General features: G+C 72.3%; 44 protein-coding genes (1 of these 44 cut by a window edge). 17 read left to right on the top strand and 27 right to left on the bottom strand.

Annotated elements, in window-relative coordinates:
• Positions 1-474 precede the first annotated feature (474 nt).
• From ACZ4U4_RS24580 to era, 3 genes are all read left to right on the top strand, one after another.
• Positions 475-1,152: an AAA family ATPase gene (locus ACZ4U4_RS24580; RefSeq protein WP_467878134.1), complete on the top strand. Its 678-nt coding sequence runs from the start codon at positions 475-477 to the stop codon at positions 1,150-1,152.
• Complete coding sequence (locus ACZ4U4_RS24575) at positions 1,149-1,514, top strand: cytidine deaminase (RefSeq protein ID WP_467878131.1); 366 nt, start codon at positions 1,149-1,151, stop codon at positions 1,512-1,514. The genes ACZ4U4_RS24580 and ACZ4U4_RS24575 overlap by 4 nt, the downstream gene beginning before the upstream one ends.
• 189 nt (positions 1,515-1,703) lie before the next feature.
• A complete protein-coding gene (era, locus tag ACZ4U4_RS24570) occupies positions 1,704-2,642 on the top strand; it encodes a GTPase Era (RefSeq protein ID WP_467878128.1) in 939 nt (312 codons plus the stop codon).
• Positions 2,643-2,696: 54 nt separating this feature from the next.
• Here era and ACZ4U4_RS24565 read toward each other — a convergent pair whose 3' ends face one another.
• The 3 genes from ACZ4U4_RS24565 to ACZ4U4_RS24555 all read right to left on the bottom strand — a co-directional run bounded on the left by ACZ4U4_RS24565 (position 2,697) and on the right by ACZ4U4_RS24555 (position 5,593).
• On the bottom strand, positions 2,697-4,064 hold the full coding sequence (locus ACZ4U4_RS24565) for a GH1 family beta-glucosidase (RefSeq protein WP_467878126.1): 1,368 nt from the start codon (positions 4,062-4,064) through the stop codon (positions 2,697-2,699).
• Positions 4,065-4,205: 141 nt separating this feature from the next.
• Positions 4,206-4,472 carry a protealysin inhibitor emfourin gene (locus tag ACZ4U4_RS24560; RefSeq protein ID WP_467878123.1) on the bottom strand — a complete coding sequence of 89 codons (267 nt, stop codon included), beginning with the start codon at positions 4,470-4,472 and terminating at the stop codon, positions 4,206-4,208.
• A gap of 47 nt (positions 4,473-4,519) precedes the next feature.
• Positions 4,520-5,593 (bottom strand): M4 family metallopeptidase, encoded by a 1,074-nt coding sequence (locus ACZ4U4_RS24555; RefSeq protein ID WP_467878121.1) that lies wholly within the window; start codon positions 5,591-5,593, stop codon positions 4,520-4,522.
• Positions 5,594-5,939: 346 nt separating this feature from the next.
• Between ACZ4U4_RS24555 and leuA the strand changes: the two genes are divergently transcribed.
• Both leuA and ACZ4U4_RS24545 read left to right on the top strand, forming a co-directional pair.
• Positions 5,940-7,718, top strand: coding sequence for a 2-isopropylmalate synthase (gene leuA / locus ACZ4U4_RS24550; RefSeq protein ID WP_467878118.1), 1,779 nt, complete (start codon positions 5,940-5,942; stop codon positions 7,716-7,718).
• Positions 7,719-7,978: 260 nt separating this feature from the next.
• Positions 7,979-8,686, top strand: a complete 708-nt coding sequence (locus tag ACZ4U4_RS24545) for a tellurite resistance TerB family protein (protein ID WP_467878116.1) — start codon at positions 7,979-7,981, stop codon at positions 8,684-8,686.
• 78 nt (positions 8,687-8,764) lie between these two features.
• Here the strand turns inward: ACZ4U4_RS24545 and ACZ4U4_RS24540 are convergent, their stop codons facing one another.
• Genes ACZ4U4_RS24540 through ACZ4U4_RS24515 form a run of 6 tightly spaced genes read right to left on the bottom strand, consistent with a single transcriptional unit; the run spans position 8,765 to position 14,188 of the window.
• Complete coding sequence (locus tag ACZ4U4_RS24540) at positions 8,765-9,982, bottom strand: cytochrome P450 family protein (RefSeq protein ID WP_467878113.1); 1,218 nt, start codon at positions 9,980-9,982, stop codon at positions 8,765-8,767.
• Entirely contained in the window at positions 9,907-11,325 is a 1,419-nt protein-coding gene (locus ACZ4U4_RS24535) for a cytochrome P450 (protein ID WP_467878111.1), read from the bottom strand. The genes ACZ4U4_RS24540 and ACZ4U4_RS24535 overlap by 76 nt, the downstream gene beginning before the upstream one ends.
• Complete coding sequence (locus ACZ4U4_RS24530; RefSeq protein ID WP_467878354.1) at positions 11,322-11,900, bottom strand: GTP-binding protein; 579 nt, start codon at positions 11,898-11,900, stop codon at positions 11,322-11,324. The genes ACZ4U4_RS24535 and ACZ4U4_RS24530 overlap by 4 nt, the downstream gene beginning before the upstream one ends.
• A 28-nt stretch (positions 11,901-11,928) precedes the next feature.
• The gene (locus ACZ4U4_RS24525) at positions 11,929-12,288 is read right to left on the bottom strand and encodes a DUF742 domain-containing protein (protein WP_030286933.1); all 360 of its coding nucleotides are present in this window, start codon (positions 12,286-12,288) and stop codon (positions 11,929-11,931) included.
• A complete protein-coding gene (locus ACZ4U4_RS24520) occupies positions 12,285-12,713 on the bottom strand; it encodes a roadblock/LC7 domain-containing protein (RefSeq protein ID WP_467878109.1) in 429 nt (142 codons plus the stop codon). The genes ACZ4U4_RS24525 and ACZ4U4_RS24520 overlap by 4 nt, the downstream gene beginning before the upstream one ends.
• Positions 12,710-14,188, bottom strand: coding sequence for an ATP-binding protein (locus ACZ4U4_RS24515; protein ID WP_467878107.1), 1,479 nt, complete (start codon positions 14,186-14,188; stop codon positions 12,710-12,712). The genes ACZ4U4_RS24520 and ACZ4U4_RS24515 overlap by 4 nt, the downstream gene beginning before the upstream one ends.
• 1,076 nt (positions 14,189-15,264) lie before the next feature.
• On the opposite strand from ACZ4U4_RS24515, the gene ACZ4U4_RS24510 reads away from it, so the two are divergent.
• The 4 genes from ACZ4U4_RS24510 (at position 15,265) to ACZ4U4_RS24495 (ending at position 17,595) form a co-directional block, all read left to right on the top strand.
• Positions 15,265-15,459, top strand: coding sequence for a hypothetical protein (locus ACZ4U4_RS24510; RefSeq protein WP_078654204.1), 195 nt, complete (start codon positions 15,265-15,267; stop codon positions 15,457-15,459).
• Entirely contained in the window at positions 15,456-15,683 is a 228-nt protein-coding gene (locus ACZ4U4_RS24505) for a hypothetical protein (protein ID WP_467878104.1), read from the top strand. The genes ACZ4U4_RS24510 and ACZ4U4_RS24505 overlap by 4 nt, the downstream gene beginning before the upstream one ends.
• A 258-nt stretch (positions 15,684-15,941) precedes the next feature.
• Complete coding sequence (recO, locus tag ACZ4U4_RS24500; RefSeq protein WP_467878102.1) at positions 15,942-16,688, top strand: DNA repair protein RecO; 747 nt, start codon at positions 15,942-15,944, stop codon at positions 16,686-16,688.
• Between the two features lie 88 nt (positions 16,689-16,776).
• On the top strand, positions 16,777-17,595 hold the full coding sequence (locus ACZ4U4_RS24495; protein WP_467878351.1) for an isoprenyl transferase: 819 nt from the start codon (positions 16,777-16,779) through the stop codon (positions 17,593-17,595).
• A gap of 70 nt (positions 17,596-17,665) precedes the next feature.
• Here the strand turns inward: ACZ4U4_RS24495 and ACZ4U4_RS24490 are convergent, their stop codons facing one another.
• From ACZ4U4_RS24490 to ACZ4U4_RS24475, 4 genes are all read right to left on the bottom strand, one after another.
• Complete coding sequence (locus ACZ4U4_RS24490) at positions 17,666-18,088, bottom strand: Fur family transcriptional regulator (RefSeq protein WP_467878098.1); 423 nt, start codon at positions 18,086-18,088, stop codon at positions 17,666-17,668.
• A 119-nt stretch (positions 18,089-18,207) separates the two neighbouring features.
• The gene (locus ACZ4U4_RS24485; RefSeq protein ID WP_467878096.1) at positions 18,208-19,116 is read right to left on the bottom strand and encodes a metal ABC transporter permease; all 909 of its coding nucleotides are present in this window, start codon (positions 19,114-19,116) and stop codon (positions 18,208-18,210) included.
• A gap of 1 nt (position 19,117) precedes the next feature.
• The gene (locus ACZ4U4_RS24480) at positions 19,118-19,912 is read right to left on the bottom strand and encodes a metal ABC transporter ATP-binding protein (protein WP_467878094.1); all 795 of its coding nucleotides are present in this window, start codon (positions 19,910-19,912) and stop codon (positions 19,118-19,120) included.
• Positions 19,913-19,944: 32 nt separating this feature from the next.
• Entirely contained in the window at positions 19,945-20,886 is a 942-nt protein-coding gene (locus tag ACZ4U4_RS24475; protein WP_467878092.1) for a metal ABC transporter substrate-binding protein, read from the bottom strand.
• Positions 20,887-21,093: 207 nt separating this feature from the next.
• Here ACZ4U4_RS24475 and ACZ4U4_RS24470 point away from each other — a divergent pair, with 207 nt between their 5' ends.
• On the top strand, positions 21,094-22,476 hold the full coding sequence (locus ACZ4U4_RS24470; protein ID WP_467602898.1) for a glycine--tRNA ligase: 1,383 nt from the start codon (positions 21,094-21,096) through the stop codon (positions 22,474-22,476).
• 93 nt (positions 22,477-22,569) lie between these two features.
• On the opposite strand, the gene ACZ4U4_RS24465 is transcribed toward ACZ4U4_RS24470, so the two are convergent.
• Entirely contained in the window at positions 22,570-22,980 is a 411-nt protein-coding gene (locus ACZ4U4_RS24465; RefSeq protein ID WP_467878089.1) for a hypothetical protein, read from the bottom strand.
• 177 nt (positions 22,981-23,157) lie between these two features.
• Here ACZ4U4_RS24465 and ACZ4U4_RS24460 point away from each other — a divergent pair, with 177 nt between their 5' ends.
• Both ACZ4U4_RS24460 and ACZ4U4_RS24455 read left to right on the top strand, forming a co-directional pair.
• A complete protein-coding gene (locus tag ACZ4U4_RS24460) occupies positions 23,158-24,372 on the top strand; it encodes a sensor histidine kinase (protein ID WP_467878086.1) in 1,215 nt (404 codons plus the stop codon).
• Between the two features lie 65 nt (positions 24,373-24,437).
• Positions 24,438-25,085: a response regulator gene (locus tag ACZ4U4_RS24455; RefSeq protein ID WP_467878349.1), complete on the top strand. Its 648-nt coding sequence runs from the start codon at positions 24,438-24,440 to the stop codon at positions 25,083-25,085.
• A 50-nt stretch (positions 25,086-25,135) separates the two neighbouring features.
• Here ACZ4U4_RS24455 and ACZ4U4_RS24450 read toward each other — a convergent pair whose 3' ends face one another.
• Positions 25,136-26,632: an MFS transporter gene (locus ACZ4U4_RS24450; RefSeq protein ID WP_467878084.1), complete on the bottom strand. Its 1,497-nt coding sequence runs from the start codon at positions 26,630-26,632 to the stop codon at positions 25,136-25,138.
• 190 nt (positions 26,633-26,822) lie between these two features.
• Here ACZ4U4_RS24450 and dusB point away from each other — a divergent pair, with 190 nt between their 5' ends.
• Complete coding sequence (gene dusB, locus ACZ4U4_RS24445; RefSeq protein ID WP_467878082.1) at positions 26,823-27,950, top strand: tRNA dihydrouridine synthase DusB; 1,128 nt, start codon at positions 26,823-26,825, stop codon at positions 27,948-27,950.
• Positions 27,951-28,006: 56 nt separating this feature from the next.
• Here dusB and ACZ4U4_RS24440 read toward each other — a convergent pair whose 3' ends face one another.
• Positions 28,007-29,083 (bottom strand): glutathione S-transferase family protein, encoded by a 1,077-nt coding sequence (locus ACZ4U4_RS24440; RefSeq protein ID WP_467878079.1) that lies wholly within the window; start codon positions 29,081-29,083, stop codon positions 28,007-28,009.
• Between the two features lie 446 nt (positions 29,084-29,529).
• Between ACZ4U4_RS24440 and ppdK the strand changes: the two genes are divergently transcribed.
• The 4 genes from ppdK (at position 29,530) to ACZ4U4_RS24420 (ending at position 35,520) form a co-directional block, all read left to right on the top strand.
• On the top strand, positions 29,530-32,310 hold the full coding sequence (ppdK, locus tag ACZ4U4_RS24435; RefSeq protein WP_467878346.1) for a pyruvate, phosphate dikinase: 2,781 nt from the start codon (positions 29,530-29,532) through the stop codon (positions 32,308-32,310).
• Between the two features lie 615 nt (positions 32,311-32,925).
• Complete coding sequence (locus ACZ4U4_RS24430; RefSeq protein ID WP_467878077.1) at positions 32,926-33,513, top strand: hypothetical protein; 588 nt, start codon at positions 32,926-32,928, stop codon at positions 33,511-33,513.
• On the top strand, positions 33,510-33,914 hold the full coding sequence (locus ACZ4U4_RS24425) for a hypothetical protein (RefSeq protein ID WP_467878074.1): 405 nt from the start codon (positions 33,510-33,512) through the stop codon (positions 33,912-33,914). The genes ACZ4U4_RS24430 and ACZ4U4_RS24425 overlap by 4 nt, the downstream gene beginning before the upstream one ends.
• A 775-nt stretch (positions 33,915-34,689) precedes the next feature.
• Positions 34,690-35,520 carry an ArsR/SmtB family transcription factor gene (locus ACZ4U4_RS24420; RefSeq protein WP_467878072.1) on the top strand — a complete coding sequence of 277 codons (831 nt, stop codon included), beginning with the start codon at positions 34,690-34,692 and terminating at the stop codon, positions 35,518-35,520.
• 7 nt (positions 35,521-35,527) lie between these two features.
• Here the strand turns inward: ACZ4U4_RS24420 and ACZ4U4_RS24415 are convergent, their stop codons facing one another.
• From ACZ4U4_RS24415 to nirB, 11 genes are all read right to left on the bottom strand, one after another.
• The gene (locus ACZ4U4_RS24415; protein ID WP_467878070.1) at positions 35,528-36,208 is read right to left on the bottom strand and encodes a hypothetical protein; all 681 of its coding nucleotides are present in this window, start codon (positions 36,206-36,208) and stop codon (positions 35,528-35,530) included.
• A gap of 77 nt (positions 36,209-36,285) precedes the next feature.
• A complete protein-coding gene (locus tag ACZ4U4_RS24410; RefSeq protein ID WP_467878068.1) occupies positions 36,286-37,215 on the bottom strand; it encodes a TauD/TfdA dioxygenase family protein in 930 nt (309 codons plus the stop codon).
• Between the two features lie 139 nt (positions 37,216-37,354).
• Positions 37,355-37,486 (bottom strand): hypothetical protein, encoded by a 132-nt coding sequence (locus tag ACZ4U4_RS24405; protein ID WP_467878066.1) that lies wholly within the window; start codon positions 37,484-37,486, stop codon positions 37,355-37,357.
• Between the two features lie 120 nt (positions 37,487-37,606).
• A complete protein-coding gene (locus tag ACZ4U4_RS24400) occupies positions 37,607-38,443 on the bottom strand; it encodes a carbohydrate ABC transporter permease (protein ID WP_467878063.1) in 837 nt (278 codons plus the stop codon).
• A gap of 6 nt (positions 38,444-38,449) precedes the next feature.
• Entirely contained in the window at positions 38,450-39,328 is an 879-nt protein-coding gene (locus tag ACZ4U4_RS24395; RefSeq protein ID WP_467878344.1) for a carbohydrate ABC transporter permease, read from the bottom strand.
• 107 nt (positions 39,329-39,435) lie between these two features.
• The gene (locus tag ACZ4U4_RS24390) at positions 39,436-40,704 is read right to left on the bottom strand and encodes an ABC transporter substrate-binding protein (RefSeq protein WP_467878061.1); all 1,269 of its coding nucleotides are present in this window, start codon (positions 40,702-40,704) and stop codon (positions 39,436-39,438) included.
• A 224-nt stretch (positions 40,705-40,928) separates the two neighbouring features.
• Complete coding sequence (locus ACZ4U4_RS24385; protein ID WP_467878059.1) at positions 40,929-41,750, bottom strand: putative protein N(5)-glutamine methyltransferase; 822 nt, start codon at positions 41,748-41,750, stop codon at positions 40,929-40,931.
• Positions 41,751-41,961: 211 nt separating this feature from the next.
• Complete coding sequence (locus ACZ4U4_RS24380; RefSeq protein ID WP_467878057.1) at positions 41,962-42,912, bottom strand: oxidoreductase; 951 nt, start codon at positions 42,910-42,912, stop codon at positions 41,962-41,964.
• Between the two features lie 178 nt (positions 42,913-43,090).
• On the bottom strand, positions 43,091-43,573 hold the full coding sequence (locus ACZ4U4_RS24375) for an SRPBCC family protein (protein WP_467878055.1): 483 nt from the start codon (positions 43,571-43,573) through the stop codon (positions 43,091-43,093).
• Between the two features lie 103 nt (positions 43,574-43,676).
• The gene (nirD, locus tag ACZ4U4_RS24370; protein WP_467878052.1) at positions 43,677-44,105 is read right to left on the bottom strand and encodes a nitrite reductase small subunit NirD; all 429 of its coding nucleotides are present in this window, start codon (positions 44,103-44,105) and stop codon (positions 43,677-43,679) included.
• Positions 44,102-44,280, bottom strand: the 3' end of a protein-coding gene (gene nirB / locus ACZ4U4_RS24365) for a nitrite reductase large subunit NirB (RefSeq protein WP_467878051.1). 2,449 nt of this gene lie beyond the right edge of the window; the window shows 179 of its 2,628 coding nt (coding positions 2,450-2,628); its start codon lies off the right edge, out of view — the gene reads right to left on this strand; the stop codon is at positions 44,102-44,104. Before nirB ends, nirD begins: the two co-directional genes overlap by 4 nt.

The raw sequence follows: 44,280 nt of genomic DNA, 5'->3' as shown, positions 1-44,280 counted from the left end.
TTGTTTTTTTGTGTTTGTTTTTGGTGTTTGTGTGGTTGTTTTGGCGTCTCCCCCCCCCCCCCCCCCCCCCCCCCCCCCCCCCCCCCCCCCCCCCCCCCCCCCCCCCCCCCCCCACCACCTTCTCGTGTCGTAGGGCCTTCGGTTGGCTGTGGTGGTGAGGGTGGTGCCGGCTGCGCCCTCCCGGTGGATTTCGTGCCCGTGCGAAGCTGGGTCGGTAACGGTGTGTGGTGAGGGGGATTCGGCATCAGCAGCTGTGGGGCGGGTGGGCAGCGGGCCGGGGGGTCGCCTTGGGAGGTGCCCTCTGGTGAAGGGGGCGGCGAGGCGTCCCGGGAGGCGGTCGGTGACGTGTCGGGGCATGCGTCCGGTGAGCTGTGTCGTGAAGCGTCCGGGGACGCATCCGGCGGCGGTCCCGAGGGCGCTTCCGTCTGTGCCTTCGGCGAAGTCCGCCCCCGCGGCCTGCTGGATCTTCGGGACGTGGATGGCGTCCCGGGGCTTCTGCGGTATCCGGCCGGTGCTGTCGTCGTGGTCGCCGGGCTGCCGGGTAGCGGTAAGAGCACGCTGTTGGGGCGCTGGGCGGGTGGGCCGGGGGCAGCGGTGGCGCGGGTGATCGATCCGCGTGCCGTGCACGTCGCCTGTGAGGCGGTGATGCCGCGGTGGCTGCCGTACCCGGTCTACCGGCCGTGGGCGCGGTGGCGGCTGGTGCGGGAGGTGGTGGCCGCGCTGCGTGGGGACGGTCCGGTGCTGGTCCACGACTGCGGGAGCCGGGCCTGGCTGCGGCGGTTGCTGGGGCGTGGCGCTGCCCGCCACGGCCGGACGCTCCACGTGGTCCTGCTGGATGTCGGTGCTGCCACCGCGCTCTCCGGGCAGCGGGCCCGCGCCCGCTGGGTGCGCCGCCGCGTCTTCGACCGCCACTGCCGCGGTCTGGGCCGGCTGCTGCGCTCCTTGGACCGTCCCGCCGACGGGCCTGCGGCGGAGCTGCCGGACACGCTCGCCGAGCTGACCTCGCTGGTGGTGCTGGACGCCGGTACCCGGGAGCGGGTGGCGGGCGTCCGCTTCGACGCGGCACCGCGGCGGCGGGGTGCGGACGGGCCGGAGGCGGCTGCGCCCCGCGGGGCCGCCGGGGCCGGGCCCCGCATATGCTCGCCCGTATGAGCGAAGCCGCACCGCTGGACCCCGAAGACCGCAAGATCATCACGCTCGCGCGCTCGGCGCGGGCCCGCAACGGCGTGCCCGAGGGGGCCGCCGTACGTGACGAGACCGGCCGCACCTACGTCGCCGGGACCGTGGCCCTGGAGTCGCTGAAGCTCAGCGCGCTGCAGACCGCCGTGGCGATGGCCGTCGCCAGCGGTGCGCAGTCCCTGGAGGCCGCCGCCGTGGTCACCGACGCCGAGTACGCCGCCGACGCGGACCGTGCGGCCGTCGCCGACCTGGGCGGCCCGGAGACCCCGGTGCTCGTGGCGGGACCCGACGGCACCCTGCGGGTCACCGCTCCGGCGGGCGACGCCCGGGCCTGAGCCCTGGCGGGCGGCGCCCGTGCCCGGCGGGGTTCTCCCGGCCGGGGCGCGGGCGCCGTCCCCTACCGCCCCCCTGGGCTCCGGGAGGCCGTCCGCCGCCGTTCCCGGGGCGCCGCCGGTCGGGCGTCCGTCCGCCGCCGGGGCGACCGGTGGTCGGGCGGGCCGTGGGGATCGGGGACAATGGGCGCCATGAGCGCTCGTACAGACTCCTCCGCCCCGCACCGCGCGGGCTTCGCCTGCTTCGTCGGCCGCCCCAACGCGGGCAAGTCCACCCTGACGAACGCTCTGGTCGGCACGAAGGTGGCCATCACCTCCAACCGTCCGCAGACCACCCGCCACACCGTCCGCGGCATCGTGCACCGCCCCGAGGCGCAGCTGGTGCTCGTCGACACCCCGGGGCTGCACAAGCCGCGCACCCTGCTCGGTGAGCGGCTCAACGACGTGGTCCGCACCACCTGGGCCGAGGTCGACGTGATCGGCTTCTGCCTCCCCGCCGACCAGAAGCTCGGCCCCGGCGACCGCTACATCGCCTCCGAGCTGGCCGGTATCAAGAAGACCCCGAAGATCGCCGTCGTCACCAAGACGGATCTGGTGGACTCCAAGGAGCTCGCCGCGCAGTTGCTCGCCGTCGACCGGCTCGGCAAGGAGCTGGGCATCGAGTGGGCCGAGATCGTGCCGGTCTCCGCCGTCGGCGACGCCCAGGTGGGCCTGCTCGCCGATCTGCTGGTGCCGCTGCTGCCGGAGAGCCCGCCGCTCTACCCCGAGGGCGACCTCACCGACGAGCCCGAGCAGGTCATGGTCGCCGAGCTGATCCGCGAGGCGGCGCTGGAGGGCGTCCGCGACGAGCTGCCGCACTCGATCGCCGTGGTCGTCGAGGAGATGCTGCCGCGCGAGGGCCGGCCCGCGGAGAAGCCGCTGCTGGACATCCACGCCAACGTCTACATCGAGCGCCCCAGCCAGAAGGGCATCATCATCGGCCCCAAGGGCAAGCGCCTGAAGGAGGTCGGCACCAAGTCGCGCAAGCACATCGAGGCGCTGCTCGGTACGCCGGTCTTCCTCGATCTGCACGTCAAGGTCGCCAAGGACTGGCAGCGCGACCCGAAGCAGCTGCGCAAGCTGGGGTTCTGAGCTTCTGCGCCGCCCGGCCCGTGCCGGTGTCCGGCACGGGCGCCCGGTGGACGGTCACGCCCGCTGCGCCCGCCAGGCGTCGCGCAGCCAGTGGAAGGACGCCTTCGGGGTGCGGCGCTGCGTCGCGTAGTCGAGGTGCACCAGCCCGAACCGCTGGGCGTACCCCTCGGCCCACTCGAAGTTGTCGGTCAGCGACCAGACGAAGTAGCCGCGGACGTCGACGCCCGCCGTCATCGCCGTGTGCAGCGCCCGCAGATGTCCGTCGAGGAAGGCGATCCGCTCCCGGTCGTCGGTGCCGTCGTACGCGCAGCCGTTCTCGGTGATGATCACCGGGGGCAGCCGGTCGCCGTAGCGGTCGCGGAAGGACAGCAGCAGTTCGGTGAGGGCCGCGGGCACCACCGGCCAGCCGAAGCCGGTCCGCGGGTACCCCTCGATCTCCCGGGGCGCGAAGGGGAGTTCCGGGGGCAGCGCGACGCCGCCGAACTCTGCCGGGGCGCCGTCCGGCAGCGGGGCGCCCACCCGGGTCGGCTGGTAGTAGTTGATGCCGTACCAGTCCAGCGGCTCCGCGATGATCTTCAGGTCCTCGGCGACCGGGCCCGGCAGCAGCGCCGCCAGATCGTCGTCCGGGTAGCGGCCCAGCAGCAGCGGCTCCGCGAACAGCCGGTTGAGTAGCAGGTCGTAGAGGTCGGCGGCGCCGGTGTCCGCGGCGGAGTCGGAGGCGGGCCAGGTCGGGCCGTGGGAGTTGGCGATGCCGATGTCTCTCGCACCGCGGGCGCGCAGCGCCTGGACGGCGAGACCGTGGCCCAGGAGCTGGTGGTGGGCGGCGGGCAGCGCGTCGAAGAGCAGCCGGCGGCCGGGGGCGTGGGCGCCGATGCCGTACCCCAGCAGGGTCAGTTCGGCCGGTTCGTTGAGGGTGATCCAGCGGTGTACGCGGTCGCCGAGCCGGGCGGCGACGGCGTCCGCGTACGCGGCGAAGTGCCCCGCGGTCTCCCGGCGCAGCCAGCCGCCGCGCTCCTCAAGGGCCAGCGGGGTGTCCCAGTGGAAGAGTGTCGGCACCGGGGTGACACCCGCCGCCAGCAGCGCGTCCACGAGCCGGTCGTAGAAGTCCAGGCCCCGGGCGTTGACCGGGCCGTCGCCGTCGGGCACCACCCGCGGCCAGGCCACCGAGAAGCGGAACGCCCCGGCGCCCAGCTCCCGCAGGAGGGCGACGTCCTCGCGGTAGCGGTGGTAGTGGTCGGCCGCCACCCGGGGGTCGGAGCCGTCCTTGATCCGGCCGGGCCGCTCGGCGAACGCGTCCCAGGACGACCGGCCGCGCCCGCCCTCGTCGACGGCGCCCTCGGTCTGCTGCGCGGAGGCGGAGACGCCCCAGAGGAAGGCGGCGGGGAAACGGGGGAGCGGGGCGGGGTCCGGCACCGTGGTCATGGCCGGAGCATGGATACCGCCGGTAACGGTGTCAAGGTCCGGGCGCCCGGCTGTCCGGATCGGCCCCAGAACACGGACGGAGGGCGGCGCGGCCCACCGGCCGCCACCGCCCTCCGTATCTCAACTCCCTTGCGTCGTACGTCAGTCACCCTCTTTCAGTACCCGGGTGATCAGCGTGCGCTGCTCCTCGGTCAGGCGCGGGTCGGAGCAGTAGACGGTTGTGCCGTCCACGGTGATCTGGTAGCAGAAGCCGTCCGGGACCCCGATCGGGGGCTCGGTGTGGCCCTGGGCGAGGGACCGTTCGGCGAGGGTGTGCCAGGCGTCCGCGTCGGACCGCGCCGAGGTGTCGACCTCGGCGCGGCGCTCGATGCCCGCGAAGCCACCGGTGCGTCTGATGTGAATGTGCATGGGTGGCTCCTACCCGCCCGGGGCGCCGCAGACGTCCCGGGGCTGCGCTATTTGGTGGTGACGCCGACCGTCGACCACGCCTTGACGACGGCCTCGTGCTCGGCGCCCGACGCCCCGAAGCGGGCCTTGGCCGCCTCGATGGTCAGCTTGGCGAAGTCGGCGAACTGGGCGGTCTTCGCCAGCTTCCCGCCGGTCAGCACGTCGTACCAGACCTGCCCTGCCTTCTCCCAGGCGTTGCCGCCGACCGCCGTGGCGAAGAGGTAGAAGGCGTGGTTGGTGATGCCGGAGTTGATGTGGACGCCGCCGTTGTCCTCCTGGGTGTCGACGAAGTGCTCCATCGTCGCCGGCTGCGGGTCCTTCCCGAGGTTCGGGTCGTCGTACGCGGTGCCCGGCGCCTTCATGGAGCGCAGCGCCGAGCCCTTGACGCCGGGGGCGAGGAGGTCGGCGCCGATCAGCCAGTCGGCCTGGTCGGCGCTCTGCTTGAGGGCGTACTGCTTGATCAGCGAGCCGAAGACGTCCGAGATGGACTCGTTGAGCGCGCCGGACTGGCCGTTGTAGTCGAGGCCCGCGGTGTACTGCGTGACGCCGTGGGTGAGTTCGTGGCCGATGACGTCCACCGGGATGGTGAAGTCCTTGAAGAGCTTGCCGTCGCCGTCGCCGAAGACCATCCGCTCGCCGTCCCAGAAGGCGTTGTCGTACTTCTCGCCGTAGTGGACGGTCGCGTTGAGCGGGAGGCCGGCGTCGTCGATGGAGTGGCGGCCGTAGACCTTCAGGTACAGCTCGAAGGTGGCGCCGAGCCCGGCGTGCGCGCGGTTGACCGAGGCGTCCTTGGAGGCGCTGTCGGCCTCGGAGTGCACCTTGGTGCCGGGCAGGTCCTGGCTGTGCCGGGCGTCGTAGATGGTGCGGTTCGGCTTGTCGGAGCCTTCGGTGCGGGCCGCGGCGGTGCGCAGCGTGCACTCGTGGCGCCGGGTGCGCAGGAACGCGTCGTGTTCGAGGGTGCGGCGGGCCGGCTCGTGGTGTTCAGGAGCGTCGGATTGTGCCAGCTTGTCGAGGAGGTGGGGCGGCACGATCGTGCAGAAAACGGGAGTGGCCGGGGTGCCCGGCTTCGAGTTGACGTCCATACCTGCAAATGTCGCATTGCGTGATGCCCGTGTCACTGCCCGCTTCTGAATTTCCCGAAAAGGTGTGGTGCGAAAACGTGCGCCTGAGCGCATTCCGGCCAGACTGTCCACGCGGTCCCGCATACTGATACGGGGCCGCAGGACTCGATCGGCTCGGTTAAGGTGCGAGGCATCATGCGTTTCGGGCTGCTTCTCCTTAGCTGCCGCGGCGAGGGCCTGTAGTCGTAGGCCGACCCCCTCCCCGCGGAGTTCGGTGCTGCGAGTGATCGCCCCGTCGGCCTTCCCCGGCTCCCGGACCAGCCCGGACCGGGGACTTCCGCGGACTGCACGAGGAGCCCCACGCACCATGTCGAACGCTTCGACCCCCGCCGAGAACGCCGTCGGCCGTCCCACCCCGGTCACCAACGCCACCCAGCTGCAGCGCCCTTCGGGTATGCCGGTCCACAAGTACGGCCGGTACGAAGCGGTCGAGATCCCCGACCGCACCTGGCCGGAAAAGCGCATCACCAAGGCGCCCCGCTGGCTCTCGACCGACCTGCGCGACGGCAACCAGGCGCTGATCGACCCGATGTCCCCGGCGCGCAAGCGGGAGATGTTCGATCTGCTGGTACGGATGGGCTACAAGGAGATCGAGGTCGGCTTCCCCTCCTCCGGCGAGACCGACTTCCAGTTCGTCCGCTCCATCATCGAAGAGGGCGCGATCCCCGAGGACGTGACGATCTCCGTCCTGACGCAGGCGCGCGAGGACCTGATCGAGAAGACCGTGGAGTCGCTGCGCGGCGCCCACCGCGCCACCGTCCACCTCTACAACGCCACCGCCCCCACCTTCCGCCGGGTCGTCTTCCGCGGCTCCAAGGAGGACATCAAGCAGATCGCGGTGGACGGCACCCGGCTGGTCATGGAGTACGCCGAGAAGATCCTGGGCGACGAGACGATCTTCGGCTACCAGTACAGCCCGGAGATCTTCACCGACACCGAGCTGGACTTCGCGCTGGAGGTCTGCGAGGCGGTCTGCGACGTCTGGCAGCCCGAGGAGGGCCGCGAGATCATCCTCAACCTGCCCGCCACGGTCGAGCGCTCCACCCCCTCGACCCATGCGGACCGCTTCGAGTGGATGTCGCGGAAGCTGACCCGCCGTGAGTTCGTCTGCCTGTCGACCCACCCGCACAACGACCGCGGCACCGCCGTCGCCGCCGCCGAGCTGGCCGTGATGGCCGGCGCCGACCGCGTCGAGGGCTGCCTGTTCGGCCAGGGCGAGCGGACCGGCAACGTCGACCTGGTCACCCTGGGCATGAACCTCTTCTCGCAGGGCGTCGACCCGCAGATCGACTTCTCGCAGATCGACGAGATCCGCCGCACCTCCGAGTACTGCAACCAGATGGAGGTCCACCCGCGCCACCCCTACGCGGGCGACCTGGTCTACACCGCCTTCTCCGGCTCCCACCAGGACGCCATCAAGAAGGGCTTCGACGCCATGGAGGCCGACGCGGCCGCCCGGGGCAAGACCGTCGACGACATCGAGTGGGCGGTGCCGTACCTGCCCATCGACCCGAAGGACGTCGGCCGTTCCTACGAGGCGGTCATCCGGGTCAACTCGCAGTCCGGCAAGGGCGGTATCGCGTACGTCCTGAAGAACGACCACAAGCTGGACCTGCCGCGCCGGATGCAGATCGAGTTCTCCCGCACCATCCAGGAGAAGACCGACGCCGAGGGCGGCGAGGTCACCCCGGCGGCCATCTGGGCCACCTTCCAGGACGAGTACCTGCCCACGCCGGAGAACGCCTGGGGCCGGATCGCGCTGCGCTCCGCGCAGACCTCCACGACCAGCGAGGGCACCGACGCGCTGACCGTCGAGGCGGTCGTCGACGGCGCCGACACCGTCCTGACCGGCACCGGCAACGGCCCGCTGGCCGCCTTCATCGACTCGCTGCACGCGATCGACGCGGACGTACGGGTCCTGGACTACGTCGAGCACACCATGAGCGAGGGCGCCGCGGCCCAGGCCGCCGCGTACGTCGAGTGCGCCATCGGCGACAAGGTCCTGTGGGGCGTCGGCATCGACGCGAACATCGTCCGCGCCTCCATCAAGGCCGTCGCCTCGGCGGTCAACCGCGCGGCCCGCTGACCGCCCGGGGCGCAGCCCCGCCGCCTCGGTGCCCCGTACGCCCGTACCCCGTGTACGCGGCGGGCGGGGCACCGTGCGTCAATCCGCCGCCCGCCGCCTCCCCCTGGCGGTGCGCACCCTTCGTCATTCGGCCGTTGTCCGTCCGGGGTGCTGACGCCGCATCGTGGATGTGGCTAACATCACGTCGGTGCGGCGAAGGGGCCGAGAAGCAGACGTTCGGTGCCCTCATGGCTACGGGGGAGATACGGAGGTCTGACGCGATGGTCAAGCTGGGTGTGGTGGGGGTACGCACGTCCTGGCGGACCGTCGCCGACGGCGAGTTCTTCTGCCCCGACTGCGGCGGCGACCGCAACTACCGCCGCCGCACCGGCCGGCGCCGCCTCACCGTGCTCGGTCTCCCGCTGCTCTCCCGCGGCCAGGCCGGGCCGGTCGTCGAATGCTCCGCCTGCCGCGGCCGCTTCGCCCCGGACGCCCTGGACCACCCGACCACCGTGCGGCTCTCCGCGATGCTGCGGGACGCGGTCCACACCGTCACCCTGGCGCTGCTGGCGGCGGGCGGCACCGCCTCGCGTGTGGTGCGGGAGACCGCCGTCACCACCGTCCGCGACGCCGGGTTCCCCGACTGCTGCGAGGACCAGCTGCTCACCCTCCTCGCCGCGCTCGCCGCCGACACCGGCGCGCTGAGCCCCGCCTTCGAGACGCTGACCGGCGACGACGGCGCCTCCCGCGGGCTGGACCCGTGCGGGACGGCCCTCGCCATCGAGCTGCACTCCTCCCTGGGCCCGCTCGCCCCGCACCTCGCCCCGGCGGGCCGGGAGGCGCTGCTGCTCCAGGCGGCCCGGATCGCCCTCGCCGACGGCGCGTACACCCCCGCCGAGCGGGAGGTGCTGGCCACCGTCGGCACCGCGCTGACGCTGGCGGACACCGACACCGAGCGTCTGCTGGCGGCCGCCCGCACCCCGTCCTGACCGGCCCGGATCCCGCAACGGCCGTCGGCCCCGCCGCCCACCACGGGCTGCGGGGCCGACGGCCGTCGGGACGGGCGATCAGCTCAGGCGTACCGGCAGCTCACGGAAGCCGCCGACGATGAAGCCGCCCGCGGGCTCCAGCTTCTCGGTGGGGACGGCGAACTCCAGGTCCGGGAAGCGGGCGAAGAGCGCCGGGAGCGCGGTCCGCGCCTCCATCCGGGCCAGCGGGGCGCCGAGGCAGTGGTGCACGCCGTGGCCGAAAGTGAGGTGTTCCGGGGCGGGGCGGCGGATGTCGTAGGCGCCGGCGGTGGGGCCGTGGTGCGCCTCGTCCCGGCCGGTGGCGGCGATGGCCGCGAGGATCGGCTCGCCCTTGCGGATGGTCGGGCCGTCCGGCAGCTCGATGTCCTCGACGGCGAAGCGGAGCGGGAGGTTGGCGACGCTGGGGGCCCAGCGCAGGGTCTCCTCGATGACGTCGTTCCAGCTCGCCTTCCCGTCGCGCACCAGCTGGAGCTGGTCGGGGTGGGTGAGCAGGCTGTGGACCGCGTTGCCGATGAGGTTGACGGTGGTCTCGTGACCGGCGACGAGGACGAGCAGGAGCGTGTCGATCAGCTCCGCCTCGCTCATCTTCTGACCGTCGTCGTCGCGGGCGGAGACCAGCAGGCTGGTGAGGTCCTCCGCGGGCTCCTTCCGCTTCAGCGCGACGAGGTTGCCGAGCAGCTCATGCGTCGACACCAGCGTGACCCCGGCCTCCTCGGGGTCGACGGTGGTCATGATGATCTCGGAGAGCCGGGCCAGCTCCGCGCGGGTGTCGCCGTCCGGTATGCCGAACAGCTCGCAGATGACCTGCATCGGCAGCGGGTGGGCGAACCCGGCGCGCAGATCGGTGGTGACGCCGGCGGGGAGCGCCGCGAGGTCGTCGAGGAGGGCGGTGGTGATGCGCTCGACGGACGGCAGCATCGCCTCGGTGCGGCGGGCGGTGAACGCCGGGGCGATCAGCTTCCGCAGCCGCTTGTGGTCGGCGCCGTACGCGGTGAACATGTTGTTCACGCCGACCCAGGTCTGCAGCCAGGTCTCGTGGTACTCGCCCCGCTGCCAGGCGGGCCAGTGCGCACGGGCGTTCTTGGAGACGCGCGGGTCGGTCAGCAGTTCCTTGAGCAGGGCGTGGCTGGTGATCGACCAGGCGGTGGGCCCGTCGGGCAGCTGGACCAGGGTGGCGGGGCCTAGTGCGCGGAGGCGTGCCGCCTCGCCGTGGATGTCGGCTCCGGTCGGGTCGATGGCGACGGGCTGCTGTCCCATGGTGTTGCTCCTGCCTGGTCGGGAGTGATCGGGGTGAAGCGGGCCGGAAGAGCCGCGAGGGCTCGTTGGAACCCGCCGGGCCGCCACGTCAGCGACTCCGCCGGAACGGCGAGTTCGATGTCGGAGAGCCAGGCGGTGAGACGTTCGATCGCGGTGGTCGCGATCACCAGGGCGTGCCGCTGGACGGGGCACATGTGCGGCCCCGCCGCCCATGCCAGATGGGCGCCGCTGCCGGACCGGTCGTCGAGCGCGACCTCGCCGAACTGCGTGTTGGCCGCCGCGTACGAGACCAGCACCAGCTGCCCCGCGCGCACCCAGGTGCCGTGGAAGAACACGTCGCGGCGCGGGTAGTGGGCGGAGTAGTTGGCCATCGGGGGGTCGTTCCACAGCACCTCGTTGATGGCGTCCTGCGCGGTGAGGGCGCCGCCGGAGAGGGTGCTGTAGTAACGGTCGTCGGAGAGCATCCGCGACAGGGAGTTGCCGATGAGGTTGGACAGCGGTTCGTTGCCCGCGGCCAGCGTCACGACGATCTGGGCGATGACCTCCTCGTCGCTCAGCCCGTTGAGGTGGTCGAGGAACCACGAGGTGAGGTCGGCGCCCCGCTCGGCCTTCTTCCGGCCGACCAGCTCCATGATGTACGCGGTGAACGCCGCGTCCGCGCTGGCCGCCTCCTCGGGCGTCGCCCCGTCCATCAGCCCGCCCACGGCGGCGATCAGCTGGTCGCCGTACTCCTCGGGCATCCCGAAGAGGTTGTTGAACATCAGCAGCGGCAGCCGCTGGGCGTACTCCGGCATCAGGTCCACGTCGCCGCGGGCGCCGAACTTCCGGATGAGGCTGTCGGCGGCGTGCCGGACGCGGGCGCGCAGTTCGTGCGGTTCGACGAGCCGGAAGCTGTCGGTGATCACCTGGCGGTAGCGCCGGTGGGTGTCGCCGTCGGAGAACAGCGCGTTCGGGCGCCAGCCCAGCATCGGCAGCACCGCGGAGTCCGGCGGCACGGTCTGCTGCCAGCTGCGGGAGTCCTTCGACCAGGTGGTGTCGTCGTTGAGCAGGTCGAGGGCGGCGCGGTAGTCGGTGACCAGCATCGCGGTGACGCCGGTGCCGATCTCGACGGGCGCCAGGGCGCCGTACTGCCGCAGATGGGCGTAGTAGCGGTGCGGGTCGGCCGCGAACTCCGGGTCGTACAGCCGCACCAGACCGCTCTGCTCGGCGGCGTCGGGACCGGTCGCGCCGTGCGCGGGGCCCGGCGCGTAGCCGTCCTGCGGTCCGGCGGGGGCCGCGCCGCCGTGCGCGTGCGCGGGGCAGCCGGGCGGCGGGGCGGCGCCCGGTTCGTACGGGGAAGTCACGGGTTCTGGTTCTCCTGGGGCGTATGGGCCAGCACATGTCCGACGAGGGAGATCAGCGCGTCGACGGACTGGTCGCGGTCGCGGGCGTCGCAGAGCACCAGCGGTGTGTCGGGGTGCAGGTCGAGCGCGTCGCGGAGCTGCTCGGTGTCGTAGTTCGGCGCGTCCGGGAAGGTGTTGACCGCGACGGCGTACCGCAGCCCGGCCTCCTCGATGATGTCCATCACCTCGAAGGAGTCCGCCAGACGGCGGGTGTCGGCGAGGACGAGGGCGCCCAGCGCGCCGCGGGCGATGTCCTGCCACAGCGGCCGGAAGCGCTTCTGGCCCGGGGTGCCGAAGAGGTACAGGACGAGGTCGCCGGGGAGGGTGAGCCGCCCGAAGTCGATGGCGACGGTCGTGGTGGTCTTCTCCCGCACCCCGGCGAGGTCGTCGACGAACGCGCCGGACTGCGTCATCACCTCTTCGGTGTGCAGCGGCTGCGTCTCGGACAGCGCGCGGATCAGCGTCGTCTTGCCGACTCCGAACGGCCCGGCGACCAGCAGCTTGACGAGCGTCTGGTCGGTGCCGGACAGGTACATCGAGCCGCCGCCGGTGGCGGGCGCGCCGCTAGGACTTGAGAGAGCGGAGTCCATCGAGAACCCTCTCCAGGATCTGCCGGTCGAATTGCTCGGCTTCGGGTATGGGGACACGGGCGTGCAGCCGCCCGGCGTCGACGAGATCGGCCACCAGGACCTTCACCACGCTGACGGGCAGCCGCAGATGGGCCGCCACCTCGGCCAGCGACAGCGCGCCGGGCCGCAGCAGCTCCAGGATGCGGCGCTCCTCCGGCCGCAGCTCGCTGGTGGGTGGCATGTCCACGCCGTGCAGCAGCGTCAGCCGGTCCAGCGTGTTGCGGCTGGGCCGGGCCCGCCCGCCGGTGGCCAGATAGGCCGGCACCAGGCGCCTGCCGTTCTGCCGCGGGGTCATGCGGGGCTGCCGAGGTCCCGGGCCGGGCTGTTCATGACCTTGGCGCCCAGCGTCGACACCTGCACCTGCATGTGGTGGGCGACGATGCCCATGTTGACCTCCGGCCCGGCGAAGACCGCCAGGCAGGTGTTCTCCCCGGCGGGGATGGCGAACACCCAGCCCTGCTCGGACTCGACGACGGTCTGCCGCAGCGTGGCGTCGCTCCGCTCGGCGAAGGCGGCGGTCACCGCCCGTCCGGCGCCCTGGAGCGCGGACATCATCGCGGCGACGCCCTCGGCCGCCTCACGGGTCAGGCCGGGTGAGGAGCCCTCGATGAATCCGTCGCCCGAGATGACGGCGGCGTGGATAACATGCGGCAGCTCCAGGAGAGGCGCCAGTACCCAGGACTTGTCCTCGGTGACGCGGCGGCGGGTCGGGGTGTTCATGCGTGGGGATTCCCTTCGGGGGAGCGAGGGGGCTCCGGACGGGCGGCGGCTGCCCGGCCGGATTCGGTACCTTGCTGGAGCGCGGCCCAGCGGGAGGCGGTTTCTTCCGGCGTGCGGTCGGCGACCGGTTCACTGCGCGGCAGGTTCGGCTCGGGCTCGGTGGCCGGGCGGCGGCGCCGGCGGCGCGGCAGCTCACCCTCGGCGCCCGGGGCGGCCCCGGGGTCGGGGTGCCCGAACGGCGTGCCCGGAGCGGGCGGGGACGGCTCGGTGGCCGGTGCGGGGGCGTGCTGGGCGGGCGACTGCGGGGCGGCCACCGGCGCGGGGCTGGTGCCGCTGCCCGTCGCGGGGACGGAGCCGCCCGCCGAGGCGGCCGGGCGGTGCGGCACGGGGGCCATGACGGACATCGGCTGCCGGCTCTCGTCGAGGACGGTCAGAAGCGGGTCGCCCGGGATGTAGATCACCGCACGGACACCGCCGTACGGCGACGACTCGACGTGCACCCCGAAGCCGTACTGGCGCACCAGCTGCCCGGCGGCGGCGAAACCCGCCCGCGGCGGGTCGCCCAGCTGGGTGAGCATGACCTCCCGCTCACCGGACATCAGCGCCATGGCGTGCTCGATCTCGTCGGCGTGCATACCGACGCCGTAGTCGTCGATGATCACCGACGCACCGCGGTTGCCCTGCTGGAGCGTGACGGTGACCGGCAGCTCCCGGTGCGAGTGGTGCAGTGCGTTGGCGAGCAGTTCGGTGACGGTGATCGCGATCGGCTCGACGGCCCGGGCGACGACCGCGATCGGGTCCCGCAGCTGGTTGCTGACCTGCACCCGCTCGTAGCCGCGCAGCCGGGAGGTGGCGCCGACGACCAGTTCGGCGAGGTAGGAGTCCTCGCGGGTGAGGCCCGGCCAGGCGCCGCAGACGACACCGGTGGCCTGGATGCGCCGCAGCGCCTGCTCGTTGAGGAAGTCCGCGTGGAGCAGGTCCTGGGCGACCGACGGGTCGTCGTAGCGGTGCTGCATCTCCTGGAGCGCGGTCTGGAGGCGGTAGAGCAGCGCCTGGATGGTGGTGGTGGCGCCGCGCAGCGTGGCCTGGGCGGCGGCGTCGACCCGCAGCCGCTCCTTGGTGACCGCCTCGGAGATCTGGTCCAGCACCGCGGTGAGCGCGTGGTCCGTCTCGGAGTCCGCGAACCGCCCGTCGAGGAGACCGCGGACGGGCACGTGCGGATGGGCCAGTGCCGTCGTCAGGTCGGGGATGCGCGCACCGGCCAGATGCCGGATCTCCGCCTCGGTGGCCCGCAGCCGGGCCTGCAGCTCGGTGTTGCCGCGTACCGTCGCCGCGTTCTGTTCCTCGGCGGCGGCCAGGCGCCCGGTGAGGGCCTTGCCTTGCCGCTGGGCGCGGAACAGGCACGCGGCCAGCACCACGGCGGCGGCCGTTCCTGCACTGAGGCACCACAGCAGTGCCTCCGGTATGGATGTCATCGAGATCCTTGTTGGGGGAACGGGGCCGGTCGTCCCGGTGCCGACCACACGGCGTCAACGGCACGCAAGCGCCGCGTACGGCCGCACGAAAGCCCGGGCCTGACGGAATGTTACCGGCGCGTCGGTTGCGGTAACGGGCCGTTCCCGGGGTGGTCGGAGAGGTGCGGAAGGTGTGCTGCGATCCCGTGGGCCGGGCGGGGAGTGGGCGGGGGTGCTCCCGGGCGGCGGTGGCACACCGAGGGTCGCCGCGCCGCCTCCGGCGGTTGCCGCAGGTGCCGCCGCCGCGGCTGCGGGTGCGCCGCGGCGGGGTGTTCGAGCGGGCGGCGGTGCATTGCGTGCCTTCCTCCGACGCCGATGTGGCCAGGTCAGGGATGCCCGCGGCGAGAGCCGCGGCGACGAGAAGAGCGTAGGGGTCCGCCGCGCCCTTCACCAGGGATGAACGGGCGACGATCGCCACACAAGCCCGGGCCCGGAGGCGGAGGTTGACGCGGCGGCACCTGGTGATCTAAATGGGCGCGCGGCGCGTCCCCGGGGCCGTCCGCAACCGTTCTCCGGCCCCGGCGCACAAGGCTTTCCCGCGCGCCGGTCCGCACCTTCGCGCGCCCTCCGACCTCTTGTGGCGGACGGTCCGGAAGGGCGTCGCATCGACGGATCCGCGGGGGAGCCCTGTCGTGAAATCCCCGCAGGGTGACGGGTTTTCGCTCACCCTCTGAGCTTTTCTCGAAAGAACGGCCGGATTTCCGGTCCGCACCGAATAAGGGGCGACGCGCCGAATGGGGTCTTACGGTCTCGCGTTCCGCCTCCGGCCGTGCCATCCGCCGTGGTGCGGGAAAAGGAATACGTGCGCGAACGGGCTGCCTTGTGCCGGGGTGCACCCATTCGCCGGGCCGGCGGTCCGGGGCCTCGAATGTGGTGCGAACCGCCCGGTGTTCACCGCCTTGTGAAGCATTGGCCATAACCCTGCTCCGGTTACCCGACCCGGGCTTTGCGGTGCGCCCCTCGTTGCGCAGTCCGGGCCGAGGGGTCACTCTTTACCCCCCAACGGCGAAAGCTCCGACAGAAGGTGTGGGTCTCCGATGGACCGGATCGAAGAAGTTGAATCCGTCACCAAAGAATTGCGAAATACCCTCGCACGCGCGGGAATCGTCCTGCCGTCCCTTGGACCCGACCCCGTTTCCTGTGCCAATTACGCGATGCTCCCGCTGGTGGAATTGGGCCGCTGCACGATGGATGTCGCCCGGCGGCTGACGGACGCGCTGGGGGAACGATGAGCACCGCGCCCCGGCCACCGGTCGGCGCCTTCGCCCTCGATATCCGTACGGCGCGGGTCGGCAAGGTCGTGGCGGTCGACGGCGAAATCCTCCGGCTGCGGCCGATCGGCGGGGGCCGGGACTGGGAATGTGCCCGCACGACGGTGCGGCCGGCCACCGTCACCGAGCGTCTCCGGGCGACGACCGCGTACGTGAACGCCCGCAGCAGAGGCGAATTGGCCTGACGCCCTTCCCGGCGGGGTCCGGGCCGGAAAGGCTCCACCCCGCCGCCCGGCGGCCCCGTTCGTCCGCCGATGCGCAATTCCCCGGCCACCCCGTGTTCCGCGATTCCCCGGTTTTCCGAGTTACCCGAGCTTTCCGCGATTTCCGCCGTTCCCGGCATTTCCGCCCGCCCCTCGCCCGTCCGGACCGGTCGCGCCGGCGGCGGGCAATCCCCGCACCGGCCGCCCCGCCGCCCCCGGCGCATGCGGGACAATGGCGCCATGAGTCTGTTCCGCGACGACGGCATCGTGCTGCGCACCCAGAAGCTCGGGGAGGCGGACCGGATCATCACGCTGCTCACCCGCGGCCACGGACGGGTGCGGGCCGTCGCCCGCGGAGTACGGCGGACGAAGTCGAAGTTCGGCGCGCGCCTGGAGCCGTTCTCCCACGTCGACGTGCAGTTCTTCGCCCGCGGCAGCGAGCTGGTCGGGCGCGGGCTGCCGCTGTGCACCCAGAGTGAGTCGCTCGCGGCGTACGGCGGCGGGATCGTCACCGACTACGCCCGCTACACCGCGGGCACCGCGATGCTGGAGACGGCGGAGCGCTTCACCGACCACGAGGGCGAACCGGCGGTGCAGCAGTACCTCCTCCTCGTCGGCGGGCTGCGGACGCTGGCCCGCGGCGAGCACGCACCGCCTCTGGTCCTCGACGCCTTCCTGCTCCGCTCGCTGGCGGTGAACGGCTACGCCCCGAGCTTCGGCGACTGTGCGAAATGCGGGCTGTCCGGTCCGAACCGGTTCTTCTCGGTCGCTTCGGGCGGGGTGGTGTGCGGCGACTGCCGGGTGCCGGGAAGCGTCGTACCCTCCTCGGAGGCCATCGGGCTCCTCAGCGCGCTGCTGACCGGCGACTGGGAGACCGCGGACGCGAGCGAACCCCGGCACGTCCGGGAGGGCAGCTCACTCGTCGCGGCGTATCTGCACTGGCATCTGGAGCGCGGACTGCGTTCGCTCCGGTACGTGGAGAAATAGCCCGGCGGTATGGTCCGGGGGGTGGCGCGCAGCCGCCCGGCGAACTCAATCGACCTCGGTATTCAAGACAATGGGAGACGTGGGCCGCATGGCACGACGCGGAATTCTGGGCCGTAATCGACGCGAATACGAGACGCCCGAGCCGCACCCCTCCGGTGCGCGTCCCCCGCGGATCCCCGGGGAGCTGGTTCCCGAGCATGTGGCCATCGTCATGGACGGAAACGGCCGGTGGGCCAAGGAGCGCGGACTGCCGCGCACCGAAGGCCACAAGGTCGGCGAGGGCGTCGTCATGGACGTCCTCAAGGGCTGCATCGAAATGGGCGTGAAGAATCTCTCGCTCTACGCATTCTCCACCGAGAACTGGAAGCGTTCGCCGGACGAGGTCCGCTTCCTGATGAACTTCAATCGCGACGTCATCCGGCGGCGGCGTGACGAAATGGACGCGCTGGGTATCCGCATCCGGTGGGTCGGGCGTATGCCGAAGCTGTGGAAGTCCGTTGTCCAGGAGCTCCAGATCGCCCAGGAGCAGACCAAGGACAATGACGCGATGACGCTGTATTTCTGCGTGAATTACGGCGGTCGCGCGGAGATCGCGGATGCCGCTGCGGCCATTGCCGCGGATGTGAAGGCGGGCAAACTCGATCCGTCCAAGGTCAGTGAGAAGACCGTCGCGAAGTACATGTATTACCCGGACATGCCGGACGTCGATCTCTTCGTTCGCCCGTCGGGTGAACAGCGCACCTCGAACTACCTGATCTGGCAGAGCGCCTACGCCGAGATGGTGTTTCAGGACATTCTCTGGCCTGATTTCGACCGCCGGAACCTCTGGGAAGCCTGCCTGGAGTACGCCAAGCGTGACCGCCGGTTCGGTGCGGCGCCGATCGCCGAGGGCGAGTCGGCGGTCTGACGGCCACCGGACACATACAAGGGCCGCCTCCCGCTCGGGGAGGCGGCCCTTGTGCCGTACCGGGGTGCCGCTACTTCTGTGCGGCCTCGGCGCAGTCGCCGCAGGTGCCGAAGATCTCGATGGTGTGCGCGACATCGCGGAAGCCGTGCTCGGCGGCGATCTGGTCGGCCCACTTCTCCACCGCCGGGCCCTCCACCTCGACCGCCTTGCCGCAGGTGCGGCAGACGAGGTGATGGTGGTGGTCGTCGGTGCTGCACCGGCGGTAGACGGCCTCGCCGTCGCTGGTCCGCAGGACGTCGACCTCGCCGGCGTCCGCGAGCGACTGGAGCGTGCGGTAGACGGTGGTCAGGCCCACCGAGTCGCCCCGGTGCTTGAGCATGTCGTGCAGTTCCTGGGCGCTGCGGAACTCGTCGACCTCGTCGAGAGCGGCCGACACCGCGGTCCGCTGTCGCGTCGACCGGCCGCGTACCGGGGATCCCGCGCTCGTCGCCACCGTTGCCTCCTAGGTCGTGGTCGTCCCCCTGGACGGGCGTGTGGCCATTGTGCCAGGTGATGACCGGATCGCCGGGGTGACACTTACGCCCCCGCGGCGCCCGCCGACCGGACCCGCGCTCAGACCTGTACGTCGTCCGCCGGGGCGCGGCCCTCGGGTACTTCCAGGGTGCACCCGTCGGTGCCCCCGGCGGCGGCCCGCGCCCGTTTCCCGGCGAGCGGCGCGGCGAGCAGCGTGAAGAGGACGAAGACGGCGATGGCGAAGAGCACGATCGTCGCGCCGGAGGGCACGTCGACGTAGTACGAGGTCGCGGTGCCGGTCACGGTGACGCCGATGCCGATCGCCACGGCCAGCGCGAAGGTGACCGCGAAGCTGCGGCTGATCTGCTGGGCGGCGGCGACCGGGATCACCATCAGCGCGGAGACCAGCAGCAGGCCGACGACGCGCATCGCGACGGTGACGGTGACCGCGGCGGTGACCGCGATCAGCAGGTTCAGCAGCCGTACCGGCAGACCGGTGACGCGGGCGAACTCCTCGTCCTGGCAGACCGCGAAGAGCTGGCGGCGCAGCCCCACGGTGATCGCCAGGACCAGCGCGGCCAGTACGCAGATCGCCGTCATGTCCTGCGCGGAGACGGTGGTGATCGAGCCGAAGAGGTATGTGCTCAGGTTGGCGTTGGAGCCGGCGTCGGAGAGGTTCATCAGCATCACACCGCCCGCCATGCCGCCGTAGAACAGCATGGCCAGCGCCAGATCGCCGCGGGTCTTGCCGTACCAGCGGATCAGCTCCATGGCGACGGAGCCGGCGATGGCGACGAAGGTGGCGATCCACACCGGACCGGCCCACGCCGAGCTGCTGTTGATCAGGAAGCCGAGGCCGACGCCGGTGAGGGCGACATGGCCGATGCCGTCGCCCATCAGGGACTGGCGGCGCTGGACGAGGTAGATGCCGATGGCGGGTGCGGTGATGCCGACGATCAGGGCGGCGATCAGGGCCCGCTGCATGAAGGCGTAGGTCAGGATTTCCATGTCAGCTCAGCAGTCCCGTCCCCAGCGCCGCGGGGGCCGGGTCGTCGGCGTGCGGGTGGACGTGGTCGTGGCCGGGCAGCGCGTGCTGGCCGACGGCCTCGGGCGGCGGGCCGTCGTGGACGACGCAGCCGTCGCGGAGCACCACCGCCCGGTCGATCAGCGGCTCCAGCGGGCCCAGCTCGTGCAGGACGAGCAGGACGGTGGTGCCGCGGGCGACCTGCTCGCGCAGCGCGCTCGCCAGCACCTCCTGGCTGGCGAGGTCCACCCCGGCCATCGGCTCGTCCATGATCAGCAGTTCCGGTTCGACGGCCAGCGCGCGGGCGATCAGCACCCGCTGGTGCTGGCCGCCGGAGAGCGCCGTGGCGGAGTCCTTGGCGCGGTCGGCCATCCCGACCAGCTCCAGCGCGTGGTGGACGGCCTCGCGGTCGGCGCGGCGCGGCAGCCCGAAGCGGCTGCGGGCCAGCCGCCCGGAGGCGACGATCTCCCGGACGGTGGCGGGCACCCCGCCCGCGGCCGTGGTGCGCTGCGGGACGTAGCCGACGCGGTGCCACTCCTTGAAGCGGCGCAGCGGCGTGCCGAAGAGGGTGAGGTCGCCGCCGGTCAGCGGGACCTGGCCGATCACGGAGCGGACGGCGGTGGACTTGCCGGAGCCGTTGGCGCCGAGCAGCGCGACGACCTCTCCGGCGTGCACGGTCAGATCGACGCCGCGCAGCACGGGCCGGGAGCCGAGCGACGCGGTGGCGCCGCGCAGCGCGATGACCGGGCGGTCCGGCTGCTGGGGTGACGTTTCTTCCATGCTGACCTCCGTCGTGGACCCGGGGTGAGTGGTCACTTGGTGCCGAGCGCCTTCCGGAGGGCGGCGAGGTTGGCGTGCATCACGCCGAAGTAGTCCTTGCCGCGGGAGGCGTCGGTGATCCCCTCCAGGGGGTCGAGCACGTCGGTCTTCAGGTGCAGGTCGCCGGCGAGCGTCTTGGCGGTGGCCGGGTTGGCGAGCGTTTCGAAGAAGACCGTCGAGACGTGGTGCTTCTCGGCCACGGTGTGGAGGTTCTTGATGCGGTTCGCGCTGGGCTCGGACTCGGGGTCGAGGCCGTTGATGGCCTCCTCGGTCAGGCCGTAGCGCTCGGCGAGGTAGCCGAAGGCCGCGTGGGTGGTGAGGAAGGTGTCCGACGCGCGGTTCTTCAGGCCCTTCTCGAAGTCGGTGTTCAGCCCGTCCAACTTCTCGACCAGGGCGTCGGTGTTCTTCTGGAAGTCGGCCTTGTGGGCCGGGTCGGCCTCGGCCAGCGTCGCGTTCACGCCCTTGGCGACCTCGGCGTACTTCACCGGGTCGAGCCAGATGTGCGGGTCGGCGTCGGCGCCGGTCGCGGAGTGGCCGTGGTGGTGGCCGTCGACCTCGTCGCCGTGCTTCTCCAGGGTGGTCATGGCGGCGGCGTCGGCGATGTGCTCGACGCCGGACTGGGCGACCGCCTCGTCGACGGCGGGCTGGAGCCCCTTGAGGTAGACGATCGCGCCGGACTCGCCGAGCTGGCCGGTCTGCTTGGGGGACAGCTCCAGGTCGTGGGGTTCGACGCCGGGCTTGGTGAGGTTGGACACCTCGACGTGGTCGCCGCCGATCTGCCGGGCGAGGAACTCCATCGGATAGAACGACGCCGTCACCCGCAGCTTCCCGCCGCTGGCGCCCGTCGTGGCGGTGGAGCAGCCGGAGAGGGCGAGAAGGCCGAGGCCGCAGGCTCCGGCCAGGGCTGCGGTGGATATGCGACGGCGTGTGTTCATGACTGTCATTTTCAACAAAAGTGGAAACGATTGTCAACAACATGTTCGAACGGGGTCCCGGGGCGGGTGGTACCGGGAGGAAGCGGAGAGGTGCCCCAGGCGATTTGGCCCGGGGGGTACGCCCGCCGGTAACCTGAATCATTCACCCGCACCGGCGCGCAGCGCCGCCGCCCATCCATCGTTCGCCGTCGTAATGAAGAGAGCACCGTGGCCGCCGACAAGATCGACAGCATCGTCAGCCTGAGCAAGCGCCGTGGCTTCGTCTACCCCTGCAGTGAGATCTACGGCGGTTCGCGCGCCGCCTGGGACTACGGTCCGCTGGGCGTCGAGCTGAAGGAGAACCTCAAGCGCCAGTGGTGGCGCGCGATGGTCACCTCGCGTGAGGACGTCGTCGGTATCGACTCGTCGGTGATCCTGGCCCCCGAGGTCTGGCAGGCGTCCGGCCACGTCGCCACCTTCACCGACCCGCTCACCGAGTGCACCTCCTGCCACAAGCGCTTCCGCGCCGACCACCTGGAAGAGGCGTACGAGGCGAAGCACGGCCGGCTGCCCGCCAACGGTCTGGCCGACCTGAACTGCCCGCACTGCGGCAACAAGGGCGGCTTCACCGAGCCCAAGCAGTTCTCCGGTCTGCTCTCCACCCACCTCGGCCCCTCGCAGGACACCGCCTCGGTCGCCTACCTGCGTCCCGAGACCGCGCAGGGCATCTTCACCAACTTCGCGCAGGTCCAGCAGACCTCCCGGAAGAAGCCCCCGTTCGGCATCGCGCAGATGGGCAAGTCGTTCCGGAACGAGATCACGCCGGGCAACTTCATCTTCCGCACCCGCGAGTTCGAGCAGATGGAGATGGAGTTCTTCGTCAAGCCGGGCGAGGACGAGCAGTGGCACGAGTACTGGATGGCCGAGCGCTGGAACTGGTACCGCGACCTCGGCATCCGCGAGGAGAACATCCGGTGGTACGACCACCCCAAGGAGAAGCTCTCCCACTACTCCAAGCGCACCGCTGACATCGAGTACCGCTTCAACTTCGGCGGCACCGAGTTCTCGGAGCTGGAGGGCGTCGCCAACCGCACCGACTTCGACCTGTCGGCGCACGCCAAGGCGTCCGGCCAGGACCTCTCCTACTTCGACCAGGAGGCCGGCGAGCGCTGGACCCCCTACGTCATCGAGCCGGCGGCGGGCGTGAACCGCGCGATGCTCGCCTTCATGCTCGACGCGTACATCGAGGACGAGGCGCCGAACGCCAAGGGCAAGATGGAGAAGCGCACCGTCATGCGCCTCGACCCGCGTCTGGCGCCGGTCAAGGTCGCGGTCCTGCCGCTCTCCCGCAACCCGCAGCTGTCGCCGAAGGCCAAGGGCCTCGCCACCGACCTGCGCAAGAACTGGAACATCGAGTTCGACGACGCGGGCGCCATCGGCCGCCGCTACCGCCGTCAGGACGAGATCGGCACCCCGTTCTGCGTCACCGTCGACTTCGACACCCTCGACGACAACGCGGTCACCGTCCGCGAGCGCGACACCATGAAGCAGGAGCGCGTCTCCCTGGACCAGATCCAGGCGTACCTGGGCGCGCGGCTGCTCGGCTGCTGACCCGGGGCGGGCTCCGGCCCGTCGCCTCCGAGCGTGGCCACCGGCCCCGCCCGCACACGCTGCGGGCGGGGCCGGTGGCCTTTTCGCGGCGGGTCAGCGGGGATCCGGGCGCAGCGCGAGCGCCGCACACACCGCCGCCAGCGGGAGTTCGGCGGCCAGGGCCATGGCGGCGGCGGTGGCCAGTTCGGCGCCGGGCGCGGCGGTGGCGACGTCCACGACGGCGTCGGCGAGCAGCAGCAGGGCGGCGGCGGCCGCGGGACGGCGATGCCCCGGGGCGCCGCGCAGCAGGCGGCGGCCCGCGTTCAGCAGGGCCGCGGCCTCCAGGAGATCCAGGGCCCCCCAGCCCGCGGCCTGCCCCGGCGGCAGCGTGGCGGCGAGGCAGACGGTCCACGGCAGCAGGGCGAGCCCGGTGCCGGTCAGCAGCCGGCCCGGCCAGCGGCGTCCCTCCGTGGCGAGCGGGCGCCAACGTGCCTTCAGGCAGGGCGAGTTGAGGGGCAGCGTCATGATCCGGGTCCTTTGCGGCGACGGTGAACCCGGACGTCGGGCCCGCACTCCACCCTGGTCATCCCGGCCGCCGGTGTCGGTAGTCCACGGGCCCGACCGGGGGTGGTGCCAGGTACAGCCCCGATCCGGTCCCCACCTGCATGGCGGGCCCGGGCGGGCGCCCCGTACGGTTCCGGCATGACCCTCCCGCCCCGGTTGCGCCGGGCCCTGCTGCGGCTGCGGCGCGATCTCCTCTTCACCGCGGCCGGGGTGCTGCCGCATCTGCTGGTGGTCCCGCTGTACCTGTGGGCGGCCCTGCTCCTCGGGGCGACGCTGACCGGCAGCGACGCGGACGCCCCGGTGATCCTCGCCGCCCCGCTCGCCCTGCTCTGCGCCGCGGGTCCGGGCCTCACGGAGGTCCAGCGGTGGCGGTTCCGGGCGCTGTGCGGGGTGGAGCTGCCGCGCCTCGGACTGCGGCGGCTGCGGCGGCAGTTCGGCTACAACTGGCTGATCGGCCCGCTCCTCGGCACCCTCGAACTCCTGCTGCTGACGCTGCTGGTGGCCGGTCTCGCCGCCGCGACGGTGCTGCTGTGGATCTGGGCGCTGCCCTGGCAGTGGCGCCTCGGCCACCCCGGCTACACCACCCAGGCCACCTACCTCACCGGCCTCGGCCTGCTCGCGCTGGCCGCCGTCGTCCCGGGCGCCGCCGGGCTGGTCCGGCTGGAGAACCTGGTGGGCCGGGCGGTGCTGGGCGTCAGCCGCCACGACGAGCTGGAGCGGCGGGTCGAGGACCTGACCGCGAGCCGGGCCGGGGCGGTGGACGCGGCGGACGCCGAGCGCCGCCGCATCGAACGCGACCTCCACGACGGCGCCCAGCAGCGGCTGGTCTCCCTCGCGCTCAACCTGGGGCTGGCGAAGGCGACCCTCACCGATCTGCCGCCGGAGGCCCGGGAGGTCATCGAGGCGGCGCACCGCGAGGCGAAGGACGCGATCGAGGAGCTGAGCCATCTCGTCCGCGGGCTGCACCCGGCCGTCCTCGACGAACTCGGCCTGGACGCCGCCCTGTCCGGGCTCGCGGCCCGCGCACCGCTGCCCGTACGGCTGCGGGTCGATCCCCTGGAGCGGACCAGCGCCGCCGTCGAGGGCGTCGCGTACTTCGTCGTCTCCGAGGCGCTGACCAACGTCGCCAAGCACGCCCGGGAGGCGACCCGGGCCGAGGTGACGGTCGCCCGGATCGGCGGAATACTGCGGGTGGTGATCGCCGACGACGGGCCGGGCGGGGCCGATCCCGCCCGGGGCAGCGGTCTCAAGGGGCTGGCGCAGCGGGTGCGTTCGGTGGACGGGACGTTCCGGATGAGCAGCCCGGTGGGCGGCCCGACGACGATGAGTGTGGAGCTGCCGTGTCCGAGGTGAGCGCGCCGACGGCGCCCGCCACCGGGCCCGGCGCGAGCGAGGGGGCGAACGGCGTGCGTCGTGCGGTGATCGCGGAGGACTCCGTCCTGCTGCGGATCGGCCTGGTCAAAGTGGTGGAGATGGCCGGTTTCACGGTCGCCGCCGAGGCGGGGGACGCGGCCGGGCTGCTGGCCGCCGTCGCCGAGCACCGCCCGGAGCTGGCGGTGGTGGACGTCCGGATGCCGCCCGGCTTCACGGACGAGGGCGTCCGGGCCGCGCTGTCGATCCGGCGGGAGCACCCGGACACCGCGGTGCTGCTGCTCTCCCAGTACGTCGAGGAGCGGTACGCGGCCGATCTCCTCGCGGCCCATACCTGCGGGGTGGGCTACCTCCTCAAACAGCGGGTCGCGGACGTCGAGGAGTTCGTCGAGGCGCTGCGCCGGGTCGCCGGCGGCGGCACCGCCCTCGATCCGCAGGTCGTCTCGCAGCTGCTGATCCGGCGGGCGAGCGATCCGCTGGAGCGGCTGACCGCCCGGGAGCGGGAGGTGCTGGAGCTGATGGCGGAGGGCCGTTCCAACTCCGCCGTCGCCGCGCAGCTGGTGGTGAGCGAGAGCGCCGTCGCCAAGCACATCAACAGCATCTTCACCAAGCTCGACCTGCCGAAGGCGGACGCGGACCACCGCCGGGTGCTGGCGGTGCTGCGGTTCCTGGGCGTGGCGGCAGCGGGGCGCTGACCTGGGAGGACGGGCCCGGGCGGCGGGTGCGCCGCCGATGGCCCGGCGCCTCAGCGTCCCCGGCCCGGCCCCTGCGCTCCCGCCCGCACCGCACCCGGCACCGTCTCGCCTTCGAAGAGTCCGGCGGTACGCAGGGCCGTCGTACGGGCCCAGACGCCGGTGGTCAGCGCGCCGAGCAGCAGGACCGCGGCGCCGCAGCCGGCGATGATCCACCACGCCGGGCGGGCCGCCGCGACGAAGTCGGCCGCGGCCGCCGCGCCCGCCGCCCCGCCCGGGCCCGCCGCCCGTACGCCACCGGCCAGCACCGCGCCGATCACCGCGACGCCCAGCGACGAGCCGACCTGACGGCTGGTGGACGCCACGGCCGCCGCCACGCCCGCCTGGGCCCGTGGCATCCCGGAGACCGCGGTGTTGGTGATCGGCGCGTTGACCAGGCCGAAGCCGATGCCGAACAGGACGTACCCGGTGAACAGCAGCGCGGTGGTCGACTCGGCGTCGAACGCCGCGAACATCAGCCCGCTGGCGCCCATGGCACACCCCGCGAGCAGCAGCGGCAGCCGTGGCCCGCGGTTGCCGACCAGCCGCCCGGACAGCGGCGCGCACACCAGCGTCATCCCGGCCATCGGCAGCATGTAGAGCCCGGCCTCCAGGGCGGTGTGGCCGCGGATGTTCTGGAGGTAGAGCGTGTTGAGGAAGAGGAATCCGGCCAGTGACGCGAAGGCGCAGACCGCTATGACGGTGGCGCCGCTGAACGGCGCGCTGTGGAAGAACCGCAGATCGATCAGGGGCTCGCGGCGGCGCCGCTCGTAGCCGATCAGCGCGGCCAGCCCCGCCAGTGCGACGGTGGCGAACACCAGGATCTCCGCGGAGAGCCAGCCCTTCTCCGGCGCCTCGATGATCGCGTACGTCAAGGCGCCCAGCAGGACGATCACCAGCAGCTGGCCGACCGGGTCGGGCCGGCGCGGCCGCGGGGCGCGGGACTCGGGGACGTAGCGCAGGGTGAGGAAGAGGGCCAGGGCGCCGATCGGGACGTTGATCCAGAAGATCGAGCGCCAGCCGACGGACTCCACCAGCAGCCCGCCGACGACCGGTCCGGCGGCCATGCTGATGCCGACGACGCCGCCCCACGCACCGATCGCCCGGGCCCGCTCGCGCGGCTCGGTGAAGGTGTTGGTGATGATCGACATCGCGACGGGGTTGAGCATCGACCCGCCGACGGCCTGCACCATGCGGAAGACGACCAGCCAGGTGAGGCTCGGCGCGAGACTGCACAGCAGCGAGCCGAGGGAGAAGACGGCGAGGCCCACGGTGAAGACGCGGCGCCGCCCGAGCCGGTCCGCGGTCGAGCCGGACAGCATCAGCAGCGACGCCAGCACCAGCGTGTAGGCGTCGATGGTCCACTGCAGCCCGGAGACGGAGGCGTGCAGCTCGTGCTGGAGGGAGGGGAGTGCGACGTTGAGGACGGTGTTGTCGAGGCTGACGATCAGCAGGCTCATACAGCAGATCGCCAGGACGAGCAGGCGCCGCCGGTGGCTCAGCTCAGACATGGTTGAACGCTACAACGATACGTGCGGGGCGGCCCGGCCGGACGTCGGATTCCGGTCCCCGCCGCGCCCCGGCCGCCCGCCGGGGACGCGCCCGCCGGGCCCACCCGCCGGATGCGGGACAATGGGAGGTCGCACCGCCGGGTCGCCCCGGCGCCGCACCGCCCCCGACCGCCGAAGGAATCCTCCTGCCATGACCTCGCTCCAGATCGGACCGCACACGGCGTCCCCGCCCGTGGTGCTCGCGCCCATGGCCGGGATCACCAACGCCCCGTTCCGGACGCTGTGCCGGGAGTTCTCCGGCGGCAAAGGGCTCTTCGTCAGCGAGATGATCACGACGCGGGCGCTGGTCGAGCGCAACGAGAAGACCATGCAGCTGATCCACTTCGACGCGTCCGAGAAGCCGCGCTCGATCCAGCTGTACGGCGTCGACCCGGACACCGTCGGCAAGGCCGTCCGCATGATCGCCGAAGAGGATCTCGCCGACCACATCGACCTGAACTTCGGCTGCCCGGTCCCCAAGGTGACCCGTAAGGGCGGCGGCTCCGCGCTGCCGTACAAGCGGCCGCTGCTGCGCGCGATCCTGCGCGACGCGGTGCGGAACGCGGGCAGCCTGCCGGTGACGATGAAGATGCGCAAGGGCATCGACGACGGCCACCTCACCTACCTCGACGCGGGCCGGATCGCCGCCGAGGAGGGCATCACCGCCATCGCGCTGCACGGCCGCACCGCCGCCCAGCACTACAGCGGCACCGCCGACTGGGACGCCATCGCCCGCCTCAAGGAGCACGTCCCGGAGATCCCGGTGCTCGGCAACGGCGACATCTGGTGCGCCGACGACGCCCTGCGGATGGTCCGCGAGACCGGCTGCGACGGCGTGGTCGTCGGCCGCGGCTGCCTGGGCCGCCCCTGGCTCTTCGGCGATCTGGTCGCCGCCTTCGAGGGCACCGGCGCGTACACCGAGCCGACGTTCGGCGAGGTCGCGGCCGTGATGGTGCGCCATGCGGCGCTGCTGGGCGAGTGGATCGGCGACGAGAAGCGCGGCGTGATCGACTTCCGCAAGCACGTCGCCTGGTACACCAAGGGCTTCGCGGTCGGCTCCGAGATGCGCCGCGGTCTGGCCGTCAGCTCCTCCCTCGCGGAGCTGGAGGACCTGCTCGGCAAGATCGACGCCGTCCAGCCCTGGCCCGCCGGCGCCGACGGCCCGCGCGGCCGCACCTCCGGCCGCGACCGCGTCGTCCTGCCCGACGGCTGGCTCGACGACCCCAACGACTGCACGGGCGTCGGCGCCGACGCGGAACTGGACACCTCCGGCGGCTGAGCCCCGGCGGCGCGGCGGGCCGGTCGCCGCGCCCGCCGGGCACGGCCGCTCCGCGCTCATGCCCGCCCGCCCGGCGGCACCACCTCGCCCGCCGGTACCGGCCCCGGCGGGGTGCCGTCGCCGAACGGGCGCCCGCCCAGCTCCTCGCGGTGGTGCGGGGTGAGCCAGCCGTCCAGTTCGGGCCCGCCCGGCACGATCCCGTTCGGGTTCACCCCGGTGTGCACCCGGTAGTAGTGCTGCTTGATGTGGTGGAAGTCGACGGTGTCCCCGAACCCGGGCGTCTGGAAGAGGTCCTTCGCGTACGCCCACAGCACCGGATCCTCGGACAGTTTGAAGCGGTTGCACTTGAAGTGGCCGTGGTAGACGGGGTCGAACCGCACCAGCGTGGTGAAGAGCCGGATGTCGGCCTCGGTGATCGTGTCCCCGACGAGGTAGCGCCGCTCGGCCAGCCGCTCCGACAGCAGGTCAAGCCGCCGGAAGACCGCCGCGTACGCCGTGTCGTACTCCGCCTGCCCGGTCGCGAACCCGGCCCGGTAGACCCTGTTGTTGACGTCCCGGTAGACGCCCTCCATCACCTCGTCGATCTCCGCGCGCAGCGCCTCGGGGTAGAGGTCGGGCGCCCCGGGCCGGTGCAGCGCCCGCCACTCGGTGGCCAGGTCGAGCGTGATCTGCTGGAAATCGTTGGTGACGAGCTGCCCGCTCGGCACGTCCACGACCGCCGGGACGCTCACCCCGCCCGGGTATCCCTTCTCCCGCCGGTCGTACGCCTCGCTCAGGAAGCGGATGCCGAGGACCGGGTCGCGGTCGCCGGGGTCGAGGGTGAAGCGCCAGCTGCGGTCGTCCTGGATCGGGTCGACGATCCCCATGGTCAGCGCATCCTCCAGCCCCAGCAGCCGCCGGGAGATCACCGCCCGGCTCGCCCAGGGGCAGGCGCGGCTGATGATCAGCCGGTAGCGCCCCGCCTCGACCGGCCAGCCGGAGCTGCCGTCGGCGGTGATGCGGTCGGCGAAGTGGCTGCGGGACCGGGAGAAGGGCTTGCGGCCGTAGGCGGTGTTGCCGACGCCGTCGCCGGTGGCGGTGCCGGATGCGGCGCCCTCGGGTCCGGTGCCGTGGCTGTCGTGCGGGCGGGCCATCGCTCACTCCTTGCCGTGGGGGTCTGCCTCCCCGCCAGCTTTCCCGCCCGCGGCCGCCGCCGCCCGGAGGCATCGGCCGACCGGGCGCCCCGGCCGCCCGCCGCAGGTCCGCAAGCGGACCCGCGGCCGCTCGAATGATGGGACCGTAGCCCGTCCGAGCGCGTGATTCTCGCCACCCCTGATAACCCCTGCGCTCAGATGAGCAATTCGTGGAGGGGTCCACCTCTCCAATGCTGGCACTGGGTGCCACGTCGTTGATGTTCATTACCTGCACGGATGAACGGGCGCAGAGTGAGAATGATCGGCAATCCCGCAACACTCCGCATGCATCCATTCAAGCTATGTATTCACCGTTCAAGGAGATATTCCTTTCGATCCGGTGGCGGACAGGGGGTTGCGTACGCATGTCGACCAAGTGGACGTACCCAGATGCCTTCGATCTGGGTATGTTCCTCGCCGTCAGGGCAGCCATCCGCGAGGAGTCCAGTCCCGTGTCGGAAACACAGAATCCCCACGTAACCAAGCCTGCGTCCGCGAAGTTCGTGTACGACTTCACCGAGGGCAACAAGGACCTCAAGGACCTGCTCGGTGGTAAGGGCGCCAACCTCGCCGAGATGACGAACCTCGGTCTCCCGGTCCCTCCCGGCTTCACCATCACCACCGAAGCCTGCAAGGTCTACCTGGAGAGCGGGGAGGAGCCCGCGGCACTCCGTGCCGAGGTTTCGCAGCACCTGGATGCCCTTGAGCGGCAGATGGGCAAGAAGCTCGGCCAGGCCGACAACCCCCTGCTCGTATCGGTGCGTTCGGGTGCGAAGTTCTCCATGCCCGGCATGATGGACACCGTCCTCAACATCGGCCTCTCCGACGCCTCGGTCGGCGGTCTGGCGCAGCAGGCCGGCTCCGAGCGGTTCGCGTGGGACTCCTACCGCCGCCTCATCCAGATGTTCGGCAAGACCGTGCTGGACGTCGACGGCGACCTCTTCGAGGAGGCGCTGGAGGAGGCGAAGCACGCCAAGGGCGTCACCGTCGACGTGGACCTCGACGCGGGCGACCTCAAGACGCTGGTCGAGCAGTTCAAGGGCATCGTCGCCAAGGAGACCGGCCGGGACTTCCCGCAGGACCCGCGCGAGCAGATGGACCTCGCCGTCCGCGCGGTCTTCGACTCGTGGAACACCGACCGGGCCAAGCTCTACCGCCGCCAGGAGCGCATCCCCGGCGACCTCGGCACCGCCGTCAACGTCTGCTCGATGGTCTTCGGCAACCTCGGCCCGGACTCCGGCACCGGCGTCGCCTTCACCCGCGACCCGGCCAGCGGCCACCAGGGCGTCTACGGCGACTACCTCCAGAACGCGCAGGGCGAGGACGTCGTCGCCGGTATCCGCAACACGGTCCCGCTCGCGGACCTGGAGCAGATCGACAAGGCGTCGTACGACCAGCTGATGCAGATCATGGAGACGCTCGAAACGCACTACAAGGACCTGTGCGACATCGAGTTCACCATCGAGCGCGGCAAGCTCTGGATGCTCCAGACCCGCGTCGGCAAGCGCACCGCCGGTGCCGCCTTCCGCATCGCCACTCAACTCGTCGACCAGGGACTCATCGACGAGGCCGAGGCCCTCCAGCGGGTCAACGGCGCGCAGCTGGCGCAGCTGATGTTCCCCCGCTTCGACCTGGGCGCCAAGGCCGACACCATCGGCCGCGGCATCGCCGCCTCGCCCGGTGCCGCCGTCGGCAAGGCCGTCTTCGACTCGTACACCGCGGTCAAGTGGTCCCGCTCGGGTGAGAAGGTCATCCTCATCCGCCGCGAGACCAACCCCGACGACCTCAACGGCATGATCGCCGCCGAGGGCATCCTCACCTCCCGCGGCGGCAAGACCTCGCACGCCGCCGTCGTCGCCCGCGGCATGGGCAAGACCTGCGTCTGCGGCGCCGAGGAGCTGGAGGTCGACACCAAGCGCCGCCGGATGACGACGCAGGACGGCGTGGTCGTCGAGGAGGGCGACACCGTCTCCATCGACGGCTCGACCGGCAAGGTCTACGTCGGTGAGGTGCCCGTCGTCCCGTCCCCGGTCGTCGAGTACTTCGAGGGCCGGATGCACGCCGGCGCCGACGACGCCGACGAGCTGGTCAAGGCCGTCCACCGGATCATGGCGTACGCGGACCGGGTCCGTCGGCTGCGGGTCCGGGCCAACGCCGACAACGCCGAGGACGCCGCGCGCGCCCGCCGGTTCGGCGCCCAGGGCATCGGCCTGTGCCGCACCGAGCACATGTTCCTCGGTGAGCGCCGCGAGATGGTCGAGCGGCTGATCCTCGCCGACACCGACGCCGACCGGGACACCGCCCTGGAACAGCTGCTGCCGCTCCAGAAGGCCGACTTCATCGAGCTGTTCGAGTCGATGGACGGTCTGCCGGTCACCGTCCGGCTGCTGGACCCGCCGCTCCACGAGTTCCTGCCCGACATCACCGAGCTGTCGGTCCGCGTCGCGCTCGCCGAGGCCCGCAAGGACGCCAACGAGAACGACCTCCGCCTCCTCCAGGCCGTCCACAAGCTGCACGAGCAGAACCCGATGCTGGGGCTGCGCGGTGTCCGCCTCGGCCTGGTCATCCCGGGACTGTTCGCCATGCAGGTCCGCGCCATCGCGGAGGCCGCGGCCGAGCGCAAGGAGGCCAAGGGCGACCCGCGTGCGGAGATCATGATTCCGCTGGTCGGCACCGTCCAGGAGCTGGAGATCGTCCGCGACGAGGCCGAGCAGGTCATCGCCGAGGTCGAGAAGGCCCACGGCGTCAGCCTCAAGCTCACCCTCGGCACCATGATCGAACTGCCCCGCGCCGCCCTCACTGCCGGTCAGATCGCCGAATCCGCCGACTTCTTCTCCTTCGGCACGAACGACCTCACGCAGACGGTCTGGGGCTTCTCCCGCGACGACGTCGAGGCCAGCTTCTTCACCGCGTACCTGGAGAAGGGCATCTTCGGCGTCAGCCCCTTCGAGACGATCGACAAGGACGGCGTCGGCTCGCTGGTCCGCAACGCCGCCGCGGCAGGCCGGGCCACCCGCCCCGACCTGAAGCTCGGCGTCTGCGGTGAGCACGGCGGCGACCCGGAGTCCGTGCACTTCTTCCACGAGGCCGGACTCGACTACGTCTCCTGCTCGCCGTTCCGCATCCCGGTCGCCCGCCTGGAGGCCGGCCGCGCCGCCGCCGAGGCCAAGGGGAGCGACAGCCGCTGAACCACGGGTGCCGGCCGTGCCCTCACACGTCCGGCACCCGTACTCCCACCGGAACACCGGCCGGCACCACCACCCTCACCGCCGCCGGGGCTCCGGACCGACGAGGGCGGCACCTGTGCGGAGGTGCCGCCCTCGGTTTTCGCCGTGCGGGCGCCTACGGAGCCGCAGCGACGCGGTGCGTCCGCGAAAGCCTTTCGGCGGAATACGCGGAATCCGTAAGCCTGATCGGATCTCGGCGCGCCGGAGATCCGACCGGCCGAACCATACTGCTGCTGCCGATCCGTCACAGCAGAAAAACCCCTGGACCCTTATGCGCGGACGTGCCACCCGACTGCGGCAACGGGACACCTCCACAGGGGGAAATCGGTGCGCATCTCCGCGCCGATCGGGGGTTTTCCCTCCCTCCGCGAAGTTGCGTGAAAGGGGTACCGGGCTACGCCTGAGTCCTTTTCATTTCCCTTGGCTCCAACGGCGGTTGAGGTTACCGCTCCCGGCCGTGCCCGCTAACCCGTTCACCCGCTTCTGTTGCCGGGCATCGGAGACTCAACTTCACTCTCCAGTGACATTCCTGCACGCGATTTCGGAGAGGTGTGAGGTGAGGTTGTGCCCGAGTAGGTGAGTGCGCTTCAGGAGTGCCAAAAGGGTGACAAGGGAGACCCCGGGGACAAGGGAGATCCCGGGCCGCCCGGACCGAAGGGCGACCGTGGCCCCAAGGGCGATAAGGGTGACAAGGGGGAGAAGGGCGACCCGGGCCCCACGGGCCTGCGCGGTGACACCGGCGAGCGTGGCCCCAAGGGCGACAAGGGGGACCGCGGCGAGAAAGGCGAAAGAGGGGAGCGCGGCGAGAAAGGTGAGAAGGGCGAGAAGGGGGACCCGGGCGGCGGTAAGTTCGCCGTGCAACGGTCGCTCAAGGAGTGCAAGACCTGGGACGACATCGGTGACGGCGGAATTCCCATCGGCGGCGAATGGCCCTACTTCAACGTGGAGGTCCCGCTGAAGAACAGTTTCCCCGACACGAACTACCTCGTCACCGCATATGTGCGGGGTGTCCGGTGGGGCCGGGTGGAGGTCCGGGAGGCCGAGGCGCAGAGCACCCACGCCGCCCGGGTGCAGGTCTCTTTGAACCCGGAGTACTTCGACAAGACGCAGGGGAAGTTCTCCCCCTTCGAAATCCGGGTCTCTGCCATCGGAGGGGCGGCATGAGTCAGAGCGTGGAGATCCCTCCGAAGCGCGCGGTGGAAGTCCGGTCCTTCACGAACGCCGGCTACTCCCAGCGCGCCCTCCTTGAATTCCGCGAAGAGGGTGCAAGTAATCCGTTCGACACCTGGACGGTTACGGGGGTGGGCGAGGACAACAAACCCATGAGCGGATCGGGCCTCAATTCCTGCGGAATCCGCTGGGTTTCCGCCCGCAGCACACGCTACCTGGTCAAGGTCACCCCGCAGTACTGGCTGAACGGCAAGTGGAACAATCACCAGACCATGCCGCTCGGGCAAAAGCTGGGCCTCTTCAACGTCAGCATGGTGGTGGGCGAGGACTCCCTCGACAAGGACTGGAACGACACGGTGGTCCAGTTCACCTGGTGGGACCCGCCCGTTTCGTAGGCGGTTCTGCCCGTTCCTCGTGCGGGGCGGAGTGTGGGCGCCGCGCGAGGAGTGGCGCGGACGCTCCCGCGAGGAGCGGTGTCCGCCACCGCCCCGTCGCGCGAACGGCGTGGCGCAGCGGCGGCCGGCCGGTCGGCCGCGGTTCCGGTACGGACCGGCCACGGCAGTCCACCCCGCCCGCGCGTGCCGGTCCGGTACGACGTCGCCTCAGCCAGTGTGTACGAGGCGACGGCGCGCCGGCCGAAGGCTGGGCCGGGTGCCCTTCCGGCCACCCAGTCGGGGGCATCGTCGCAGGTCATATGGGCAAGGGCGGCACCCGTGCGGAGGTGCCGCCCTCGCCTTTTCCGAACTCCCCCCTCGGGAGCCGCCGCCTCCCATGTCGGCGTGGGGGCGGCTTTCAACGCGATGTGGCGCGGCTGGTTCCATGCCCGTCACCCCCCACGGGATCGAGCAATCCGGGCCGCGTACATCGGCGTTGAATTGAGTACAGCATTCCTCGTGTCCACCCCTGTGCGCGACCCTTTTCAACTCTGGCCAAAAGGCCATGGTGACCGCACGTATCGGCGTGCATACTCAGGCGTGGGCCGGGGTCGTCGAAGGTAACCAGGGGTGGGGATCGGTGTTACGCGTCCATTTCAGTGGACCCGATCTGGCCCGGGTGCGGATAGCGGCGCGTCCCGATGCGCTGTGGGAAACCATTTTAAGTTTTCACCGACTCCGTGACCGGCGGGACGGCCCGGCCTTCGGGAAATGGCGGGTGGAAACCCGGGAAAAGTTGAACGGCGAAACGCGGCTACTGGCGCCGCTGGTGCCCACCCGCGGCTATTTCCCGGATTTCCTCACCCCGCCCGAGGGGCAACTCGGCGTCGACGAAGCCCTGTCCGCGCTCCGCGAGACCCCGCCCGCCCGCGTCCACACCGAACTCGCCGGGCTCGCCCGCACCCGCGCCCTGCCCACCTGGATACGGGCCATGGCCGACGGCGACACCCGCCAGCTCGGCCATCTCGTCGGCGCCCTCCACCGCTACCACGCGGCGGCCGTCGCCCCCTACTGGCCGCGGCTCCAGGCCCGGACGGAGGCCGACCGCGCCGCCCGCGGCCGGGCCCTGCTCGACGGCGGCGCCGACCGGCTGCTCGCCACCCTCCCCTCGACGCTGCGCTGGCGCGCCCCGGTCCTGGAGGTCGAGTACCCCGTCGACCGCGACCTCCATCTGGGGGGACGCGGCCTCCTCCTGATGCCGTCCTACTTCTGCCGCCGCACGCCGGTCACCTTCCACAACCCGGACCTCACACCGGTGCTGGTCTACCCCGTCGACCACCCCGTCCCGCGCGTCACCGCCGTACCGGCGCCCGGCCGCTCGCTGGGGCGCCTCGTCGGGCACACCCGCTCCGCGATCCTCCGCGGCATCGGCGCCGGCTGCACCACCACCGAACTGGCCCGCCGCGCCGACGTTTCCCTCGCCTCCGCCAGCCAGCACGCCACGGTGCTCCGCGAGGCCGGACTCCTCTTCACCCTCCGCCGCGGCAACGCGGTCCTGCACACCCTGACCCCGCTGGGGGCGGCGCTGCTGCGGGGCGGTCAGGCGGGGGAGGGCGGGGTGGGGTGAGCCCGGGCTATCCGTGCATCTCCCGGTAGAGCGCGATGGCGCTTTCGGCGGGGAGGTTGGGCACGGTGACGGATTCCCCGGTCGCCTTGGAGACGATGACCTTCGTCCCGCCGGGCGGCGCGGGAAGCGGGTTCCCCGCGGCATCCCTCCGCGAGGTCTGCGGAAAAACGGGGTGGACGAGGTAACCGATGTCGAACTCCTGCACCGCCAACGGGACCGCCGTACCGTCGGGCAGTCTGGGCTCCGCATGACGGTCACGGACGAGAGCGAGCGCGTCCTCACGGGTGATCGGCGGGGTGCCGGTGGGCGGAAGGCCGGCCGGCCGTTCGGCGCGGAGGCGGCGGTACAGCGCGACGGCTTCCGGCAGGGGGAAGTGGGGCAGGAAGGTCAGCTCGCCGGTCTCCTTGGCGAGGACGACGTGGCTGCCGCCGGGCTGCGCCGGCGGGGCGCCCGGGCCCTCCGGGGGCGGCCAACCCGCGTGGACGAGATAGCCCTCGGCGAATTCGTGGACGAACAGGCCGCTGGGGCCCCCGGGCGCGCCGACCGGCGGGAAGTGGCTCCGGCCGATCTCCAGTGCCTCGTCCGCGCTGTGCGGCACCGGGCCGCCCGTGGTCCGCGCCTGCGGCGGAAGCGGGGGCGGCGGCGGAGGCAGGGCGGGGCCGCCGACCGGCGCGCCGGGGTCGGTCATGGATGCTCCTCGTGCGGTGTGCTGTGGAGGGGACGGTCAACGTAGCGCGCGCCGCCCGGGGCCGCCGCGCGGAGGGCTCAGTACGGCCGGTCGCCCGCGATGGCGACGCGTTCGGCGACGCGGCGGTGCGGGGCGTAGTCGGCGACGGCGTAGTGCTGGGTGGCGCGGTTGTCCCAGAAGGCGATGTCGCCGGGGCGCCAGCTGAACCGCACCTGGAACTCCGGGACATGGGCCTGCTGGAAGAGCAGCCGCAGCACCCGGTCGCTCTCCTCCTCGGTGAAGCCGGTGATGCGGGTGGTGAAGGAGGCGTTGACGAAGAGCATCCGGCGGCCGGTCTCGGGGTGGCGGCGCACCACCGGGTGCTCCACCGGCGGGAACGTCTGCTGGAGAGGCGCGAGGTGGGCGGGCGGGAAGAAGCGGGCGAAGCCGGGGAGGTAGTCGTGGACGGCGCGGGCGCCCTCGATGCGTTCCTTGATCTCCGGCGGAAGGTTGTCGTACGCGGCGGCCATGTCGGCCCACAGGGTGTCGCCGCCCGACGGGGGCACCTCCCGCAGTTGCAGCACCGCGCCCATGGCGGGGCGGGCGCGGAAGGTGACATCGGTGTGCCAGACGTTCTCGAACGTCGGGGCGGCGCCGGCCGACTTGTCGAAGCGCACCACATCCGCGGCGCCGCCGGACGCCAGCAGCGGATTGGTCTCCAGCTCGCCCCAGTGGGCGGCGAACGCGCGCTGGGCGGCGGTGGTCAGATGCTGGTCCCGGAAGAACAGCACCTTCCATTCGAGCAGCGCCCGGTTGAGCTCGGCGCGCAGGGCAGGGCTCAGTGGGCGGGACAGGTCGAGCCCGTGGATCTCGGCGCCGAGGGTGCGGCCCAGCGGGTGGACGCCGAAGAGGTCGTAGGGCCGGTCCTGCCAGCCGTCGGGGGTGCGGCGCAGGACGCGCTCGCCCTCGTACAGCCCGTCGGCGGGGATGCGGTGCGGGCGCAGGGCGGAATCGGCGATGGCCGTCAACGGGACCTCCTGGGGAGCGGAAACGGGTGTGACGGGGCGCGGTACGGCGGGCGCGGGCCGGCGGCTTCGACGGCCGCCCGGCAGGCGGCGGATCAGGGGCGCGGCGGCGCGGGGCCCGCCCGGCGTACGGCGGCCGGGATCAGGCCGTACAGCGGATGCCGGGGGGCGAGCCCACCCGGCCGCGGCGGCGCAGGAAGCTCAGGCCGCGGGGCGCGCAGCCGCCGTGGCGGCCGCGGGGGTGCGGCTCACGGGCGGTCGGCTGCGGGCACATGCCGGGGAGCGTACCCCGGTCGTCCCGGAACGATGCGGGACGACCGGAGCGGGCGGGGCCGGGCGGCGGAACGGCGCCCGGGGACGCGGCCCGGCCGGGGCTCCCGGGCCGGCGCCGGGCTCAGTCGTCGATCCCCGAGCGTTCGACCCCCGCCACGATGTACCGCTGGAGCAGCAGGAAGACCACGACCAGCGGGGCGATGGAGACCGCGGCGGCGACGAAGAGTTCGTGGAGGTTGAGGTTCTGGGCGGTGGTGAAGGTCGACAGGGCCACCTGGACCGTCCACGCCTCCTGGTCCTGGCCGATGACCAGCGGCCACAGGAAGGCGTTCCAGGCGCCGATGAAGACGATGGTGGAGACGGCGGCGAACACCGGGCGGGAGTTGGGGACGACGATGCGCCAGTACGTCCGCCAGTACCCGAGGCCGTCGACGCGCGCCGCGTCCTCCAGCTCCCGGGGGAAGCCGAGGAAGTACTGCCGGAAGATGAAACAGGCGAACGCGCTGAACAGTGTCGGGATCACCAGACCGCGCAGCGTGGAGATCCAGCCCAGCGACGAGACCAGCACGAAGCTCGGTACGAAGGTGACGGCCGCCGGGACCATCAGCGTGCCGAGGATCGCGGAGAAGACGACGCCCGCGCCGCGGTACGGGATGCGGGCGAGCCCGTACCCGGCGAGGGAGGCCAGCAGCACCGTGCCGAGCGTCGTGGCGACCGCGATCAGCGTGGAGTTGAGCAGCGCGCGGCCCAGCGGGAGGTTCGGGTCGGTGAAGACCTCGGTGAGGTTGGACCACCGGAGGTGGTGCGGGAAGAACGTCCAGTCCGGGGCGGTGATGTCCGCCTCGGTGGCCAGGCCGTTGCGGATCAGCAGGTAGAAGGGGACGAGGAAGAGCAGCGCCAGGGCGCACAGCAGGGTCAGGCGCAGTGCGCGGCCCACCCGGATCCAGGCGTGGTGCATCGGTGGTCAGTCCTCCTTGCGGCCGAGGCCGAGCCAGCGGGCCTGGGCGACCGTCGCCACCGCGATGATCAGTGCGAGGATCACCGCGCCCGCGCTGCCGAGGCCGAGGTTCTGCTCCCGCCCGAGAGCCGTGTAGTAGAGGTAGACCAGCGGCGGCCGGGCGTACGGCGGATAGCCGCGGGCGTCGCTGAGCAGGTTGTAGAACTCGTCGAACGCCTGGAACGCGTTGATCACCAGCAGCAGCACCACGGCCACGGAGGTGGCCCGCAGCTGCGGGAAGGTGATGTGGCGGAACGTCTGCCAGCCGGGCCGTGCGCCGTCCACCGCCGCCGCCTCGTAGAGCTGCGGGGAGATCCGCTGGAGCCCGGCGAGGAAGAGGATCATGTAGAAGCCGGCCTGGAGCCAGAGCCGGACGGTCACGATGACCAGCCAGTACCAGGGCGGATGGGTGGTCGACAGCCACGCCGTCTGATCTGCGCCGAACCACCCCAGCACGGTGTTGGCCAGCCCGAAGCGCACCCCGCTGAAGAGCGACAGCTTCCAGATCAGCGCCGCCACCACGTAACTGCACGCCGTCGGCAGGAAGAACACCGACCGGAAGAACGCCTGGGCGAAGCGCAGCCGGTTGACCATCACGGCCAGCGCCAGCGACAGCGCGTACGTCGCGGGCACGATGAAGAGGGTGAACAGCGCGAAGGTGCCGAGGCTGGAGAGGAACGCGCCGTCCGTCAGCATCGACGTGTAGTTGCCGAGCCCCACGAAGTCGGTGGGGGTGACGGTGTTGTGCGCGTCGAAGAAGCTGAGGTAGACGCTCCACGCCAGCGGGACGTACGTGAACAGCGCCAGGCCCAGCGCGAACGGGCCGACGAAGATCCAGAACCACAGGGAGCGCCGCTGCGGGCCGAAGAACCCCGGGCCGGGCGTGCGCCGTTCGCGCTCCGCGGCGCCGCGCGCCCCCTGCCCGTCCGGGGGCGCCTCCGCCGTCCGCGCGGTCACCTCTTCCTGACCCGGGCCAGCTCGGCGTCGACCTTGCGCACCACGGTCCGCAGCTCGGTCTCCGGGGAGGCACCGTCCTTGATGATGTGGCTCAGCGCGTCCTGGTAGGCGGTGTGCGACGCCGTCGTCCAGCGCAGCGGTTCGGCGTGGCCGTGGTCGGTGGCGTACCGCACGGCGTCCGCGGCGGCGCCGGTCCGCAGCCGGGCCGCCTTCTTCGCCAGCGATGTCCGGGCCGGGATGTGGAAGCCGTACGACAGCGCGAAGTCCTGCTGGAGGTCGGTGCGTTCGATCCACAGCCAGGACGCGAACGCCTTGGCCTCCGCCTTACGGGCGCTGCGCGCGCTGACCGCCGAGGCGTAGGCGCCGACCGGGACGGCCGGTGCGCCGTGCGGGCCGTCCGCCGGGAACGGCAGGACGCCGAAGTCGTCACCGAAGGTCTGCTGGATCTGCGGCAGCGCCCACAGGCCCGACCACTGCATCGCGGTCAGCTCCTGGAGGAACGCCGCCGGGTCGGACCAGTCCGTGGGCGCGCCCAGCAGCAGCGACTTGTCGGCGTACAGGCGGCGGATCTTGCCGAGGGTGCGGGCGGCCGCCGGGTCGTCGAAGCCGACCTTGCCGTCGTCGGTGACCAGGCCGAGACCGGCGGCGAAGAGCGGGGTGCCGCCGAGGACGCCCGCCCCGCCGTCGTTCCCGAGGAACAGGCCCTTGGTCTTCGCCGTCGTCAGCTTCCGCGCGGCGTCCACCAGCGCGTCCAGGGTGCGCGGCGGTTCGACCCCGGCGTCCTTCAGGAGGCTCTTGCGGTAGTAGAGCAGCTGGGTGTCGACGGTCTGCGGGATGCCCCAGATCCGGTCCTGCCAGATCTTGGGGGCCAGCACCGCCTGGTTGAAGTCGTCCTTGACCGGTTCGACCTCGGCGGTCAGATCGACGACCTGACCGCCGCGGATCTGGTCCAGCGTCGGCCCGTTGACCTCGAAGACGTCAGGACCGGAGTCGGTCAGCAGCGCCGCGGCGGTCTGCCGGTCGTAGTCGCCGGGCCGCCACTGCACGGTGACGCGCGCCTTCTTGTAGGTGTCGGCGTAGCGCTTGACGGCCCGTTCGACGCCCGGCTCGCCGTACTGGTGGTACCACTGGCTGATCCCGGGGCCTGAACCACCGCCACCCCGCCCGGTGTTGGAGCCGCAGGCGGCCAGCAGTCCGGTGGCCGCCAGCCCTCCGGTGGCGGCCAGCAACCCCCGTCTGCCGATGCCCGTGCCGGTGTCCGTCATGGCCTCGCCCCCTGCGTCCGCTGTCCGTCGCCTGCCGACGGTGATCGGCGATCACCGAATGGTGCCCGACCACTGTGCCGTACGGGTGTGACAGTCGCATGGCAACCGGACGAATCCATCCGGTGAACCGGGAGGCGACGGCCCGTCCGGGGCGCCCCGGAGCGCGCTTCCGGGGGTGCGGCGGGGGTGTCGCGCGCCCCGTCGCGCCCCGGGGGCGGCGGGCGCTACGTGGCGGGCCGGGTGCCGAGGACGACGGTGGCGGCCCGCTCCGCGCAGCTTTCGGTACGGGCGTGCAGTCCGTTGCCGGTCAGGGTGCGGAGGGCAGCCGGGGCCTGGCGTTCGCTGGTCTCGCTCAGCACCACGCCGCCGGGCGCGAGCCACCGCGCGGCCGACTCGGCGACCCGGCGCAGCACGTCGAGGCCGTCGGCGCCGCCGTCCAGCGCCATCCGCGGCTCGTGGTCCCGCGCCTCCGGCGGCAGCAGACCCACCTCCTGGGTCGGCACGTACGGGACGTTGGCCAGCAGCACATCGATCCGGCCGCACAGCTCCCGGGGGAGCGGGGCGAAGAGGTCGCCCTCGTGGACGCGGCCGCCCGCCGCGGCGACGTTGGCGCGGGCGCAGCGCACCGCCGCCGGATCGATGTCGGCGGCGTGCAGTGCGACCGGCCCGGCGCAGGCGGCGAGCGCCGCGCCCAGCGCGCCCGAACCGCAGCACAGGTCGACGACGACGGCGCCGGGGCGGGTGTGCCGGGCGGCTTCGTGGACGAGGAATTCGCTGCGCCGCCGGGGGACGAAGACGCCCGGCCCGACGCGCATCCGGTGGCCGCAGAACCCGGCCCAGCCCAGGACGTGTTCGAGGGGCAGACCGGCTATCCGGCGCCCGGCCATGGCGGCGAGTTCGGCGGGGGTGCGGGCGGTGGCGAGGAGCAGCTCCGCCTCGTCCTCGGCGAAGACGCACCCGGCGGCGCGCAGCCGCGCGACGAGACCGGGGGAGGAGGGCGGTGCGGAGGAGTCGGAGGAGGGGGCAGCGGGGTGACGCACGGGCATGAGGGCCTTTCGGAGTGCCGAAAAGGGCGCTCTCCGGTCACCTCTGCCTGGTGAACCGCGCGTTGTCGGGGCGAGAGCACCCACCGGGTACAGCGGTGATGGGTCCCACCTCCTTCTCTCGTCCACTGCGAATGCGCCGTCACTCTACCGCGGGGGCGCGCGCCGGGCATCCGCGCGCCGGGTGCCGGTCCGGGACGGTACGGGGCCGGGCTCAGACCTTTTTCGGGCCGCCGCCGACCGTGAAGTCGTAGTGCACCCCGGTCAGTTCCTCCGACGCCTCCCAGAGGCGGGCGGCGGCCGCGTCGTCGCGGGCCCAGGGGGCGCGGGGCGAGGGGGCCGGGGCGCCGCGGAGCAGGGCGCGGGGGCCGACGAAGGTGTCCGGCTTCATGTGCGGGGCGGTCGCGGCGCACAGGACGGGCAGCGCGCCGCCCTCCGGGCACTGCCCGATGAGGCGGTTGCCCAGCTCCATCAGGCGCTCCGCGGACCGGCGGCCCTCCATCCGGGGCGCCGTGGTCTGCAGGTTGGTGGCGGCGTACCCGGGGTGCGCGGCGGCCGCGACCACCGGGGAGCCGATCGCCGCCAGCCGCCGCGCCAGCTCGTGGACGAAGAGGAGGTTGGCGCTCTTGGAGCGCGCGTAGGCCCGCCAACGGCTGTAGGAGCGCGTGGCGTTGAGGTCGTCCGGGTCGATGCCGCCGAGGGCGTGGAGAAAGCTGGAGACGGTGACGACGCGGGCCCCGGGGGTGGCCAGCAGCCGGGGGAGCAGGAGGCCGGTGAGGGCGAAGTGGCCCAGGTGGTTGACGCCGAACTGCCGCTCGAAGCCGTCGGCGGTGGTGCCGCGGGGCAGCGCCATCACGCCCGCGTTGTTGATGAGCAGATCGAGCCGGACGGCGTCGAAGCTGTCGAGCCCGGCGGCGAAGTCGCGTACGGAGGCGAGATCGGCCAGGTCCAGGCGGCGGAACTCCGCCTCGGCGGCGGGCACCTCGCGCCGCAGCTCGGCGAGGGCCGCCTCGCCGCGCGCCACGTTGCGGCAGGCCAGCACCACCCGGGCGCCGCGGCGGGCGAGTTCCCGCGCGGTGGCGAAGCCGATGCCGCTGTTGGCGCCGGTGACGACGGCACAGCGGCCCGTCTGGTCGGGGATGTGGCTGGGGTTCCACCGGGGCACGGCGCCTCCTCCGTCGGGGACGCGCATCAGCGTACGCCCGGGGCGCACGGGAACGGACGGGCGCAGGGGGCGTTCCCGGGGCGCCCGGGTGCTTCGGGTGGGGCCGCCGTCGTGTGGCGTGTGGCGGCCCCGGGCGGCCGGAGCCCGCCGTGTCCGCCCGCGGCGCCGCCGCCGTCCGTCAGCCCGGGAGCCGCTCCGTGTACCGCCGGATGTTCTCGACCTGCCCGCTCCAGCCCTCCGCATGGCTCTCGTACGTGGCGCCCGCGCTCCCCGGGGCGGGCAGGGCGGCGAACCCGGACTCGGTGACCCGCAGCCGGGTGCCCCCGCCCTCGGGCGTGAGGGTGAACTCCACCAGGGTGGCGTTGTCCTCGGTCGCCACCTCGCCGGGGTGGCCGCTCGCCCAGCGGTAGGAGAGGCGGTGCGGCGGTTCGACGGTGACGAAGACGACCGGGAACTGCCCGTAGGGCCCGTGGTCGAGGTGCATGACGCCGCCGGGCCGCAGATCGACCGGGACCGGTGCGCCCTGGCCGAACCAGGAGCCGACGTGCTCCGGCTCGGTGAGCACCGCCCAGACGCGCTCCACGGGCGCCGCGACGGTGATCTCCCGCTCGATGCGGTCCCGGTCCGCGGCGCCCGTGTCCGCGGGGTCGTTCCTGTCCATGAGCGGCCTCCCACGACGCGGGCGCGACCGTTCGACCGAGCCCTGCCAGCGTGGCACGCGCCCCGGGGACGCGCAGCGCGAAGGGGCCGCGCACCGGGCGCCGCTACGGCTCCCGGACCCGCACCGGATACACCGGCACCGCCACCTCCGGATCGTCCAGACAGGCCCCGCCGGCCAGGTCGAAACGCTGCTTGAGCAGCGGTGAGGCGACGTACGGGCGGCCCGCCGCCGAACCGGTCAGCCCGCGCGAGAGGACCTGGGCGCCGGTGAACGGGTCGCGGTTGCCGATCGCGTACACCCTGCCCGTCCGGTCCCGGAAGAGCGCCGCCTGGCCGCCGTCGGGCAGCAGCGCGGCGACCCCGCGCCCGGGGGTGAGCGCGGCGAGCGCGCAGACCGGGCACCAGCCGCCGGGCCCGTACACCTCGACGACGGCGCCCGGGGCGCCCGGGGCGGGCCGCACGCCGGGGGCGTACCCCGTACGCGCCCCGGTCGGTGACGTGTCCGTGGCGGTCGCGGCATCCGTGGAGATCATCGGGTCAAGGTCCCTTCCAGTGTGCGTACGGGCAGGTCAGGTCCGGTCAGCAGGGGCAGGTCGGGCTTGATCTGGTCGCGTTCGGGCATGAAGCGGACCGACGGGTCCGGTACGCCCGGCGCGTTGACGAAGGAGGCGAAGCGGGCCAGCCGCTCCGGGTCGGCGAGGGTGAGCG

The organism is Streptomyces sp. NPDC029159, assembly GCF_055564055.1.
Note: the sequence above shows the minus strand (reverse complement) of the source record. Positions and strands in the feature narration are given on the sequence as shown.

Coding starts and splice junctions, on each gene's coding strand:
- ACZ4U4_RS24575 (WP_467878131.1), top strand. CDS start 1,149: ATGAGCGAAGCCGCACCGCTGGACCCCGAAGACCGCAAGATCATCACG.
- era (WP_467878128.1), top strand. CDS start 1,704: ATGAGCGCTCGTACAGACTCCTCCGCCCCGCACCGCGCGGGCTTCGCC.
- ACZ4U4_RS24565 (WP_467878126.1), bottom strand. CDS start 4,064: ATGACCACGGTGCCGGACCCCGCCCCGCTCCCCCGTTTCCCCGCCGCC.
- ACZ4U4_RS24560 (WP_467878123.1), bottom strand. CDS start 4,472: ATGCACATTCACATCAGACGCACCGGTGGCTTCGCGGGCATCGAGCGC.
- ACZ4U4_RS24555 (WP_467878121.1), bottom strand. CDS start 5,593: ATGGACGTCAACTCGAAGCCGGGCACCCCGGCCACTCCCGTTTTCTGC.
- leuA (WP_467878118.1), top strand. CDS start 5,940: ATGTCGAACGCTTCGACCCCCGCCGAGAACGCCGTCGGCCGTCCCACC.
- ACZ4U4_RS24545 (WP_467878116.1), top strand. CDS start 7,979: ATGGTCAAGCTGGGTGTGGTGGGGGTACGCACGTCCTGGCGGACCGTC.
- ACZ4U4_RS24540 (WP_467878113.1), bottom strand. CDS start 9,982: ATGGGACAGCAGCCCGTCGCCATCGACCCGACCGGAGCCGACATCCAC.
- ACZ4U4_RS24530 (WP_467878354.1), bottom strand. CDS start 11,900: ATGTACCTGTCCGGCACCGACCAGACGCTCGTCAAGCTGCTGGTCGCC.
- ACZ4U4_RS24525 (WP_030286933.1), bottom strand. CDS start 12,288: ATGACCCCGCGGCAGAACGGCAGGCGCCTGGTGCCGGCCTATCTGGCC.
- ACZ4U4_RS24520 (WP_467878109.1), bottom strand. CDS start 12,713: ATGAACACCCCGACCCGCCGCCGCGTCACCGAGGACAAGTCCTGGGTA.
- ACZ4U4_RS24515 (WP_467878107.1), bottom strand. CDS start 14,188: ATGACATCCATACCGGAGGCACTGCTGTGGTGCCTCAGTGCAGGAACG.
- ACZ4U4_RS24510 (WP_078654204.1), top strand. CDS start 15,265: ATGGACCGGATCGAAGAAGTTGAATCCGTCACCAAAGAATTGCGAAAT.
- ACZ4U4_RS24505 (WP_467878104.1), top strand. CDS start 15,456: ATGAGCACCGCGCCCCGGCCACCGGTCGGCGCCTTCGCCCTCGATATC.
- recO (WP_467878102.1), top strand. CDS start 15,942: ATGAGTCTGTTCCGCGACGACGGCATCGTGCTGCGCACCCAGAAGCTC.
- ACZ4U4_RS24495 (WP_467878351.1), top strand. CDS start 16,777: ATGGCACGACGCGGAATTCTGGGCCGTAATCGACGCGAATACGAGACG.
- ACZ4U4_RS24485 (WP_467878096.1), bottom strand. CDS start 19,116: ATGGAAATCCTGACCTACGCCTTCATGCAGCGGGCCCTGATCGCCGCC.
- ACZ4U4_RS24480 (WP_467878094.1), bottom strand. CDS start 19,912: ATGGAAGAAACGTCACCCCAGCAGCCGGACCGCCCGGTCATCGCGCTG.
- ACZ4U4_RS24475 (WP_467878092.1), bottom strand. CDS start 20,886: ATGAACACACGCCGTCGCATATCCACCGCAGCCCTGGCCGGAGCCTGC.
- ACZ4U4_RS24465 (WP_467878089.1), bottom strand. CDS start 22,980: ATGACGCTGCCCCTCAACTCGCCCTGCCTGAAGGCACGTTGGCGCCCG.
- ACZ4U4_RS24460 (WP_467878086.1), top strand. CDS start 23,158: ATGACCCTCCCGCCCCGGTTGCGCCGGGCCCTGCTGCGGCTGCGGCGC.
- ACZ4U4_RS24450 (WP_467878084.1), bottom strand. CDS start 26,632: ATGTCTGAGCTGAGCCACCGGCGGCGCCTGCTCGTCCTGGCGATCTGC.
- dusB (WP_467878082.1), top strand. CDS start 26,823: ATGACCTCGCTCCAGATCGGACCGCACACGGCGTCCCCGCCCGTGGTG.
- ACZ4U4_RS24440 (WP_467878079.1), bottom strand. CDS start 29,083: ATGGCCCGCCCGCACGACAGCCACGGCACCGGACCCGAGGGCGCCGCA.
- ppdK (WP_467878346.1), top strand. CDS start 29,530: ATGTTCCTCGCCGTCAGGGCAGCCATCCGCGAGGAGTCCAGTCCCGTG.
- ACZ4U4_RS24425 (WP_467878074.1), top strand. CDS start 33,510: ATGAGTCAGAGCGTGGAGATCCCTCCGAAGCGCGCGGTGGAAGTCCGG.
- ACZ4U4_RS24415 (WP_467878070.1), bottom strand. CDS start 36,208: ATGACCGACCCCGGCGCGCCGGTCGGCGGCCCCGCCCTGCCTCCGCCG.
- ACZ4U4_RS24405 (WP_467878066.1), bottom strand. CDS start 37,486: ATGTGCCCGCAGCCGACCGCCCGTGAGCCGCACCCCCGCGGCCGCCAC.
- ACZ4U4_RS24400 (WP_467878063.1), bottom strand. CDS start 38,443: ATGCACCACGCCTGGATCCGGGTGGGCCGCGCACTGCGCCTGACCCTG.
- ACZ4U4_RS24390 (WP_467878061.1), bottom strand. CDS start 40,704: ATGACGGACACCGGCACGGGCATCGGCAGACGGGGGTTGCTGGCCGCC.
- ACZ4U4_RS24385 (WP_467878059.1), bottom strand. CDS start 41,750: ATGCCCGTGCGTCACCCCGCTGCCCCCTCCTCCGACTCCTCCGCACCG.
- ACZ4U4_RS24375 (WP_467878055.1), bottom strand. CDS start 43,573: ATGGACAGGAACGACCCCGCGGACACGGGCGCCGCGGACCGGGACCGC.
- nirD (WP_467878052.1), bottom strand. CDS start 44,105: ATGATCTCCACGGATGCCGCGACCGCCACGGACACGTCACCGACCGGG.